The sequence below is a fragment of the Agrobacterium sp. ST15.13.013 genome (assembly GCF_027956525.1).
GTDB lineage: Bacteria > Pseudomonadota > Alphaproteobacteria > Rhizobiales > Rhizobiaceae > Agrobacterium > Agrobacterium salinitolerans.
The window spans coordinates 283141-339212 of the sequence record NZ_JAQKGP010000002.1; the positions used below are offsets into that span (position 1 = coordinate 283141).

At 59.8% G+C, this 56072-nt stretch carries 58 protein-coding genes and 1 other RNA gene (2 of these 59 only partly in view); 31 read left to right on the forward strand and 28 right to left on the reverse strand.

Annotation, left to right across the window (positions count from 1 at the left end; all coding sequences use genetic code 11):
• Positions 1-498, reverse strand: the 5' portion of a protein-coding gene (locus PL597_RS03160) for a GNAT family N-acetyltransferase (protein WP_269833418.1). The gene continues 36 nt to the left of window position 1, outside the view; 498 of the gene's 534 nt are visible here — the first part of the coding sequence; the start codon lies at positions 496-498; its stop codon lies beyond the left edge, outside the window.
• Positions 499-692: 194 nt separating this feature from the next.
• On the reverse strand, positions 693-1622 hold the full coding sequence (locus PL597_RS03165) for a DMT family transporter (protein ID WP_165691106.1): 930 nt from the start codon (positions 1620-1622) through the stop codon (positions 693-695).
• A gap of 197 nt (positions 1623-1819) precedes the next feature.
• Here PL597_RS03165 and gcvA point away from each other — a divergent pair, with 197 nt between their 5' ends.
• The 3 genes from gcvA to PL597_RS03180 are packed head-to-tail and all read left to right on the forward strand — an operon-like array spanning position 1820 to position 3912.
• Positions 1820-2722 carry a transcriptional regulator GcvA gene (gcvA, locus tag PL597_RS03170; protein ID WP_077981688.1) on the forward strand — a complete coding sequence of 301 codons (903 nt, stop codon included), beginning with the start codon at positions 1820-1822 and terminating at the stop codon, positions 2720-2722.
• Between the two features lie 43 nt (positions 2723-2765).
• Positions 2766-3374 (forward strand): 3'-5' exonuclease, encoded by a 609-nt coding sequence (locus tag PL597_RS03175; protein ID WP_173989688.1) that lies wholly within the window; start codon positions 2766-2768, stop codon positions 3372-3374.
• Between the two features lie 46 nt (positions 3375-3420).
• Positions 3421-3912, forward strand: coding sequence for a CreA family protein (locus PL597_RS03180; RefSeq protein WP_077981689.1), 492 nt, complete (start codon positions 3421-3423; stop codon positions 3910-3912).
• 35 nt (positions 3913-3947) lie between these two features.
• Here PL597_RS03180 and PL597_RS03185 read toward each other — a convergent pair whose 3' ends face one another.
• A complete protein-coding gene (locus PL597_RS03185) occupies positions 3948-4415 on the reverse strand; it encodes a chemotaxis protein CheW (protein ID WP_004430791.1) in 468 nt (155 codons plus the stop codon).
• Between the two features lie 225 nt (positions 4416-4640).
• On the opposite strand from PL597_RS03185, the gene PL597_RS03190 reads away from it, so the two are divergent.
• From PL597_RS03190 to PL597_RS03200, 3 genes are all read left to right on the forward strand, one after another.
• The gene (locus PL597_RS03190; protein WP_244614207.1) at positions 4641-4799 is read left to right on the forward strand and encodes a hypothetical protein; all 159 of its coding nucleotides are present in this window, start codon (positions 4641-4643) and stop codon (positions 4797-4799) included.
• Positions 4800-4940: 141 nt separating this feature from the next.
• Positions 4941-5549 carry a cytochrome oxidase assembly protein Sco gene (gene sco / locus PL597_RS03195; protein ID WP_142911607.1) on the forward strand — a complete coding sequence of 203 codons (609 nt, stop codon included), beginning with the start codon at positions 4941-4943 and terminating at the stop codon, positions 5547-5549.
• 80 nt (positions 5550-5629) lie between these two features.
• The gene (locus tag PL597_RS03200; RefSeq protein ID WP_077981692.1) at positions 5630-6508 is read left to right on the forward strand and encodes a 50S ribosomal protein L11 methyltransferase; all 879 of its coding nucleotides are present in this window, start codon (positions 5630-5632) and stop codon (positions 6506-6508) included.
• A 146-nt stretch (positions 6509-6654) separates the two neighbouring features.
• On the opposite strand, the gene PL597_RS03205 is transcribed toward PL597_RS03200, so the two are convergent.
• The gene (locus PL597_RS03205) at positions 6655-6828 is read right to left on the reverse strand and encodes a hypothetical protein (protein ID WP_003522343.1); all 174 of its coding nucleotides are present in this window, start codon (positions 6826-6828) and stop codon (positions 6655-6657) included.
• A gap of 293 nt (positions 6829-7121) precedes the next feature.
• Between PL597_RS03205 and PL597_RS03210 the strand changes: the two genes are divergently transcribed.
• Complete coding sequence (locus PL597_RS03210; protein WP_271364579.1) at positions 7122-8963, forward strand: aminopeptidase P family protein; 1842 nt, start codon at positions 7122-7124, stop codon at positions 8961-8963.
• On the opposite strand, the gene PL597_RS03215 is transcribed toward PL597_RS03210, so the two are convergent.
• Both PL597_RS03215 and PL597_RS03220 read right to left on the reverse strand, forming a co-directional pair.
• Positions 8960-9274, reverse strand: coding sequence for an AzlD family protein (locus PL597_RS03215; RefSeq protein WP_271364580.1), 315 nt, complete (start codon positions 9272-9274; stop codon positions 8960-8962). The two genes, PL597_RS03210 and PL597_RS03215, sit on opposite strands and share 4 nt — an antisense overlap.
• A complete protein-coding gene (locus tag PL597_RS03220; RefSeq protein WP_191217567.1) occupies positions 9271-9990 on the reverse strand; it encodes an AzlC family ABC transporter permease in 720 nt (239 codons plus the stop codon). The genes PL597_RS03215 and PL597_RS03220 overlap by 4 nt, the downstream gene beginning before the upstream one ends.
• Before the next feature lie 182 nt (positions 9991-10172).
• Here PL597_RS03220 and PL597_RS03225 point away from each other — a divergent pair, with 182 nt between their 5' ends.
• Entirely contained in the window at positions 10173-10409 is a 237-nt protein-coding gene (locus PL597_RS03225; RefSeq protein WP_173989682.1) for a DUF2164 domain-containing protein, read from the forward strand.
• Positions 10410-10508: 99 nt separating this feature from the next.
• On the opposite strand, the gene pncA is transcribed toward PL597_RS03225, so the two are convergent.
• Positions 10509-11135 (reverse strand): bifunctional nicotinamidase/pyrazinamidase, encoded by a 627-nt coding sequence (gene pncA / locus PL597_RS03230; RefSeq protein WP_003522349.1) that lies wholly within the window; start codon positions 11133-11135, stop codon positions 10509-10511.
• Between the two features lie 458 nt (positions 11136-11593).
• On the opposite strand from pncA, the gene PL597_RS03235 reads away from it, so the two are divergent.
• Positions 11594-12874 carry a DUF2778 domain-containing protein gene (locus PL597_RS03235; RefSeq protein WP_271364581.1) on the forward strand — a complete coding sequence of 427 codons (1281 nt, stop codon included), beginning with the start codon at positions 11594-11596 and terminating at the stop codon, positions 12872-12874.
• Positions 12875-12935: 61 nt separating this feature from the next.
• Here the strand turns inward: PL597_RS03235 and PL597_RS03240 are convergent, their stop codons facing one another.
• From PL597_RS03240 to PL597_RS03255, 4 genes are all read right to left on the reverse strand, one after another.
• Positions 12936-13361, reverse strand: coding sequence for a DMT family transporter (locus PL597_RS03240; RefSeq protein ID WP_271364582.1), 426 nt, complete (start codon positions 13359-13361; stop codon positions 12936-12938).
• Positions 13358-13840: a DMT family transporter gene (locus PL597_RS03245; RefSeq protein WP_271364583.1), complete on the reverse strand. Its 483-nt coding sequence runs from the start codon at positions 13838-13840 to the stop codon at positions 13358-13360. Before PL597_RS03245 ends, PL597_RS03240 begins: the two co-directional genes overlap by 4 nt.
• Positions 13841-13936: 96 nt before the next feature.
• The gene (locus PL597_RS03250; RefSeq protein WP_142911603.1) at positions 13937-14800 is read right to left on the reverse strand and encodes an alpha/beta fold hydrolase; all 864 of its coding nucleotides are present in this window, start codon (positions 14798-14800) and stop codon (positions 13937-13939) included.
• The gene (locus tag PL597_RS03255; protein ID WP_271364584.1) at positions 14797-15735 is read right to left on the reverse strand and encodes a choline ABC transporter substrate-binding protein; all 939 of its coding nucleotides are present in this window, start codon (positions 15733-15735) and stop codon (positions 14797-14799) included. Before PL597_RS03255 ends, PL597_RS03250 begins: the two co-directional genes overlap by 4 nt.
• Before the next feature lie 98 nt (positions 15736-15833).
• Here PL597_RS03255 and betI point away from each other — a divergent pair, with 98 nt between their 5' ends.
• On the forward strand, positions 15834-16427 hold the full coding sequence (gene betI, locus PL597_RS03260; protein WP_077981774.1) for a choline-binding transcriptional repressor BetI: 594 nt from the start codon (positions 15834-15836) through the stop codon (positions 16425-16427).
• Between the two features lie 193 nt (positions 16428-16620).
• On the opposite strand, the gene PL597_RS03265 is transcribed toward betI, so the two are convergent.
• The 3 genes from PL597_RS03265 to PL597_RS03275 all read right to left on the reverse strand — a co-directional run bounded on the left by PL597_RS03265 (position 16621) and on the right by PL597_RS03275 (position 20524).
• Positions 16621-17433, reverse strand: coding sequence for a glycosyltransferase family 25 protein (locus tag PL597_RS03265; protein WP_271364585.1), 813 nt, complete (start codon positions 17431-17433; stop codon positions 16621-16623).
• Positions 17434-17537: 104 nt separating this feature from the next.
• On the reverse strand, positions 17538-20012 hold the full coding sequence (locus PL597_RS03270) for an ATP-dependent helicase (protein ID WP_142911600.1): 2475 nt from the start codon (positions 20010-20012) through the stop codon (positions 17538-17540).
• Positions 20013-20113: 101 nt separating this feature from the next.
• A complete protein-coding gene (locus tag PL597_RS03275) occupies positions 20114-20524 on the reverse strand; it encodes a carboxymuconolactone decarboxylase family protein (protein WP_077981702.1) in 411 nt (136 codons plus the stop codon).
• Between the two features lie 238 nt (positions 20525-20762).
• On the opposite strand from PL597_RS03275, the gene PL597_RS03280 reads away from it, so the two are divergent.
• The 4 genes from PL597_RS03280 (at position 20763) to PL597_RS03295 (ending at position 30433) form a co-directional block, all read left to right on the forward strand.
• Entirely contained in the window at positions 20763-21929 is a 1167-nt protein-coding gene (locus tag PL597_RS03280) for an efflux RND transporter periplasmic adaptor subunit (protein WP_269833422.1), read from the forward strand.
• A complete protein-coding gene (locus tag PL597_RS03285) occupies positions 21926-25075 on the forward strand; it encodes an efflux RND transporter permease subunit (RefSeq protein WP_271364586.1) in 3150 nt (1049 codons plus the stop codon). The genes PL597_RS03280 and PL597_RS03285 overlap by 4 nt, the downstream gene beginning before the upstream one ends.
• A 131-nt stretch (positions 25076-25206) precedes the next feature.
• Positions 25207-26619, forward strand: a complete 1413-nt coding sequence (locus PL597_RS03290) for an FAD-binding oxidoreductase (RefSeq protein WP_271364587.1) — start codon at positions 25207-25209, stop codon at positions 26617-26619.
• 91 nt (positions 26620-26710) lie between these two features.
• Complete coding sequence (locus tag PL597_RS03295; RefSeq protein ID WP_271364588.1) at positions 26711-30433, forward strand: AsmA family protein; 3723 nt, start codon at positions 26711-26713, stop codon at positions 30431-30433.
• Between the two features lie 359 nt (positions 30434-30792).
• Here PL597_RS03295 and PL597_RS03300 read toward each other — a convergent pair whose 3' ends face one another.
• The 4 genes from PL597_RS03300 to ssrA all read right to left on the reverse strand — a co-directional run bounded on the left by PL597_RS03300 (position 30793) and on the right by ssrA (position 32480).
• Positions 30793-31002 (reverse strand): ribbon-helix-helix domain-containing protein, encoded by a 210-nt coding sequence (locus PL597_RS03300; protein ID WP_003522362.1) that lies wholly within the window; start codon positions 31000-31002, stop codon positions 30793-30795.
• A gap of 113 nt (positions 31003-31115) precedes the next feature.
• Positions 31116-31319, reverse strand: coding sequence for a DUF4169 family protein (locus PL597_RS03305; protein ID WP_077981707.1), 204 nt, complete (start codon positions 31317-31319; stop codon positions 31116-31118).
• Between the two features lie 44 nt (positions 31320-31363).
• On the reverse strand, positions 31364-31876 hold the full coding sequence (locus PL597_RS03310; RefSeq protein ID WP_077981708.1) for an SspB family protein: 513 nt from the start codon (positions 31874-31876) through the stop codon (positions 31364-31366).
• Between the two features lie 229 nt (positions 31877-32105).
• Positions 32106-32480: a transfer-messenger RNA gene (gene ssrA, locus PL597_RS03315) on the reverse strand.
• Positions 32481-32622: 142 nt separating this feature from the next.
• Between ssrA and PL597_RS03320 the strand changes: the two genes are divergently transcribed.
• From PL597_RS03320 to PL597_RS03350, 7 genes are all read left to right on the forward strand, one after another.
• Positions 32623-32931: a DUF2853 family protein gene (locus tag PL597_RS03320; RefSeq protein WP_003522365.1), complete on the forward strand. Its 309-nt coding sequence runs from the start codon at positions 32623-32625 to the stop codon at positions 32929-32931.
• Between the two features lie 99 nt (positions 32932-33030).
• Entirely contained in the window at positions 33031-33825 is a 795-nt protein-coding gene (locus tag PL597_RS03325) for a thymidylate synthase (protein ID WP_077981709.1), read from the forward strand.
• Entirely contained in the window at positions 33822-34349 is a 528-nt protein-coding gene (locus PL597_RS03330; RefSeq protein ID WP_137410668.1) for a dihydrofolate reductase, read from the forward strand. Before PL597_RS03325 ends, PL597_RS03330 begins: the two co-directional genes overlap by 4 nt.
• A gap of 143 nt (positions 34350-34492) precedes the next feature.
• A complete protein-coding gene (gene hflK / locus PL597_RS03335; protein WP_077981711.1) occupies positions 34493-35611 on the forward strand; it encodes an FtsH protease activity modulator HflK in 1119 nt (372 codons plus the stop codon).
• A 1-nt stretch (position 35612) separates the two neighbouring features.
• A complete protein-coding gene (gene hflC, locus PL597_RS03340) occupies positions 35613-36536 on the forward strand; it encodes a protease modulator HflC (protein ID WP_077981712.1) in 924 nt (307 codons plus the stop codon).
• Positions 36537-36728: 192 nt separating this feature from the next.
• Complete coding sequence (locus PL597_RS03345; RefSeq protein ID WP_271364589.1) at positions 36729-38273, forward strand: Do family serine endopeptidase; 1545 nt, start codon at positions 36729-36731, stop codon at positions 38271-38273.
• Between the two features lie 91 nt (positions 38274-38364).
• Positions 38365-39114: an SDR family oxidoreductase gene (locus PL597_RS03350; RefSeq protein ID WP_271364590.1), complete on the forward strand. Its 750-nt coding sequence runs from the start codon at positions 38365-38367 to the stop codon at positions 39112-39114.
• 25 nt (positions 39115-39139) lie between these two features.
• On the opposite strand, the gene PL597_RS03355 is transcribed toward PL597_RS03350, so the two are convergent.
• Positions 39140-39703: a GNAT family N-acetyltransferase gene (locus PL597_RS03355; protein ID WP_271364591.1), complete on the reverse strand. Its 564-nt coding sequence runs from the start codon at positions 39701-39703 to the stop codon at positions 39140-39142.
• Positions 39700-40590, reverse strand: a complete 891-nt coding sequence (gene serB / locus PL597_RS03360; protein WP_271364592.1) for a phosphoserine phosphatase SerB — start codon at positions 40588-40590, stop codon at positions 39700-39702. Before serB ends, PL597_RS03355 begins: the two co-directional genes overlap by 4 nt.
• Here serB and miaA point away from each other — a divergent pair.
• Positions 40589-41485 carry a tRNA (adenosine(37)-N6)-dimethylallyltransferase MiaA gene (gene miaA, locus PL597_RS03365; RefSeq protein WP_271364593.1) on the forward strand — a complete coding sequence of 299 codons (897 nt, stop codon included), beginning with the start codon at positions 40589-40591 and terminating at the stop codon, positions 41483-41485. The two genes, serB and miaA, sit on opposite strands and share 2 nt — an antisense overlap.
• A 7-nt stretch (positions 41486-41492) precedes the next feature.
• Here the strand turns inward: miaA and PL597_RS03370 are convergent, their stop codons facing one another.
• On the reverse strand, positions 41493-43502 hold the full coding sequence (locus tag PL597_RS03370) for an ATP-binding protein (protein ID WP_271364594.1): 2010 nt from the start codon (positions 43500-43502) through the stop codon (positions 41493-41495).
• Positions 43503-43884: 382 nt separating this feature from the next.
• On the opposite strand from PL597_RS03370, the gene PL597_RS03375 reads away from it, so the two are divergent.
• From PL597_RS03375 to PL597_RS03390, 4 genes are all read left to right on the forward strand, one after another.
• Complete coding sequence (locus tag PL597_RS03375) at positions 43885-45678, forward strand: acetolactate synthase 3 large subunit (RefSeq protein WP_077981719.1); 1794 nt, start codon at positions 43885-43887, stop codon at positions 45676-45678.
• Positions 45679-45697: 19 nt separating this feature from the next.
• Positions 45698-46270, forward strand: coding sequence for an acetolactate synthase small subunit (ilvN, locus tag PL597_RS03380; RefSeq protein ID WP_003507555.1), 573 nt, complete (start codon positions 45698-45700; stop codon positions 46268-46270).
• A gap of 243 nt (positions 46271-46513) precedes the next feature.
• Positions 46514-46882, forward strand: a complete 369-nt coding sequence (locus PL597_RS03385) for an ArsR/SmtB family transcription factor (protein ID WP_077981776.1) — start codon at positions 46514-46516, stop codon at positions 46880-46882.
• Positions 46875-47408, forward strand: coding sequence for an SRPBCC family protein (locus PL597_RS03390; RefSeq protein WP_077981720.1), 534 nt, complete (start codon positions 46875-46877; stop codon positions 47406-47408). The genes PL597_RS03385 and PL597_RS03390 overlap by 8 nt, the downstream gene beginning before the upstream one ends.
• A gap of 140 nt (positions 47409-47548) precedes the next feature.
• On the opposite strand, the gene PL597_RS03395 is transcribed toward PL597_RS03390, so the two are convergent.
• On the reverse strand, positions 47549-48394 hold the full coding sequence (locus PL597_RS03395; protein ID WP_271364595.1) for an aldo/keto reductase: 846 nt from the start codon (positions 48392-48394) through the stop codon (positions 47549-47551).
• 163 nt (positions 48395-48557) lie between these two features.
• On the opposite strand from PL597_RS03395, the gene PL597_RS03400 reads away from it, so the two are divergent.
• Positions 48558-49151: a LysE family translocator gene (locus PL597_RS03400; RefSeq protein WP_271364596.1), complete on the forward strand. Its 594-nt coding sequence runs from the start codon at positions 48558-48560 to the stop codon at positions 49149-49151.
• 6 nt (positions 49152-49157) lie between these two features.
• Here the strand turns inward: PL597_RS03400 and PL597_RS03405 are convergent, their stop codons facing one another.
• From PL597_RS03405 to PL597_RS03415, 3 genes are read right to left on the reverse strand one after another with little or no spacing between them, the layout of a single operon-like run.
• On the reverse strand, positions 49158-49946 hold the full coding sequence (locus PL597_RS03405) for an anti-sigma factor family protein (RefSeq protein ID WP_271364597.1): 789 nt from the start codon (positions 49944-49946) through the stop codon (positions 49158-49160).
• The gene (locus PL597_RS03410) at positions 49943-50500 is read right to left on the reverse strand and encodes an RNA polymerase sigma factor (RefSeq protein ID WP_162520297.1); all 558 of its coding nucleotides are present in this window, start codon (positions 50498-50500) and stop codon (positions 49943-49945) included. Before PL597_RS03410 ends, PL597_RS03405 begins: the two co-directional genes overlap by 4 nt.
• Positions 50484-50858: a COG4315 family predicted lipoprotein gene (locus tag PL597_RS03415; protein ID WP_170985530.1), complete on the reverse strand. Its 375-nt coding sequence runs from the start codon at positions 50856-50858 to the stop codon at positions 50484-50486. Before PL597_RS03415 ends, PL597_RS03410 begins: the two co-directional genes overlap by 17 nt.
• Positions 50859-51006: 148 nt before the next feature.
• On the opposite strand from PL597_RS03415, the gene PL597_RS03420 reads away from it, so the two are divergent.
• Both PL597_RS03420 and PL597_RS03425 read left to right on the forward strand, forming a co-directional pair.
• A complete protein-coding gene (locus PL597_RS03420) occupies positions 51007-51366 on the forward strand; it encodes an ArsR/SmtB family transcription factor (RefSeq protein ID WP_269823620.1) in 360 nt (119 codons plus the stop codon).
• A complete protein-coding gene (locus tag PL597_RS03425) occupies positions 51363-51845 on the forward strand; it encodes an SRPBCC family protein (RefSeq protein ID WP_271364598.1) in 483 nt (160 codons plus the stop codon). Before PL597_RS03420 ends, PL597_RS03425 begins: the two co-directional genes overlap by 4 nt.
• Positions 51846-51851: 6 nt before the next feature.
• Here PL597_RS03425 and PL597_RS03430 read toward each other — a convergent pair whose 3' ends face one another.
• A complete protein-coding gene (locus PL597_RS03430) occupies positions 51852-52334 on the reverse strand; it encodes a DUF2269 family protein (RefSeq protein WP_137410657.1) in 483 nt (160 codons plus the stop codon).
• On the reverse strand, positions 52334-53620 hold the full coding sequence (locus tag PL597_RS03435; protein ID WP_271364599.1) for an SDR family oxidoreductase: 1287 nt from the start codon (positions 53618-53620) through the stop codon (positions 52334-52336). The genes PL597_RS03430 and PL597_RS03435 overlap by 1 nt, the downstream gene beginning before the upstream one ends.
• A gap of 124 nt (positions 53621-53744) precedes the next feature.
• On the opposite strand from PL597_RS03435, the gene PL597_RS03440 reads away from it, so the two are divergent.
• The gene (locus PL597_RS03440) at positions 53745-54872 is read left to right on the forward strand and encodes an ATP-dependent DNA helicase (protein WP_269826329.1); all 1128 of its coding nucleotides are present in this window, start codon (positions 53745-53747) and stop codon (positions 54870-54872) included.
• On the opposite strand, the gene PL597_RS03445 is transcribed toward PL597_RS03440, so the two are convergent.
• Positions 54873-55571, reverse strand: a complete 699-nt coding sequence (locus PL597_RS03445; protein WP_077981729.1) for a MerR family transcriptional regulator — start codon at positions 55569-55571, stop codon at positions 54873-54875.
• 235 nt (positions 55572-55806) lie between these two features.
• Here PL597_RS03445 and PL597_RS03450 point away from each other — a divergent pair, with 235 nt between their 5' ends.
• Positions 55807-56072, forward strand: partial view of a pyridoxine 5'-phosphate synthase gene (locus tag PL597_RS03450; RefSeq protein WP_271364600.1) — the start only. The gene runs 490 nt beyond the window's last position; 266 of the gene's 756 nt are visible here — the first part of the coding sequence; it begins with the start codon at positions 55807-55809; its stop codon lies beyond the right edge, outside the window.

Here is a 56072-nt window from a genome sequence, read left to right on the forward strand (position 1 = left end):
TTTTCCATCGCGGTAGGCGTCGTTGCGAAGGGTGCCTTCGCGTTCGAAGCCGAATTTCTCGTAAAGCCTGATTGCCGGGAGATTGTCGGTGAAAACATTGAGTTCGATCCGCTTGATGTCGTGCCAATTGTCGGCGGTATCTATCAGCGCTGCGAGAAGGTGTGATCCCACTCCTTTACCGGCAAAATCGTCGTGAACACTGATCACAAGATCGGCAATGTGGGACTGCCTTCCCGCCCTGCGAAACAGTCCAGCATTGGCAACGATCTTTCCTCGCCATTCGGCAACGATGGCGATATCGTTCGGGCCACGGTTCTCCATCGCTTTCCGTGTCTTTTCAACGGACTGAAACGGTTGTCGAAGCGTGCCGTGACGGACGCCAGGCAGGTTGAACATTTCGGTCAAGGCTTCGGCATCGTCCAGGCGCGCCGCACGCAGGATGACTTCGTTCAAGCTGAATTGCGAATCTTCATTATCGGCAAATTTCAAGTTCTGCATGCCTGTCTCCTTGGGCGTATTGGGGGCGTGTGGGGAGCAGGTTTGCGAACCCTGCTCTCTTGGCAGGGTAAAAATGGATCGCTTAACGCGACGACACACCTTTCCCTGCCGAATGGCCGGTGATGGTATGGCGAGGGGTGGTATTCTGCTTCGTTGCGATCATGCGTGCAGAATGCTTTTGCCCCGTGTTCCTGTCAAGCGGGCGCGTTGCGCAACAGTCTTCGGAGTTTTGCCGGCAGCCTGCCGTCGATCGCCGCAAGACCGGCGGCGATCATCGCCATGCCGGCGAAGTGCTTTATTTCCAGTTGCTCGCCGAGGAGAAGCGAACCGAGCAGGATGGCGCTGACGGGAATGAGGAAGGTGACGAGAGCGAGGTTGGTGGCGCCGGCGCTGGCGAGGATGCGGAAGAAGATCAGGTAGGCGAGCGCTGTCGACAGGAGGGCGATGCCGACAAGCGCGCCCCACGTTCCGAGGCCCGGCATGGCCAGCATCCATGGTTTATCGATAAGGAGGGCGGCCGGGATGAGCATCAGTGTCGAGGAGGAGATCTGGCCGGTGGCGGTCATCAGCGGCGGTACGCCCATGGCCTTGAAACGGCGACCGAAGATGCCCGCGAAGGAATAGGAGACGGCGGCGCCGAGAATGGCGATCTGGCCCCAGAGGCCGGATGAGCCGGTGAAGGCGGCCGGGCCGATCATGGTCGCCACGCCGGCAAAGCCGATCACGACCCCGGTCAGCTTGTTGCCGGTCATCTTCTCGTCGGCGGTCAAAAAATGGGCGACGATGACGGTGAAGAGCGGCGTCGTGGCATTGAGGATCGAGGCAAGCCCGCTGGCGATCTGGGTCTGGCCCCAGACGATCAGGCAGAAGGGGATGATGTTGTTGAGCAGGCCCATGCCGAAAAAGGCACGCCACACCGCCCATTCACGCGGCAGGTGAAGGCCCATGATGCGGCAGACGATCAGAAGCGCGATCGCCGCCAGGCTGACACGCAGCGTGACGATGGTGACGGGCGGCAATTCCTTGACCGCAACACCGATGAAAAAGAACGATCCGCCCCACAGAAGCGAAAGCGCGACAAGCATCGCCCATTCACCGGCATCCATCTGTTTCTGTATCGCCATCGTCGTCTCCCGAAGCTTGAATATGGACATGATCGCAGGCGGGATGGCCGCCATCCACCCGATATTGATTGAGTTTACCTCAAGTCGAAGATGGGTGGTTTTTAATGCGTTTCAGGTCTTATTGCGTCTATCTACTCCTTGTTTTATGGTTTTTTCAAACGATTGTTTCTCGTGTGATAATTGAGGTGACCTAAACCATGGTAGCCGAACTTCCTTCTTTGAAAGGGTTGCAGGCCTTCGAGGCCGCAGCGCGGTATCGCAGTGTCACGCTCGCCTCCAACGAGCTGAACGTCACACCCGGCGCGGTCAGCCTGCAAATCCGGGAGCTGGAGGCGCGGCTTGGCGTGCAATTGTTTTTCCGCAAGCCGCGCAGCATTCAGCTGACGCGTGAGGGGGAGCGTTATTACGGCGCGCTTCGCACCGCCTTCCGGATGATGCGCGAGGCGACGGCGGAACTGACGGCGCGTTCCGAAATCACGGTGCTCACGCTGAGCTGCACGCCGACTTTCGCCGTGCAGTGGCTGATGCCGCGACTGCCTGCTTTTCAGCAGCAATACCCGCAGGTGGATGTCCGCATCAGCGTGACGAACCGATTGGTGGATTTTTCGAGGGACGATGTCGATCTGGCGGTACGGCACGGGTTTGGTCGGTATGAAGGGCTGGAGAGCATCCGCTTCATTGATGACAGCACCCTGCCGGTGTGTGCGCCGCAACTTCTGGAAAAATATGGACCGCTTCAGGAAGCGGGGGACCTGAAATCCATTCCGCTCCTGCACGATGAGAACCGCAATGAATGGCGGCGCTGGCTGGAGGCGGCGGGAGCATCGGACGTGGATGCCTCCGGCGGCACCGTCTTCATCGACAGCAACGGCGCGCTGGATGCGGCCAAGGCCGGGCATGGTATTGCACTGACCCGGCGCTCGCTGGTTTCCCGCGAGCTTGCGGAAGGTGCATTGATCGCGCCCTTCGGCAAGGATATGGCCAGTACGCTTGCCTATTTCCTCGTTTATCCCAGGCGTATGCTCGATAATCCCGATCTGGTGACGCTCATCGACTGGATGCTTTTGGAAGCGCGGTCAGCCGAGGCCGGTTCTCTTTGACGTCAATCCGGTTTATGCCGGAATGAAACAACGGGAATCACTCTTGAAAACCATCGCCATCGATTTCGAGACCGCCAATGAGGAACGGGGCAGCGCCTGCTCCGTCGGGCTTGCGTGGATAGAGGACGGCGAGATCGTTCGCGTCGAGGAGCGTCTCATCCGGCCGAAGGACATGCGGTTTTCGTCCTTCAACATTGCCGTACACGGGATTCGCCCTGCCGATGTCGAGGACGCGCCGGAATTCCCTGAGGTGATGGAGGAGTTCATCGACGACTTCTACGGCGCCACCATGATCGCCCATAATGCCGCCTTCGATTTCAGCGTCATGCGGGCGTCCTTCGATAAATACCGGCAGTCCTATCCCGATCTTTCTTATCTATGCAGCGTCAAGATCGCCCGGCATGTCTGGCCCAATCTGGCGTCGCACAAGCTGAATGTCATCGCCCACCATCTCCAGCTGCGTTTCGTGCATCACAATGCCGCCGAAGACGCCGTCGTCTGCGCGGCCGCGTCTATTGCCGCCGCCAAGGCGCTTCGCGTTGCCCATGTTCGCGATCTTCCGGAAAAGATCGGCATGGTCGCGGGGCGTCTCACCGCCACCGGCTACCAGCCCTGCAGCATGAAAAAACGCACCGTCTCCCGGGTTGCGTAACGGCGGCTTCCACCTATGTTTGAAGCAGCGTAACGGAGAAGATGCGATGACGAAGAAAACTCTGTCGGGTTTGTTTGCGGGCTTTCTGGCGTTGCTTCCAGTGACAGCGGCGCATTCGCAGGTGGTCGGTGAGGTCGGTGTCGACTGGATTGGCAACGACATCGTCATCGAGGCGATTGCCGATCCGAAGATCAAGGGTGTGACCTGCCACGTTACCTATTTCGACCGCGGTGTGATCGACCGGTTGAAGAACGGAAACTGGTTCGAAGACCCTTCCAACAACGCCATTTCCTGCAGCCAGACGGGACCGGTTGAGATCGGCGACATCGATCTGTCGAAGGGCGGAGAAGAGGTGTTCCGGCAGGGCATGTCGCTGGTCTGGAAGAAGCTCGTTGTCAGCCGCGTCTATGACAAGGGGAATGACACACTGATCTATCTGGTACATGCGCGGGAGCTGACCGACGGTTCGGCCAAGATGGCGATTTCCACGGTGCCGCTCTATAACCAGCAGGTCACATGGCAAAAGGGCAAGCCGTAAGGCTCGCCCTCGCAATTGCGCTATAGATGCCTGGATCAGGCTGCTTCGCGTGCCAACTCGTCCGCAATCACGGTGTCGAGGTTGAGGAAGCAAACCATGCTCTTTTCCAGCGCCACGATGCCGCGGCAGAAGCTGCGCTGCTCTTCCGGAATGATATCGGGCGCGGGCTGCAGGTCTTCGGAGCGGATGGTCATCATGTCGGAGACCTGTTCCACCAGAAGGCCGACCAGCTTGCCGCCGATATCGGTGACGATGATGGCGGAGCGCTCGGAGGGTTCGGTCATTTTCATGCCGAGGCGGCCGGCCATGTCGATGACGGGAATGACGGCGCCGCGCAGGTTGATGAGGCCGAGAACATAGGGCGGGGTGTGCGGCATCGGGGTAACCGGCGCCCAGCCGCGGATTTCGCGGATCGCCATGATGTCGATGCAGAATTCCTGATCGCTCAGGTGGAAGGAAACGATTTCGAGATATGCGCCGGATTGCTTTATGGCGTTGGACATGACGGCAGGTTTCCTCTGATGGCTCTCTAACAGGCCCGCGCAGGATTGAGCTTTATGCGGTGGCCGGAGAATTGACCGGGAGACATCATGTCGAGGCTTGAAAACCGCTACGGTCATAATGCACAGCAAGATTTTAAACTTTCCCTAACAATTGCGGCTGCCCCGCCGGCAAAACCCAGTATTTTGGCGGTTTTCGCGCCCACGAAAACAGGTTATGATCGGCATATGAACGCGCTCGTTTCCCAGCCGCTGAAGTTTATTCTGGCTAGTCTTGCCGCTTTGGCCTCGCTTGCCGTCGTGCTTCTTGCCTTTGACGGCTGGGTGCGGCACGGCACGGATATTTTCCTTTCCACGGTGCAGAGCGGCATCGCCTGGTGTCTGTGACCTGCTTTCCGGCTGCGGATTTGTGACAAATCAGCGCGGTTCCCGCAAATACGCCCAGTTGATTTGCCGTCCCGGTCGCCTTTCGTTATCTGTCTGTCAGGGCCAGCGACATGCCGCCGGCTTTCGGGGTAGGATTGGACAATGAGAAATATTCGCATCGTATTGTGGGCCGTCGTGCTCGTTCTCGCCGGCGTCGTCAGCTGGTTGACGATCGAAATGACGAAAACCCGGGAGCAAATGGTCGAGACGGCCTATGGCGTGCCCTTCCAACTCACGGCGCAAAATGGCCAGCCGATCACCGAAAAGGCGTTCCAGGGAAAGCCGACAGCGCTGTTTTTCGGCTTCACCCATTGCCCGGAAGTCTGCCCGACAACCCTTTTCGAACTGAACGGCTGGATGGAGAAGGTGGACCCGGCCGGCGACAGGCTGCAGGCCTATTTCGTCTCCGTCGATCCCGAGCGCGATACACCTGAGATCATGCAGCAATATGTCTCCAATGTCTCGAAGCGGATCACCGGCATCACCGGCCCGGCCGACAAGATTGCCGAGACTCTGAAGGGCTACCGCATCTATGCCAAGAAGGTGCCGGTGGACGAGAAGGATCCGAATGGCGATTACACCATGGATCACACGGCGTCCGTCATTCTGCTTGATGCCAACGGCCGCTTTGCAGGAACGATCGCTTATGGCGAAAACCCTGACGTCGCCGAGCAGAAACTTCAGAATCTTCTGAAGGGTACGAAGGTTTAATTACGCGCAGCTTATTGGACTGACTGCGGTTTTGTGGCAAAGGCAGACGCAGAACTATTAGCCAGAGAAAGCAGCCCGCCGTGAGCGAAATCCGACTTTACGTCACCACGACCGAAATCCAGGCGGGTGAAATCCTCGATCTCATGTCGGACTATTTCGGCGAGGAGGATGTCGCGATCGCCACCACCGAGGTGGATGAGAAGCGCGATATCTGGGAAGCTTCGGTTTATCTGATGGCCGATCAGGAAGAGGAGTTCCGCGAGCGCGTCAGCGCGCTGCTTGCTCCCGCATTTCCCGGTCTCGTCATCGAGAAGGAGACCGTTCCCGATGTCGACTGGATCGCCAAGTCTCTCGAGGGGCTGAAGCCGGTTCGGGCGGGGCGCTTCATCGTGCATGGCGCGCATGATCGCGACAAGGTGCAGGCGAACGATCTGGCGATTGAAATAGAGGCGGGCCAGGCTTTTGGCACAGGCCACCACGGCACGACGGCAGGTTGCCTTGAGATGATTGAGGAGGTTCTGCGGGCGCGGACCGTGCGAAATGCGCTGGATCTCGGCACTGGCAGCGGCGTTCTGGCAATTGCTGTGCGCAAGATGCGTCCCATTCCCGTGCTTGCGACGGATATAGACCCCATCGCCGTCAAGGTGGCGAAGGAAAATGTGCGGCTGAACGGCATCGTGTCCGGGATGGCGCTGGAGACCGCACCGGGTTTCCACTCGGATGCCTTCCGCAAGCATGGTCCGTTCGATCTCATCATCGCCAATATTCTGGCGCGGCCGCTCATCAAGATGGCGCCGCAGCTCGTCACGCATCTGGCGCCAGGCGGCACCGTGATCCTGTCGGGCATTCTCGCATCGCAGCGCTGGAAGGTGCTTTCCGCATACAATGGCGCAAGGCTTTCCCATGTCCGTACCATCTGGCGCAATGGCTGGGTGACGCTGCATCTGCGCAAGGACTGAAGCTTCAGCAGCATCCCTTTCGGGCAAAAGAAAAGGCGGCGCTTTCGCGCCGCCTGGAAACCCGCGAGCATGGGAGGAGCTTGCTCAAGCGGGTCGACGTATTCCTGTTCGGCGCGGTGGAGGGAGGATCGCCGCGCCTGATGTCATCAGAATACGTAGCTGGACTTTGCCTTGCGACGCAGATCGGCGCGGTTCATGCCGAGCGCTTCCAGCGACTTGTCGTCGAGGTTCAGAAGGGCGGCGTTGACATGGCGGCTGACCTGACGCTCGCGTGCTTCAACAACGCGATCGAAGGCGGTGCGGAGGAAAGATTTTGCCATTGCTTCAAATCCTTGTTTGCCAGGAGAGTGTCTCTCTCGCTGTGTTGATCTGAAGATAAGCGATGTGTTTTTGTTTAGTTAGAGGGGATATGTCAGGTTAGATATGCGTTTGATGCATGTCGCTTCGCCTAGAGTATTACTTATTTCGCGAAATATGCACAATTTGTCGCCGCAATCCGATCTGTCATATATGGCTTGAAACCGGCTTTGTCCGCGTGGCATTGTCGTTGCGCGCCAATGATTTGACGGCGCAACCTTGCTGCTTTTCTCATGACAGTTCCCGAAAGACGCCCATGTTCCAGACCTTCGAAAACAAATCCGCGCCGCAATTTGGCAAGGCCCGCGTCGAGGCGCTGCGCGCCGGTTTCGATGCCCTTGGCATCGACGGTTTTCTGGTGCCGCGCGCCGATGAATATCAGGGGGAATATGTGCCGGAGTGTGCCGAGCGCCTGTCCTGGCTTACCGGCTTTACCGGTTCCGCCGGCATTGCGCTGGTGACGCGCACGGAGGCGGTGGTTTTTGTCGATGGCCGTTATACGACGCAGCTCAAGTCGCAGGTCGATCAATCGATCTTCAGCGGCGGCGATCTGGTTGGCGCGCCGCCTTCCGTCTGGCTCGCCGAACATGCTCCGCAGGGTTTCCGGCTCGGCATCGATCCGTGGCTGCACACCGGCGCGGAGTTGAAGCGGCTGGAAAAGGCGCTTGCCGGCAGGGGCGGTTCGGTCGTTCTCCTGGAAAAGAATCCGCTCGATGCCCTTTGGCAGGACCGTCCCTCCGAGCCGCTGGAGCCCGTCGTTATCCAGCCAGAGGCCTTTACTGGCAGGCTGGCGAAAGAAAAGATCGCCTCGCTGGCGGAGACGGTCTCGGCAAAGAGCGCGGACGCCCTGCTGGTTACCGATCCATCCTCCATCGCGTGGATTTTCAATCTTCGCGGCAACGACGTGCCGCACACGCCGCATCCGCTCGCCCGCGCCATCATCTATGCCGACGGCAGGGCAGATATTTTTCTCGACAAGCGCAAGACGGGCATCGAGACCGAGGCCTATCTGGCGCAACTCGCGACACAATTGCCGCCGTCGAAGATCGCCGACCGTCTGCATGCCATTGCAAGCGCCAAGGGCCGCGTCATGGTGGATGCGGACCTGACCCCGGTGGCGCTGACCGGCGCAATCACGGCGGCGGGCGGCTCGCTGATCGAGGAGGCCGATCCCGTTCGCCTGCCGCGCGCGCGCAAGAACAAGGCGGAGCTGGCCGGCTCGGCAGCCGCCCACGTGCAGGACGGCGCGGCCATGGTCGAATATCTCTGCTGGCTGGACCGCCAGCAGCCGGGCAGCGTCACCGAAATCGCCGCCGTCAAGGCGCTGGAAGCCGCTCGGGTCAAGGTGGGGCAGGGGCTGCAAAACCCGCTGAAGGACGTGTCTTTCGATACGATTTCAGGCGCCGGCGAACATGCCGCCATCATCCATTACCGCGTCACCACCGATACCGACCGCACACTTGCGGAGGGGGAGATGTTCCTCGTCGATTCTGGCGCCCAATATGTCAACGGCACCACTGATATCACCCGTACCATTGCAATCGGCGCCGTCCCGGAAGAGCAGAAGCGTTTCTTCACACTGGTGCTGAAGGGCATGATCGGTATCAGCACCGCACGGTTTCCGAAGGGAACGCGCGGTTGCGACCTCGATCCGCTGGCGCGCATCGCGCTCTGGAAGGCGGGGGTAGATTATGCCCACGGCACCGGCCACGGTGTCGGCTCCTATCTCTCCGTGCATGAGGGGCCGCAGCGCATTGCAAGGCTTTCGACGCAGGAGCTGCTGCCGGGCATGATCCTGTCGAACGAGCCGGGCTATTACCGCCCCGGTGCTTTCGGCATCCGCATTGAGAACCTGATCTATGTGCGCGAGGCGGAAGAGGTGGCCGGCGGTGACCAGCCGATGTTCTCCTTCGAGACGCTGACCTGGTGCCCTATCGACAACAGGCTTGTCGTCGTGTCCCTACTGACTGACGAGGAACTCGGCTGGCTGAACGCCTACCACGCCGAGGTTCTGGAGAAGCTCTCGCCGCTCATCACCGATGAGGAGGTGAAAGCCTGGCTCGTTGCCGCCACGAAGCCATTGGAGCGGGTCGCTTAAAGCAGCCCGAAATGCCTGATCGCGATGACGATCGCCCAGCCGATGGCGAGCATCGTCAGACCGGGAAAGCGCAGGCAGATCAGAAGCGCTGCCACCATGCCGATCTTCACCTCGTATCCGCCTTCGAAAAAGGCGGGTGCGACGAGCGTGGTCAAAACCGCCACGGGAACTGCGTTCAATCCCGCCTCCATGCGCGGCGGGATGGATTTCATCCGTGTCATCAGCACATAACCGCCGATACGGGTGAGATAGGTGGCGATGGCGGCGAGCGCGATCAGGATCAGCGTATCTGTGTGCAGCATGTCGCTCATGGCGTTTCCACCCCGCTTTCAGAATTCGCCGCGCTGTTCGGCTTCGGCGGATAAAGGACCGCGACGAGAATTCCGGCGACCGCGCCGAGGCTCACATGCCACGGCGAGCCGACGACGTGAAAGGCAACCGTTGCGCCAACAGCGCTTGCCAGCATGACAGGGTAGAAATTCTCCCGCTGGCGGAAGCTCAAGACCATGCCCATGAAATAGATCGGCAAAAGCACATCAAGGCCGATGGCTTTCGGATCGCCGACCATATTGCCGAGCGATGCGCCGAGAATGGTCATGGCCAGCCACAGCACATAGACCGGCGCTGCAAAGCCCATGTACCACGAAAAGCCGACCGTGCCGGTATTTTCGTATTTTCTGACCGATTCGGCGAATTGCGGATCGACCAGCACGAAGAAGCCCGCGGCTTTTTGCAGGAAAGACCAGTTCGAGATCATCCGGGCAATGGCGGCGGAATAGAGGATATGGCGGAAATTGACGGCGAAGACAGATAGAACGATCAGCCAGGGGGCAACCTTCTGGCCGAACAATTCGATACCGACGAGCTGGCTCGCGCCCGCATAGACGGTGCCGCTCATGATCGTGGCTTCGGTGACGCTGAGCCCGTTATCGACTGCGACCGCGCCAAACAGCGCACCGAAAGGGGCGGCGGAGAGGGCGATCGGGAAACCGCTCTTCAATCCCTCGCGAAAATCTGCATTGAACATGTCTGGAAACTCCTTGCCGCCGCTCTATCGCCGTCCCGTCCGGCTGGCAAACGAATTGCATGAATGGATCGATTGATTAACTTGAAGCTTCCGTTACGGTAACGCCCGATATGGCCGGTGCCGGACGGACGGATTCACCGCCTTCCTGCCGTATCCCTCAATAGTCAGACGATGGAAGATCGATGCTGGAAAAGCAGGACAAGGCCGATCTGGCCGGACGCATCAGGGCTTATCTCGCCCGGGAGACCGAAGCTGAGATCGGCCAGCTGCAGGCGGAAATCTTTGTGGATTTTCTGGCCGAGGAGCTGGGGCATGTTTTTTATAATGAGGGGCTTAGGGATGCACATGCCGCGATCTTGAGACGCCTTGAGGATGCGGCAGGCGATATCGACGTGCTGGAGAAGCCGAAGCCGCGCTAATGGCGCTCTCCTTCCTCATCCCTGTGCTCGTCACAGGAGGGAGGGGGAGCAAGGGATCCGTCCTGTCCGGTAGCGTTCGGTTTTTGAACCCGACGGGCCCTAGTCCCGCAAAATGTCGCGGCTTTTGAGAATGGCCGCGCCTTTTTCCCGCATCGTCGAAATCGCGGCCTTGATGCCCTGCGGATCGATGCCGCGGCTGGCATCTTCTATAAAACGGACATTCACACCAGGCAGCATGTCGAGGGCATCGAGCACCGAAAAACTGACGCAATAATCGGTGGCAAGGCCGCACACGTCGAGTTGTGTGACACCCTGACGGCTCAGATAGTCCGCCAGTCCCGTCGTCGCGCCCTGGTCATTGTCGCGAAAGGCGGAATAGCTGTCGACGGCGGGGTTTTCGCCCTTCTGCTGAATATAATCGAAGGCGTCCGTTTTGAGGTCAGGGTGGAATTCTGCATCCGGCGTGCCCTGCACGCAATGGTCCGGCCACATCATCTGCGGTTTGCCGGAGAGTTCACCCATGTCGAAGGGTTTCTTGCCGGGATGCTGGGACGCGAAGCTGCCGTGATTTTCCGGGTGCCAGTCCTGTGAGGCGACGATGAGATCGTAGCCGCCATTGTCGATCAGGGCATTGGCGATGGGTACGACCCTGTCGCCATCGGCAACGGCCAGATTTCCGCCCGGGCAAAAACCGTTCTGGATATCGATGAGCAACAGCGCCTTCATGATGTGCCTCCCTTTTCAGGGCAGGATGCCAAGCCGGCTTTGACGGATCAAGTCCCTTTCGACCCATCCGGCCGGCACAAGTGCGTCGGCCAGCTGTTTGCCTTGTCGCAGTCCTGCCGCATTTGCAGCAAATTTCTGGCCAAGTCGGAACTTACCTGACAATGCGGCGGCGGAAATTTTTTGGGCCGATGACGCCCCTTTTGAGGGGCATTTTCCGGGACGATGCCGTGCGGATGCACGCAGTACCCGCGCAAGTCATTGTTTTGCCTTCGCCTTCCAATGTGCAGACCTTAACGAAATATTTTTGCAGGGACTCGTAAACACTTTGGTTACCATAATTCGTCATGCTTCGAACCAGTCAGTTCCGAAACCGGCGTGGTGTTTGCCCGCCCTTCGGATGTCCAAAAATCCCTCCGGCGTCGGCCGGGTGTGCGTGAACGGTTCGAGTAACGAGTATCATGGCGTTTTCTGCTGCGGCCTATAATGGCGCCGGTCTTGCCGGTTCGTATTCCGTCAAAAGAGGCAAATCCTTTTCGTTCGGCCGAATGTCCGCTCTTCTCGGCGGCGGCGCCTTTGCCAGCCTTTTCGCCTTTGCCGCCTTCGCCTCGCTGCACAGCATGGCTGCCGCTTCGCATGGTGTCGGGCAGTTTGAAAAGACGCTGGTGACGCAATTCGCTTCCACTGAGACGGCAATTGCCCACGCGGCCGGGCGGGATATTCACGTGCGCAAGTTTTCCCGTTTGAGCGACCACAGCCATGGCCAGCAGAAGGCGGTTCGCCTCGCCGGCATCCTCCCCGAGATCGGTGCGAAGGAATTCGGCGAGCGCTTTGGCGCGGCTGCCAATGCAAAAGGGCAGGCGACGGTGACGCAGCTTGCCGCGCTCAAGCCGTCGGCGATCGTCGATTCGGCGCTGGGTCGCACCTCCGAGGTTGCCTATCAGGGCGCCGTTCCGCAGCATCCGGCATTTGAAGTGGCGCTGGCGCGGCCGCAGATCGAGGAAGAGGCAAGCAGCCTGCTGCCCGATGATGTGCCGCTGCCGAGCTTCCGTCCCGAGGTTGCGACGGCTCAGACCGTTGAACCGTCACCGCGTCCCGCGGCACCGTCCAATGAACATGGTCCGGCCGTTGCTTCGGCACCGGCTTTCGATGCGCCGGTTCCCCTGAGGGCGCCTGCGCCGCCGAAGCAGAGCACCGGCGCCATGCTCGCTTTTGCGAAGCCTGACAATCCGATACGTCAACCGAGCAAGATGGATGCGGTTCCGTGGCCGGATCGCGGCAACGGCACGGCGATCTACGATATTTCCTCCGGTATCGTGCATATGCCGAATGGCGAGAAGCTCGAAGCGCATTCCGGCATTGGCAAGATGCGCGACAATCCCGATTACGTGCATGTGAAGATGCGCGGCTCGACGCCGCCTTCCAGCTATCGTCTGACGATGCGCGAGGCGCGATTCCACGGCGTTGAAGCCATTCGCCTGACGCCCGAAAACGGTGTTAACCCGCATGGCCGTGACGGTCTTCTGGCGCATACCTACATGCTGGCGAAACGCGGCGAATCGAATGGCTGCGTGGTATTTCGCGATTACCCGCGCTTTCTGGCGGCCTTCAAGCGTGGCGAAGTCAAGCGCATGGTCGTGGTGCCGAAGTTGAACGGCAACCGCCCGACACTTGCGAGCAGCGGCGGTAAAAGCGGCGGCAAGACATTGCTCGGCATGTTCTCGCGCGACAGCGATTCCTGAGCTTTCCTGATTCTGTGCATTCTCCGGGCGTAGAGCCGTTGCGACTTCTGTTGGAAATGCTCTATCGGCCGCGCCGCTGTGTCAGCACCATACCGGCGATGATGAGCAGGATGCCGAGTGCGCTTGCCCAGAGTTTCGGCGGATGGTCGCCGAAAAGATCGAGAACCACGCCTGAAACCATCTGGCCGCTGATGACCAGAAGGGCGGTATTGACCGCACCGATGCGCGGAATGAGCCAGCTTCCCGAAGCGATGAAGACGACGCCGATAGGCCCGCCGATAAAGGCAAGCCAGGGCGCATCGGCCGCGCCCGGCGGAATGAGGCCGCCGACGATGAGGCCGATGACCGTCAGCACGGCGAAACCGACGATATGGTTCCAGAACGACGCGATGAGCGGCGAGTTTGACAGGCTGAGGCGGCCGTTGATCTGGCGGCTCAGCGCCACGAAGACGCCGCCGGTAAAAGCCATGGCGATCCAGGTGATCATGTCGTTCTCCCGACAAGGATGATAAGCGCGCTGCCGCAGAGAATGAGCGCCACCGCCGCCATGTCCCGCAGGTCCGGCTTTCTTTTGGGCAGGCCGAACAGGCCGAAGAGATCAGCCAACAGGCTGAAAATCACCTGTCCGCCAAGCCCGAGCGCAATGGTGCCCGAGAGCGCCAAAGGCGAATTGACGGCGGTGGAGGTGAGAATGACGATGGCCGCACCCACGACCCCGCCGCAATAGGCCCATAACGGCGCTTTCGGTCTTTCTGCCGCGCCGGCGTCTTCCTTCGGACGCATGATGGCGAGATAGATCAGCGCTGCCACCGTGCCGGTGCCATGCGCTGTCCAGGACGAAAACAGCGCATTGCCGTAATGGGCAAGCTGACCGTTGAAATGCACCATCAATGTCAAAAGACAGCCGCTTGCGAAGGCGGCGGTGAGATGTAGCGGGTTGAGGCGAGGATGCGTCGTGTTTGTCATGGCCGGCCGAATTTTGTTCACGCTCGGAAGCGTTATCGCATCGGCGCCGCAAGCGAAATCGAATTCTCCATGTTTCCTGAATTCATACGGAGAGCGTCAGCTCCCTCGAGCGGATGCCTCAACGCTGCGAACCGGGATGGCGTCTGTCATCACTTCGGCGAGGAACTCTGTAATCAATGTGGAAACACATTTCGGGTCTTCCCAATGTGGATTGTGGCCATGGCCCGGTAGCGTCACGCTTTGCGCGGTGGGAAACGCCTCGGTGAGTTGCCGCTGATGGGTTTCGTCGAACAGAGGGTCTTCAGAACCGGAAAGGCAAAGTATCGGTGCATTTATTTTGGATGCGCTGTGGTGCAGGTTCGTTTCTCCGAAGGCCTTCAAAACGCCATGCCATGTCGATGCGGGCATATTTGCCGCGTCCCGCTTCATGAAGGAGAGGAATTCGTCGCTGACGGGATGGCAGCAGGAATACCAGTCACTTAGGAAACCGTCGGCCGGCTTGATTGGATCGCGCAGCGCAAGAATATCCCTGGAAAGCCTGCTTTCGGCACCGAAGTCGGGTTCCAGCGTGCCCGAGATCAGAGTGAGCGCGCGGACGGAATGGGGCCGCCGGGAGGCCAGTTCGATTGACGTCATCGCACCCATGGAATGGCCAAGCAGAAAGAAGCGCGAGATGCCCATGAGCGTCAGGAAGTGATCTATCGTTTCCGCGAAGTCCGAGACGTGAAAACCGTGACCCAAGGAGGATGCACCGTGGCCGGGTAGGTCAGGAGCAATCAGCCGGTATTCCTGGAAATACGGTTCGAGGACAGAAAAGCTGCGGCTGGTGTCGGAAAACCCGTGCAGCATCAACAGCACCGGGCCGGGGCCGCCGGTGTCTATAAAGGACAGTCGGCGCTTGCGCGGCAACTCTATGTAACGTTTGCGCTTTTCCCAATCGTCAAGATAAACCGACGTCATAGGCCGAGACCCGCCTTGACGGCTGCAAGACCGTTCTGACCGTCAAAGGTAGACACGTCTTTCAACCATGTCTCAAGCCGTTGCGGTTCCGCCTTGAGCGCCTGTGCCGCCGCGTCCTCCGGCGACAGGCCGCCGTTCATGATCAGGTCCATGCACTTATTTTCGTATTCGACATCAAATTCCAGGTTTTGGAGCAGCTTGGCTACGTTGGTGCATTCCTGCGTATACCCTTTGCGGACCTGGGTATCGACGGTGGCCGCACCAAAGTTGGGTCCATAGAATTTGTCGCCGCCCGTCAGATATTTCATGTCGAATTTGCTGTTCATCGGGTGCGGCGCCCAGCCCTGGAAGACGATGAAAGACTTGTTGCGGCTAAAGCGCGCTACCTGGGAAAGCATGCCCTGTTCGCTGGATTCAACGACCTCCCAGTCTTTGAGGCCGAGCGACGGATCGTTGACGGCGTCCAGCATCAACTGGTTCGAACCGGGTTCGATGCCGTAGAGTTTTCTGTCGAACTTGTCGGCAAATTTCTGCAGGTCGGTGAAGTCCCTGACGCCGGCCTCCCAGGCATAGGCCGGCACGGCGAAGGTGTACTTGGCGCCCACGAGGTTGGTGCGGACTTTTTCGACCGATCCATCTTCCTTGTAGGGCTTGTAATAATTGACCATCGCCGGATCCCAGTAACCGAGGAAAACGTCGAGGTCCCTGGTCTTCAGACTGGTGTAGATGACGTCAATTCCGAGCAACTGGCTTTGCGGCTCGTAACCCAAAGCCTTCAAAAGCGTAGTGGCTATACCGGTCGTGAAGGCGAGGTCATTCCACCCTGGTTCGGCCATGCGCACGATTTTGCAGGCTTGCGGATCGGCCGCGAAAGCGGCGCTTTGTCCCGCCGCAATAAATGCCGCCGCCGAAAAAAACTCCACCCATCTTCTCATGAGGCAACCTTTTATCTTAGCGGTTACTAAATTGACCGGTGGGACAATAATTGATCTTTCCGGAAAATTTGTCAATGTGCTTTTGCAAGGAGATCGAAATGCGACTCACTAAAATAAGCGATATTCGCCGCGCCGAACTGAGACGCGCGGCGTTTGAAGTGCTGCAGAAAGAGGGGATGGCGGGGGCGACGCTCGAGAGGGTCGCGGCACAAGCCGGCGCCTCCAAAGGAATCGTGCTGCATTATTTCGCCAGCAAGCAGGAACTGTTCGAACATGCGATGCGGGAGGCCAATTTGAAGTTGGCGGAGGTCGTCGTTGCACGCCTCAAACGCGCCTCCAGTCCTCGTGAAAGGCTCGACGCGATTATCGAAGGCAATTTCGACGAGAGCTTTTTCCAGCCATCGATCTGCCATGCCTGGCTTTCACTGTGCGCTGAGATTCCCCGCGAGCCGCAGCTTGCGCGCATCCAGAAGGTGATCCATGCGCGCATGCGCTCGAATCTGCTCTCCGCACTAAGGCATCTCTTGCCGCAAGAGGACTGTGAGCCTGTCGCCCTTGGCATCACCACGCTGATCGACGGGCTATGGCTGCGGTCCGGTCTGCAATCTGGAGGGCTGTCGAGAGAGGAGGCGATGGCCCAAATGCATGACTACCTGTCACACAGATTACCAAACCCGGAATCGGCCGTCTAAGGCTCGCCGTGCCAAAGGCAAGAGCTGTGATGGAACCAGCCTTCGTCTTCCGCATTATTCCGGCATGAAGAAAACGACACGCAAACCATTGAACAGGATGACGATTTTCGTCATTTCGCTTTTTATTCTCGCAGCCGTGGTCGCGGCGATTTATCTCATCGGCTTCACGCCCGGAGAGGCCTGATCCGGCGGGTCAATGGCCGGCGGGTAAGGTCTTTCGCTTTCTGCCTTCAAGTGCAACGCGCGCCTTGGCGACGGCGAAGCGAATGCCGCGCAACAGGAATCGGCTGGTTTCCAGATAGGCGCGATAGGGCAAAACGGTGAAATAGCGCCAGCGCGGCAGGCGGTAGATGCGCAGATTATTCTGGATTTGGCTCTCCCCGTCCGCATCCTGCGTCGCGCAGAGCGGGTAGAGGAAGGCCGCCTTCAGCCCCGCTAGATATTCCAGATCGAATGCGATGTCATAGGCGAGCCGCATGGGGATCAGCTTCGATATCCATTTTCCGGCGCGGCGGTTGACGAGATAGGCTCCCGATCCTTTTTCCCGTGTGAGCGCAACGGCGAGAGAGCGACCGTTGGAAAGCGGGCGGAACGGAAATTTCCGGCCATTGCTGACCGTCGTGAGCCGTAGCAAATCCCAGTCACCGCCGTTCAACACCGCCTCGTCGATGGCGTTGAGAAAATCATCGTCGAAGACCACGTCATCCTCAAGGATGAGCGCGATATCGGCATCGCCCGCCATGAATTTATTGGCGCAGGCGACATGGCTGAGATAACAGCCGATTTCCGGCGGCGAGGTGCGGCGGCCATGCATCAGCATGTAGGAGAGCTCACTGAATTCCGGGATGGGGTAATTCAGTTCCCTGCCATTGACGCCGGGCACACGCTCCGCTTTCAGCCCCATGGCGTCGAGGCGGGCGTTCATGTCGGCAAGGCGCTTTGTGGCGCTGTCCATATTGATCAGGAAAACCGCAAGCGTGCGCTGGCTTTTTGGTAATATATGCAAAGCAGTCCTCGCCCGGTTTTCATGTCTCCATCGCAACTCCTTTATTGCAACAGAATGATGTGGGCTATGGAAAAAGCGGTCCGCGGGCATTCATGGTTGTCGAATCAAACCTTTTCCACAAATCCATCCAGCACGCGCTTCTGGCCGGCGCGATCGAAGTCGATGGTCAGCTTGTTGCCCTCAATGGCGGAAATATTGCCATTGCCGAACTTGATGTGGAAAACGCGGTCGCCGACGAAGAATTTCGAGGGCTTGTCAGCCACGGATTTGGCCACCAGTTCGCCATCTATAGTGCGGGTGCGCGGGCCGCTTTCGCCATAACCGATCCGTTCCACCGCATGGCCGGAGCGGGTGCCCCAATTGTCGCGGGTGGCGTCGCTGCGGTTCTGCTGCGCGCGCTTCCAGCCGGGGGTGGAGTAGTTGTTAGTGAAGGGATCGGCCTTGTCGAAGCGCGACTGGCCGTAGCCGCCACGTCCGCCATAACCGCCGTAATTGCTATCGGATGCCGCGACATCCACATGGGCGGGCGGCAATTCATCGAGGAAACGTGAGGGCAGGGTGGATTGCCACAGCCCGTGAATGCGCCGGTTCGACACGAACCAGATATGGCAGAGTTTCTTGGCACGGGTGATACCGACATAGGCAAGACGACGTTCTTCCTCAAGACCGGAGCGCCCGCCTTCGTCCAGCGCCCGCTGGTGCGGGAACAGGCCTTCTTCCCAGCCGGGCAGGAAGACGGTGTCGAATTCCAGACCCTTGGCGGAGTGCAGCGTCATGATGGAGACGGCATCGAGATTTTCGTTTTGCTCGGCATCCATCACGAGTGCGACATGCTCGAGGAATCCGCGCATGCTTTCAAAGGCTTCCATCGAGCGGATGAGTTCCTTCAGGTTCTCAAGGCGTCCGGGGGCTTCTGCCGTCTTGTCGGCCTGCCACATGGCGGTATAGCCGCTTTCGTCGAGAATCTGCTCGGCAAGCGTGGTGTGTTCGGTGTTTTCCAAGAGGCCCTGCCAGCGGCGGAAATCCTGCACCACATCGAACAGCGCCTTGCGCGCCTTCGGCTTCAGCTCGTCGGTTTCGATGATATCGGCCGCGGCCGCCAGCATCGGAATATCGCGGGCGCGGGCATAGTCGTGCAGGTTGCGGATGGTCGTGTCACCAAGGCCGCGTTTCGGCGTGTTGACGATCCGCTCGAAGGCCAGATCGTCGGCCGGCTGGCAGACGAGGCGGAAATAGGCCATGGCATCGCGGATTTCGAGACGCTCATAAAAGCGCGGGCCGCCGATGACGCGGTAATTGAGGCCGAGCGTGACGAAACGGTCTTCGAATTCGCGCATCTGGAAGGAAGCGCGTACGAGGATGGCCATGTCGTTCAGCTTGTGGTTCTTGCGCTGTAGCTGTTCGATTTCCTCGCCGACCGCGCGGGCTTCCTCTTCGGAATCCCAGGCTGCGTGCACCACGACCTTTTCATCGTCAGGGCTGCTGCGCTCGGTAAACAGCGTCTTGCCGAGACGGCCCTCGTTGTGGGCGATCAGATGGCCGGCAGCGCCGAGAATATGCTCGGTGGAACGGTAGTTGCGTTCGAGCTTGATCACCTTGGCGCCAGGGAAATCCTTGTCGAAGCGCAGGATATTGTCCACTTCCGCGCCGCGCCAGCCATAGATCGACTGGTCGTCGTCGCCGACGCAGCAGACGTTTTGCGGCTCGCCCTTGGCGCGCTGGGCAAGAAGCCTGAGCCACATATATTGCGCCGTATTGGTGTCCTGATATTCGTCCACCAGAATGTAACGGAATTTCTGGTGATACTCCTTCAGAATATCCGTGTTGCGGCGGAAGATGCTGATCGGGTGCATTAGAAGGTCGCCGAAGTCGCAGGCGTTCAGCGTTTTCAGGCGGTTCTGATAGGCGGTGTAAAGTTCACGACCTTTGCCATTTGCGAAGGCGCGGCTGTCGCCCTCGGGAATATCCGGCGGCGTCAGGCCCTTGTTCTTCCAGCCGTCGATCATGCCGGCGAACTGTTTTGCCGGCCAGCGCTTGTCATCAAGACCTTCGGCCTGAATGAGCTGCTTGATCAGCCGCACCACGTCGTCCGTATCGAGGATGGTGAAATCCGATTTCAGGCCGACGAGTTCGGCGTGACGCCGCAACAGCTTGACGCCGATGGAGTGGAACGTGCCGAGCCAGGGCATGCCCTCGACCGCGCCACCGACGAGAACGCCGATACGTTCCTTCATCTCGCGGGCAGCCTTGTTGGTAAAGGTCACGGCAAGAATCTGGCTCGGATAGGCCCGGCCGGTCGCGAGAATATGGGCGATGCGGGTGGTCAGAACGCGGGTCTTGCCGGTGCCGGCGCCGGCGAGGACGAGAACGGGTCCGTCCAGCGTTTCCACGGCATCGCGCTGTTCCGGGTTGAGGCCGGAAAGATAGTCGGGTGCAGCACGCGTCTGATCGCGCGCCGCCATGGCGCGGGCAGCAATGCCAAGCCCGCCGCCGCTTTCCGCACCGGCGTTGTTCGTTGCCCTGCGCGGTGCGGTGGGTTCCTCATCGAAGAACGGCATATCGTCAAAACTGTTGCTCATGCGGCCCAATGTAGTGATTCGGGATATAAAGGCCAGAACCGTGTTCTGCTTTTATTCCGGTATCATCAGTCAAAACGCCCATTCCAAGGCATTTTTTCGCATCACGCCTGCCTGTCGGCGTCGAAAGCGGCGTCAACGGGCACTTGCAGCGCGACCGCAAGCTGGTTGGTCTTGGCGGCAAGCGCGATGACGCGCAGTAAATCGGCATGCTGATCTGTCGTCATGCCCCTGGCTTTGGCGGCGGCCGTGTGGGAATGGGCGCAATAGGAACAGCCATTGGTGACGGAAACGGCAATGTAAAGCATTTCCTTCACGACGGGATCGAGCGCCGAAGGTGTCGCCATCACCGCCTTGACCTCACCCCATGTCTTTTCAAGCAGATCGGCATCGAAGGCGAGGTAGAGCCACATATTGTTGATGAAATCCGATTTGCGGGTGGCGCGGATGTCATCGAACACCGCCTTGACGCGAGGATCGGTTTCCGGGTTTTCGGTCTTCGTTACGGTGCTCATCGCTTACTCCGGTTATGGCGTCTCGGGGGCAGATTAGCCCAATGGCGGATATTTGCGACAGGAATGCACGGATGGATTGCGGATTGGCTGCTCCGGGCGGCATTTGCGCCCAAATTACAATTACGTAAGGAACGGATTTGTGCGTTGCCTTGCCTTGGCCAAGCGGGAATAGTGTTTCTGTCCCGGAACGAGTGTTCGCGGGAATGCTTTATGCTGCGTGGATCAACCGGAGAAGTATATGCGGGTGTGGAAACAGGTGGGTGTCAGTGTTGCCGTGGTCGGAGCGGGGCTCTGTCTCTGGGGCTTCTATTCGCCCGAAGCCCGCAATCTGCTCGCCAGCATGGGGCTTGGCAAAACGCCTGCCGGGGCGATTGAAGTCGCCGCAACCGGCGGCCCGGCGGCCGGTGCGTCCACAGGGCAGAATGCCGGCGGTGCGCGCCGCAACGGCAACGCCACACTGGTGGTGACGGCCCCGGTGAAGAAAGGCACGGTCAATGACCGTTTGAACGCCATTGGCAATGGCGAGGCGATCCAATCGGTTGTCGTCATGCCGCAGGCTTCCGGCACGCTTTCCGAAATTCGCACATCGTCCGGCGCGCGTGTCGTGAAAGGGCAGGTGCTGGCGAGGCTCGACGATGAAGAGCAGGTGATCGAGCGCGACAAGGCGCAGGTGGCGCTGCGCAGCGCCGTTGAAAAATCCAATTCCTACAAGAACCTGAAATCCGTTTCCCGCCTCGATGTGCTGGATGCGCAGATTGCCGAGGAAGCCGCCAAGCTTGCGCTGAGCACTGCCGAACTCAATCTCAAGCGCCGCGACATCGTTGCGCCGATAGAGGGTGTGGCGGGTATCGTCGCCGCCAATATAGGCGATAACGTCACCACGCAGTCAACCATCGTCAGCATCGACGACCGGTCCGAAATTCTCGTCAATTTCTGGGCTCCCGAGCGGTTCGCAACCGCGATCGAGGTCGGCATGCCGGTAGAGGCAACGTCCATTTCCCGGCCGGGTGAGACCTTCAAGGGTGAGGTCGAGGCCGTCGACAACCGCGTCGACGAGGCGAGCCGCACAATCCGCATCCGGGCGAAGTTCGGCAATGAGAAGGACGAGCTGAGGGCAGGCATGTCCTTCGGCGTCACCATGCGGTTTGCCGGGGAAACCTATGCCTCGGTCGACCCGCTGGCCGTGCAGTGGGATGCGCAAGGCTCCTATGTCTGGCGTGTGGCCGATAATAAATCGAACAAGGTGCGGGTGCAGATCGTGCAGCGCAATCCTGATGCCGTTCTGGTCAAGGCGGAGCTGGCGGATGGTGAGCCTGTCGTGATCGAGGGCCTGCAGCGTGTGCGCGAAGGGGGCGCGGTCCGCGTCGGTAATCAGCCCAAGCCCGAGGAGGTTGCCAGCCAATGACGACCCAGCCGCCCCCGGTTAAGGATTCCAAGCTCACCTTCACGGCATTGTTTGTGCGCCGGCCGATCCTGGCAGCGGTTCTCAACACGCTGCTGGTCGTTGCCGGTCTCGCAGCTCTGGTTGGCGTCGAAGTCCGCGAATTGCCGGATGTCGACCGGCCAATCATCAGTGTCAGGACCACCTATGAGGGGGCGGCGCCCGAGACTATCGATCAGGAAGTGACGCAGACCATTGAAGGTGCTGTGGCGCGGGTCAGCGGCGTGAAGTCCATCTCTTCCAATTCGCAATTCGGCACCAGCCGGGTGACGATGGAATTCGGCGACAATGTCGATCTGGCCGTCGCCGCCAACGATGTGCGCGACGCCATCGGCCGCGTCACCAACCAGTTGCCGGACGATGCCGACGAACCGCAGATCATCAAGGCCGATTCCGACAGCCAGCCGATCATGCGTCTCGCCGTCACCTCGTCCACGCTCAGCATGGAAGACCTGACCAAGCTGGTGGATGACGAGATCATCGACCGTCTGGCCGCTGTCGATGGCGTGGCGGATGTGGAGCTTTACGGCGATCAGGAAAAGGTTTTCCGGGTGGATCTCAATCAGGCGGCATTGGCGAGCCGGGGTCTGACTGTGACGGATGTTTCCAACGCGCTTGCCAACGCCGCCCTCGATGTGCCGGCGGGATCGCTGAAAAGCACGACGCAGGACATCGTCGTGCGCGCCACGGCCAGCCTGACGACGCCTGAAGACTTCTCCAATCTTCTCATCAAGAACAATATCCGCCTCAGGGATGTCGCAACCGTTATGCTGGGGGCGGACGACCAGTCCACCTCTTTGCGTTCCAACGGCGTGCAGGGCGTCGGCCTCGGCGTCATCCGCCAGGCGCAGTCCAACACGCTCAATATTTCATCCGGTGTCAAGGCGGCCGTCGACGCCATGACGCCTAACCTGCCTGAAGGCACGCGCATCGTCGTCACCAGCGATGACGCCGTTTTCATCCAGGGCGCCTTGCATGAAGTCGAGCTGGCGCTCGGGCTCTCGGCGATCATTGTCGTGGTGGTGCTTTATCTCTTCCTGCGTGACTGGCGCGCAACGCTCATTCCCGCGATCACCATGCCGGTGGCGCTGATCGGCACTATCGTCGCCATCTATATGGTTGGTTTCTCGGTCAATATCCTGACGCTTCTCGCCATCGTTCTGGCGACGGGTCTGGTGGTGGACGATGCCATTGTGGTGCTGGAAAATATCGTGCGCCGCCGGACGGAAGGCATGGGGCCGCGTGCCGCCGCCGTTCTGGGCACGCAGGAGGTGTTCTTTGCCGTTCTGGCAACGACGGCGACGCTTGCCGCCGTCTTCATTCCGCTGTCGTTTCTGCCCGGTCAGCTTGGCGGCCTTTTCCGCGAATTCGGTTTTGTCCTGGCCTTCGCCGTCGGCCTTTCCTCCATCGTGGCGCTGACGCTCTGTCCGATGCTCGCCTCACGCATGCTGAAAGAGGGGTTGAAGGAACCGACGGGGCCTTTGGCATGGTTCGGCAATGTCTTTGCCTCCACCTACCGGATGACCCTTGCGGCCTGCCTCAACAATCCGCTGATCGTCATCGTCGTGGCACTCGGTTTTTCCGCCCTGTCGTGGATCGCCTTCGGCATGATCCAGAACGAATTGACGCCGCGCGAGGACCGTTCTTCGATCATGATGCGGGTCACGGCGCCGCAGGGCGTCAGTCTCGAATATACACGCGACCAGTTGCAGCGGATCGAGGAAAATCTGCAGCCGCTGCGCGATAGTGGGGAAATCCGCAATATCTATTCGATCACCGGCATGAACGGTTCCTCCAATACCGGTTTCATGGTGCTGACGCTGGCGCCCTGGGCCGATCGTGAGCGTACGCAGAACCAGATTGCCGCTGACGTGACCTCCGCCGCCAACGGGGTTCCGGCTTTGCGCGGCAATGCCATGCAGCCGAACAGCCTGCGCATTCGTGGTGCCGGCAACGGCCTGCAGATGGCGTTGGTCGGCAGCAATTACGCAGCGCTTACAGAGGCGACGCAGAAGCTGTTGCTTTCGATGGAAGAGAGCGGCCTTTTCGTAACGCCGCGTTTCGACAATGAGCCCAATCAGGCGCAGATATCCGTCTCCATCGACCGCGAGCGCGCGTCCGATCTCGGCATCGACATCACCGGCCTGTCACGGGCGATGCAATCTCTGCTGGAAGGCCGTTCGATTGTGGATGTCTTCGTGGATGGCGACGCGATCCCCGTGCGCCTCCTGTCTTCCACGCGGCCGATCAACGACCCTACCGATCTCGAAAACGTCTTTCTGAAAACCGGCGACGGCAAGATCGTGCCGATGTCGGTGATCGCCACGCTGAAGGAAAATGCGGTTGCGCCGCAGCTCAACCGCGAGCAGCAGCTTCCTTCCGTCGGCTTTACCGCCAACCTGAAGGACGGCGTTTCGCTTGGCGAGGCGCTGCAAAAAGTCAACGAACTTGCGCAATCCGTGATGCCGCCAGGCGCGCGTCTGCTGCCGCTCGGTGAGGCGGCGACGCTGGAGGAAAATTCGAGCGGCATGCTGCTGACCTTCGGTTTCGCTATCGCCATCATCTTCCTCGTACTGGCCGCGCAGTTCGAAAGTGTGCTGAGTTCGATCATCATCATGTCCACGGTGCCGCTGGGTCTTGCCTGCGCTGTCATCGCGCTGCTGGTCACCGGATCGAGCCTCAACGTCTATAGTCAGATCGGTCTCGTGCTGCTCGTCGGCGTCATGGCCAAGAACGGCATTCTCATCGTCGAATTCGCCAACCATCTGCGAGACCAGGGCGCCACCGTGCGCGAAGCCATCGAAAAAGCTACCAGCATCCGCCTGCGCCCGGTCATGATGACAATGATCGCGACCATTTTGGGTGGCGTGCCGCTGGTGCTGGCGCAGGGTGCGGGGGCGGAAGCGCGCATCGCACTCGGCTGGGTCATCGTCGGCGGTCTGGGTTTTGCGACGCTGGTGACGCTTTACATCACCCCGGTATCCTACCTGCTGATTGCCCGTTTCGCCAAACCGCAGGCGGATGAGGAAATCCGCCTCCACCGTGAACTGGAACTTGCAGCACGTCGGAAGGCGCTGGAAGAGGACAAGCCGCTGCTTGCTGCGGAGTAAATGGGTGCCGCCAATTACCGTCCGGCGCAATTGCGATGCTGGACAAAGCCTTAACCTTATCCCATACCACCTGACGAAATTTCGTAACGGATCGAATCCGTTAAGGGCAGATGTTGCGGTGGAGACGGACGATGGCGCTGAAAGATGTGGTGGCGGGAAAACGCAACGACGAGGGCATTGCCCTGGCACTGGCGGTACTGAAACAGCAACTGGGTGACAAGCTCCAGACCGGGCAGGCGTTTCGCGAGCAGCATGGCCATACCACCACCTATCTGACCTTGCAGGCGCCTGATGGTGTCGTTTTTGCCGAGAACGCCGATGACGTGAAGGCCGTGGTGAAAGCCTGCGCGCTCTATAAGGTGCCGGTCATTCCTTTCGGTACGGGGTCGTCGCTGGAAGGGCAGGTCAATGCGCCTGATGGCGGAATATGCATCGATTTCAGCCGGATGAATCGCATCATTGAGGTAAACGCCGAAGATCTTGACGTGACGGTGGAACCGGGCGTGACGCGCGAGGACCTTAACGTCTATCTGCGTGATACCGGCCTGTTCTTTCCGATCGATCCGGGTGCCAATGCCTCTATCGGCGGCATGGCCTCCACGCGAGCCTCCGGCACCAATGCCGTGCGTTACGGCACGATGAAGGACAATGTGCTGGCCGTTACCGCCGTTGTTGCCAATGGTGAGGAAATCCGCACTGCTCGCCGTGCCCGCAAGTCGTCGGCCGGTTACGATCTGACGCGGCTTTTCGTCGGCGCCGAGGGCACGCTTGGGGTTCTGACCTCGGTTACGCTGCGGTTGCAGGGCATCCCGGAAAAGATCGCCGGTGGCGTCTGCACCTTCGACAGTATTCAGGCGGCCTGTGACGCCGTTATCATGACGATCCAGATGGGTGTTCCGGTTGCGCGCATCGAATTGCTGGACGAAGTGCAGGTGCGGGCCTGCAACGCCTATTCCGGCCTGAACTACGCGGAAAAACCGACGCTGTTCGTGGAGTTCCACGGCACCGAAGAGACGGCGGCCCTGCAATCGCAGCAATTTGCAGAGATCGCGGCGGAATGCGGTAGCGTCGATTTCCGCTGGACCAGCGATGCGGCCGAGCGCAACAAGCTGTGGAAGGCCCGGCATGATGCCTATTGGGCTTCGCGGGCGCTCGCGCCACATCTCGACGGTTTGTCCACCGATGTCTGCGTGCCGATTTCGCGGCTGGCGGACTGCGTGGTGGAAACGCAGCAGGATATCAAGGAAAACGGCTTTCTCGCACCCATCGTCGGCCATGCGGGCGACGGGAACTTCCACGTCCTCATCCTCTTTGATGGCAAGGACGCGGAAAGCGTGGCGAAAACCGAGGCCTTTGTCGCCCGCCTCAACCGCCGGGCTATCGCCATGGACGGCACCTGCACCGGAGAACACGGCATCGGCCAGGGCAAGATGAGTTTTCTGGCCGAAGAAGCGGGAAATGCACTGGATCTGATGCGTGCCATCAAAACGTCGCTCGATCCCGATAATATCTTCAATCCGGGCAAGTTGTTCCGTCTTGTCTGATCATTCTCATATTTGATTGGTACAAATGGCTGCTTGCCGTTAAGGCAAAAAAGGATAGGTTTGCAGCGTTCACGAAGGGAGATGCAGGTCAGTGCTCGGACGTATTCTGGTTTTTCTGGGCGGACTGCTGGCCGTGGTGCTTTTTTCGGCGCTGCTTATTCCCTATTTCGTCGACTGGACGGATTTCCGCCGCGATTTCGAGGACCAGGCAAGCCGTATTCTCGGCAAGAAGGTGGTGGTCCATGGGCGCGTCGAAGCCCGTATCCTGCCTTTCCCTTCGGTAACATTGCATGATGTGCGCGCCGGAACGGATGCGGATGGATCGCCGCTCATTCAGGTGGCCCGTTTTTCCATGGATGCGGAGCTTGCGCCTTTCCTTTCCGGCGAGGCGCGTATCTTCGATATGCGGATCGAGGAACCCAAGGCCAAGATAAGGCTGCTGAAAGACGGCACGCTGGACTGGATGCGTGGCAGCCGGGCGGAAATTCCCGCCCGCACCGTGGTTCTGGAAAGCGTACAGATCGAAGGCGGGCAGATAGAATTCATCGACGAGCAATCCGGCCGCAACCGTGTCGTGACCGGCCTCAACGCCGATATGTCCGCCAATTCGCTGGCCGGGCCGTGGAAGGCGGAGGGACGCGCCGCCGTCGACGGGCATCCGGGTTCTTTCTCGCTCTCCAGCAGCGAGCCGGATTATGCCGCCGGCCGAATGGGGCTCAGGGTAAGGCTGTCACCAGACGAACATCCGGTCGAGGTCGATCTCGACGGCGCGATTGCCGCAACTGCGGGAAAACCAGCCTATAGCGGCTCTTTCTCCTTCAGTTTCCGCGAGGACGAAAGGCAGAAGCAGCAGGCCGGACAATCGCTGTTTTCCTCGCCGCGCACCCGCGGCAATTTCGAACTGACCAATGAAAGCGTGCGCATACCGAACTACCGTATGGAACTCGGCGGCAGCGAGAATCCCTATGTCGTTACCGGTGAGGCGATGCTCGATACCGGCGCCAAGCCGGAATTCCTGCTGACGGCCGATGGCCAGCAGATCGATGTCGCCCGTTTCGCGCCGCCGGTCTTGCAGACGGGCAAGACCTCACGCCAGCCCACCGTCTCGGTGCGACAGCGCATCGAGGCCTTTGCGGCCATGGTGGCCCGCATTCCGGTGCCGCCGGTGCCGGGCAAGGCCAGCATCAGCCTTCCGGCGCTGGTTTCCGATGACACAACCATTCGCGACATCAGGCTGGATGTGCGCCCGGACGGCAGCGGCTGGCAGGTTGTGAATGCCGTGGCAACCCTGCCGGGCCGGACGCAGCTCGAGGCCAAGGGATCGTTGACGCTTCTCGGCGGCCCCGCTTTCAACGGCAATCTGCTGCTTGCCTCCAACCAGCCTTCGGGTCTGGCGAACTGGCTTTCCGGTTCCGTCGATCCGGCGATCCGCCAGCTCAATGCCGCCGGTTTTTCCGCCGATGTCTCGCTGACCACGCTCAACCAGCGTTTCGACAATCTGGAGCTTGCAGTCGGCGATGCGTCGCTGAGGGGCGCGCTGGAGCGGCGCTCCGACGGCAAGACCTCCAATCTTTCCATTGATCTTGCCGGCAACGAAATCGATCTCGATGCGCTGAAGGCGCTCGGCAGTCTGGCGCTTGGCGATCAGGTCGGCAGTTCCGTTCTCGACCACCGCATTACGGCGAAATTCAAGGCTGACCGGTTCAACATGGCTGGTGTGACCGCCAATCATGTCGAGACCGCCTTCACCATGGCGGGGGGCGTTCTCTCGCTGGAAAACATGACGGCCGGAGACATCGCCGGTGCGGAGGTCAGGGCAAAGGGCGAGCTGCAGGGCTCGCTGCTGAAATATGCGGGCAAGGGCACGGTGAACCTGCATGCGGCGGATATGCAGCCGTTCTTCACCATGCTGCAGCAGAAATTGCCGAACCATCCATTCCTCAGCCGTCTGGCGGCGAGCGCGCCTTGGTACGCCAATTCCGATCTCTCAATGGATGTTTCGGTCAATAGCGAAAAAGGCGGCGCCAATGTCGCCGTTTCCGGCACCGTCAATGGCAGCCGGCTGTCGGCTGTGGCCAAGATGCCGGATTTCCTGTCGATCACCGATGATACCGCCATGTCGCTGGAAGCGGTTCTGAAGAACCAGTCGACGGCTATTCTGTTCGGGCAGGCGGGGCTCGATCCGCTGCCCTTCGATGCGGATGGCGAGGGCCTTCTATCCATCAAGCTCAACGGTACGCTCGGCTCGCCCGCCCAGACGGAACTGCGCTTCTCGACGGAGCGCACGCATTTTTCGATGAACGGTTCATTTGCCGTTTCGTCCGCCAATTTCGGTGAGGGCAGCGCCGACGTGGCGCTCGAAAGCGCTGACATCGAGCCCTATCTCATCATGAACGCCGTCGGTCTGCCGCAGCTTGGTGGCGGCTTGGCGTTGAAGGCAAATGCCAAAGTGGCGGTGGATGGGCAAAAGATCGTGCTTTCCTCTATAGGCGGGCAGGCAGGCGGAAATCCGTTCTCGGGCAACCTCTCTTTCCAGCGCGCCGCGCCCTATCCCGTCACCGGCGATCTTGCGGTCAGAACGGCCGATCTCGCCTGGCTGGGTGACGCGATCTATGGGCCGGTGATCGATCCGGAAACCGGGGCGCTCAACGCCAAACCGCTGGCCATGGCCGCTTTCCCGCAGCTCAAGGCTTCGCTTGCCTTGAAAGCGGAAAGCTTCGAGGCCGGCCCCTTCGGCACGATCACGGGTGTTTCGGCCAAGGTCACGCATGATGCGGGCAGCCTCTCGCTCGACGATGTTGCCGGCACCTTCATGGGCGGCAAACTTACGGGACGGCTTGCCATGTCGACGGGCGAGGGTGCGGGCATTTTCCGCACGAAGATCGCGGTGACCGACGCCAATCCGGAGCCGATCCTGTGGGCCAATGCCAACGGTCCTGTTGCGACAGGCCGGGTTACTATTGATCTCACAGCCGAATCGACCGGCAAAAGCGTTGGTGAAATGCTGAGATCGGCGGGTGGCTCGGGTGAAATCAGGGCCAGCGGGCTCGTGGTGAAGGGGCTTAATCCCGGAGCCTTGCCGCCGATCCTGCAGGCGGCCGATGGTTTGCAGCAGCCGATCGACGCGCCCAAGGTGCGGCCGCTGGTGGACCAAAACCTGTGGCAGGGTGAAATCGGGCTTGGCGATGTGGCCTTGCCGTTCTCGCTGAATGGCGGCGCGCTTCATTTCAAGAATTTGCGTGCGGGGATCGATCCGGTAACGCTGACGGCCGATGCGACCGTCGATCTTGCGGCTTCGACGGTGATCGGCGACCTCGATCTCCTGTTCAATCCTGGCACAGAAACGGTTGCGGGGGCCGAGCCTTCGGTGCGCTTGAATTATAACGGTCCGCTTGCAGCCCCTGCTTTGACGACCGATGTTGCGGCGCTCAGCAATTATCTTTCTCTCCGGGCTTTCGAAAAGGAGCGCCGCCGGGTTGAGGCCATGCAGGCCAGCGTTCTCGAAAAGCAGCGCCTGCGCCGCGAAGTGGCGCTTTATCGCTCTCAGGCGGCCGAGCGGCAGGCCGAGAAAGAACGGGCCGAGGCGGAGGCCAGGGCCAAGGCCGAAGAAGAGGCACGTTTGAAGGCTGCGGCCGAAGAACGTCTGCGTCAGGAAAAGGAACAGCAGGAGCGGTTGCAACAGCAGCAGCAGCAGCAACAGGAACAGGAGCCACAGCCGACGCCCGAGCGGCAATCCGCGCCGGTTCTGGTGGTACCTCCGACGGAAAACGCGATCCGGCAACTGGCGCCTGAAAACGCTCCCGCCACGCCGTAAGCTTGTGGGCAGGGGAAGGCTATCTGCCTTCACATTGAGAAAGTGGGGCAACCGATCCCGGAACGTTGCATCATCCTCGAGCATGAGTCGAGAATTTCACGGCAAACTCGCTCCCTTACGGCGGGAACCCGGGAAGGCTTCGTGGTGGATGAGAAAGGTCTGGAAAAACGGTATTTGAATGCAAGGCTACGCAATACGGGAAATGCCTTGCAGCGCACACTAGGCCGCCAATGTTTAATGAATGCTTTCACGGCGTTACGAGTTTTTGGCAGTAATTTTTGTAGTCCCGGGGGACAAATCCGGATAGAGGCATCCACAGGTCGTGATCGATTGCGTGTCTTTACTCACGCCGGAAAACCTCAGCGGGTTTTCAGCCAGTTCAGCACATAAACCCGCAGTGACGAGGACAAATTGCTGTCGGCGGAGCGGTTGTCGTCTATTTCGGCGAGCAGCGCCGCGAAACTGATCTTGCGTCTTTCCGCAATGGTTTTCAGCTCGTCCCAGAAGGCGTCCTCGAGTGAAATGCTGGTGCGGTGACCGTGCAACGTCGCGGAGTGCTTGCGGATCATCAGATCGGTCTCCGGTGAAACCGGTTGGAGGTCTCAATCATGTCTCCCCGGCAAGTCCCTGTTTTTCGATTCTTGTCCGATAGTCCCGAAATCCGCGACGGTCGGCCGACCTGTCAGTCTTTGCCGGTCCCGTCATCGTTTTTTTCGAGCCGCCCCTGATCGAGCGCCCTTTCGGCCTTTTCGTTCAGGGCCGAGGTGAGATTTTTTTCGGTCTTGGTGCGGCCGAAGGACAGGCGGTTCTGTTCCGCCTGCTTTTCTTTTTCGCTACGGGCTTTCTGTTTCCGAAACTGTCGCAGATTGACGATATCGGCCGCCATGGGGATATGTCTCCTCGGGTTTCGTAAGCTCGGCGTAAAAGCCGTTATTGCTTTTTGCGGAAGGCATCCAGCGAAACGACCGAGCCTTCCTTCTTTTCCTCGCCGGATTTGGGCGTCTCGGAAGCGGCAGCGGGCTTTGCTTCATGGGAAACGGGATAAGCGGTGATCTCCGCGTCTTCGATTTCCGCCTCTTCGGCCAGAGGCACGTCAAATTCTAGCTCGAAATTGACGGAAGGATCGTAGAAACCGCGAATGGCGTTATAGGGAACGACCAGTTTTTCCGGCGTATCCGAGAAGGACAGGCCGATTTCGAAGCCGGTTTCGGTGACTTTCAGGTCCCAGAACTGATGCTGGATAACGATAGTCATCTGCTCGGCATATTTCGCCTTGAGGTGCTGGGAAATCCGCACGCCCGGCGCACCGGTCAGAAAGGTGATGAAGAAGTGGTGGTCGCCGGGCAGACGGCCGGTTGCGGCCACTTCACCCAAAACCTTACGAATAACGCCGCGAAGGGCATCCTGTGCGAGAATGTCGTAACGGATATGATCCTGCCCCATGCGGTCCTGTCTTTCCCTTATTCGAACGTCTTTTCATGTGCGGCGCGGCCTGCGCGCCAAGGACGCTGTAACACTTTGAATCTTCGCGTAATCATTGAGTCGGGACCATTTCCGATCCTGACGCTTACGCGTTGCCCAAGTATACGCAATGTCCCGAACGGCAGCAACGGAAAAGCCGACGCCGTTCGCAAGTCAGCTATCATATAACCAATTCAGGCAAAATGGAGAAGGTGGAGGTTTCTGTTGCCAGGTACCTCCGAACCCCGCCTTACGGGGCTAACCGTAAGGACTTTAGAGCGGAATTCCCGCACCGCCATTAGGCAGCGAGAGCATATTCCTTAGCGTTGTTGTCGTTTGCAACTACACTTGTGACCCGATAACGGCGGTATCATGCCGAGCAAAAGTTCGATCTTTACGCCCTTGTCGATCCTATTTCGCCCCCATCAAAAGCCGGCCTTCATTTCATGAAAGTCCGCCGGTTTTTGGTGGAGGCGCCGGGTACCGCCCCCGGGTCCAATAGGTTTATTACACCGACCGTTTATCGCCATAGCCGGGTTGCCCCGGCAAGGCTCATATAGGCGTTTCGACCGCCTGAGAAAAGGGGGGTGATGACAATTCCATGAAAAGGTTTCGTGATTGCCGCCCGCACTTTAGACAATTCTTGACGACGAGAGATTGCTGTCCCATTCTCCATGCAACCGGTCAGCAGAAGCAACGTGGCGCCGGGGACACACGAAGGAGTGGACATGACTGACTATCTCGCAGATGTGAAGAAATACGACGCAGCAGCCGACGAAGCCGTGGTCGGCAAGATCGTCAAGCATCTCGGCATTGCCCTGCGCAATCGGGATTCCTCGCTGGTGTCCGCTTCCGATCCGGAAGAGCTTGCACGGGTGAAGGCGAGCTGGTGCGGCAAGAAGCTCGGCGTGACCGACGGTACGGCCGATCAGGCAATCGATGCTGTCGCCAAGGCCATGGCTGCGGACCGCTCCAAGTCGCGCGTGACCTTTTATTATCTGGTCGCCAAGGAACTCGGGAAACTGCAATCCCTCTGATTTTTCGTGAAAGGCGGGGATAAGCGTTTCCCCGATGATTGGTTCTGCCGCCCTGTGCTATTATATTCCCTCGATATCAGGGAATCGGCGGCAGAACGCATGAAACAATATCTCGATCTTCTCCGGCACGTCATGGAAACGGGCTCCGACCGTGGAGACCGCACCGGCACGGGCACGCGCTCGGTGTTCGGTTACCAGATGCGTTTTGATCTTGCGCAAGGTTTTCCGGTTCTCACCACCAAGAAACTGCATCTGCGCTCCATCATCCATGAACTGCTGTGGTTCCTGAAGGGCGACACCAATATCGCCTATCTCAAGGAAAACGGCGTTTCCATCTGGGATGAATGGGCTGACGAAAACGGCGATCTCGGTCCGGTCTATGGCGCGCAGTGGCGCTCCTGGCCGGCGCCTGACGGGCGCCATATCGACCAGATCGCGCTTCTGATCGAGGCTCTGAAAACCAATCCGAACTCCCGCCGTCACATCGTTTCGGCCTGGAACCCGGCGTTGGTGGACGACATGGCGCTGCCGCCCTGCCATTGCCTGTTCCAGTTCTATGTTTCCGATGGAAAGCTGTCCTGCCAGCTTTATCAGCGTTCGGCCGACATTTTCCTCGGCGTGCCGTTCAACATTGCGTCCTATGCGCTGCTGACGCTGATGGTGGCGCAGGTCACCGGCCTGAAGCCGGGCGATTTCGTCCATACGCTCGGCGATGCGCATATCTATGCCAATCATTTCGAACAGGCGAGGCTGCAGATGACGCGTACGCCCAAGGCGCTGCCGACGATGCGCCTCAATCCGGATGTGAAGGACCTTTTCGCCTTTAAGTTCGAAGACTTTACGCTGGAAAACTACGAGGCCGATTCAAGCATCAAGGCGCCGATCGCGGTATGAGCGAGCCGCGCGTCACCATCATCGTCGCGGTATCCGAAAACGGCGTCATTGGCCGCGACCTCGACATGCCGTGGAAACTCTCCACCGACCTCAAGCGCTTCAAGGCGACGACGATGGGCAAGCCGCTCATCATGGGGCGCAAGACGTTTTTATCCGTCGGCGAGCGTCCATTGCCGGGCCGCCCGCATATCATCGTCAGCCGCAATGCCGATTACCGACCACAAGGTGTCGATGTCGTCTCGTCGCTGGATGAGGCCGTCAGGCTTGCAAAGACGAAGGCTTCGGAACTGGGCGTGGACGAGGTTTTTGTCGCCGGCGGCGGTGAGATTTACCGTCAGGCCATGCCCTTTGCCGATCAACTTTCCGTCACCCATGTGGCGGTAAAACTCGATGGCGACACTTTTTTTCCGGAAATCGATCCCGCCGTTTTTGAGAAAACCGAGGAAATCCCCGCTCCTGCGGGGGAAAAGGACAATTATCCGGTTCTGTTTACCACTTATGTGCGAAGAGCCGCGGCAAAGTGAACTATTTACCCGGATCGGGTATTTAGTTACCACCTCTGCGTTGAAACGGACGCTTCTCCTTCCTATAACGGGTCCATATTCCCGCCGCACGCGAGCAATCGCTTTCGAACGGAACCGGGAGAGGCTTTTATAAAGAGGTATTGATGCCCTGGAGCAATCAGAATGGCGGCGGCGGCCCTTGGGGCGGCGGCGGTGGAGGAAACAACCAGGGCGGCGGCGGCGGCCCTTGGGGGCAGGGGCCTAACCGGCCTCGCGGCGGCGGCGGCGGCAATGGCGGCCCGCCCGATCTCGAAGAGATCATCCGGCGCAGCCAAGACCGTTTCAAGAATGTGTTGCCCGGCGGCTTCAACGGCGGTGCAATCGCCATTGTGGTTCTCGTCGTGCTGGTTTTTCTCGGCATCCAGTCCATCTATACCGTCCAGCCGGATGAGCGCGGTGTGGAACTGCGTTTCGGACGTCCCAAGGACGAAATTTCGATGCCCGGCCTGCATTTCCATCTGTGGCCGATCGAGACGGTGGAAATCGTCAAGGTCACGGAACAGCAGCAGAATATCGGCTCGCGCGCCTCGTCGTCTTCGTCGAGCGGCGTGATGCTGACGGGCGACCAGAACATCGTCAACGTGCAGTTCTCGGTGCTCTATACGGTTTCAGATCCGAAATCCTATCTCTTCAACGTCGACAGCCCGGCCGAAACGCTGCAGCAGGTTTCCGAGAGCGCCATGCGCGAAGTCGTCGGTCGTCGTCCGGCACAGGACATTTTCCGCGACAACCGCCAGGCAATCGCTTCTGACGTGCGCAGCATCATCCAGTCCACCATGGACGGTTATGGTGCCGGCATCTCCATCAATGCCGTTGCGATTGAAGATGCGGCGCCGCCGCGCGAAGTGGCCGATGCCTTCGACGAAGTGCAGCGTGCCGAACAGGACGAAGACCGTTTCGTTCAGGAAGCCAACCAATACGCCAACCAGAAGCTCGGTGCCGCCCGCGGTCAGGCCGCGCAGATCCTCGAAGAGGCGAACGCTTACAAATCGCGCGTCGTCAACGAGGCACAGGGTGAGGCGCAGCGCTTCATTTCCATCTACGACCAGTATCGCACGGCGCCTGACGTGACCCGTCAGCGTATGTTCCTGGAAACGATGGAGCAGGTTCTGAAGGGCTCCAACAAGATCATCATCGACGAGAAACAGGGCGTGGTGCCTTATCTGCCTCTGAACGAGATCATGCGCAACAATCCGGGCGCAGCACAGCAGGGAGGCAACTGATATGGGTAACCGTCTTACGGCCGTTCTTGTCGGTCTCGCCGTCCTGCTTTTCCTCGGTTATTCGTCGATCTTCGTGGTCAACGAGCGCCAGCAGGCCATCGTCGTCCGCTTCGGTCAAATCCAGGACGTGAAAACGTCACCTGGCCTGTATTTCAAGCTGCCCTTCGCCTTCATGGATGCCGACCGGGTGCAATATGTCGAGAACCGGGCGCTGCGCTTCGATCACGACAATATCCGTGTTCAGGTTTCCGGCGGCAAATTCTACGAGGTCGATGCCTTCGTGGTCTATCGCATCACGGATGCACGCCGCTTCCGGCAGACGGTCTCGGGTGACCAGATGTCGGCGGAATCGCGCCTGCGCACCCGTCTCGATGCGTCGCTGCGCCGGGTCTACGGTCTGCGCGGCTTCGAATCGGCGCTTTCGGATGCGCGTGCGTCGATGATGCAGGAAGTGCGTGACGATCTGCGTCCCGATGCGGAATCGCTCGGCATCAGCATCGTCGATGTCCGCATCCGTCGCACGGACCTCACGCAGGAAGTCTCGCAGCAGACCTTCGAGCGCATGAAATCGGAACGTTTGGCTGAAGCCGAACTGATCCGTGCCCGCGGTAACGAAGAAGCACAGCGCCGCCGTGCCATCGCCGACCGTCAGGTCGTCGAATTCGAGTCGGACGCCCGCCGTCAGTCCGAAGTGCTGCGCGGTGAAGGCGATGCCGAACGCAACAAGGTGTTCGGCGAGGCTTTCCAGCGCGATCCTAGCTTCTTCGAGTTCTATCGCTCCATGTCTGCCTACGCCAATGCGTTGAACGGCACCGGCACGACGCTGGTCCTGTCCCCGGATTCGACCTTCTTCCGTTATTTCAACAATATCGACGGTGCGGCACCTGCCGCTCCCGCCGCGCCTGCGCCAGCGCCGGCGAACTGATAACGGATCAACTGATTTTGGAGGGGCCGGTTTTTACCGGCCCTTTCTTTTTGGTCCGTTTTCGTGCCAATGCTGTGGCTAAGGGCAAGGCGTTCCCGCCTGTTCACGAAAAGGTATTTTTACACTTCATCATTCCGCCTTATGCTTTGACGATATAAGCAGGGCATGACGATTTGAAACGCGAGGACGCTTATGGCCGTGACCCTTCTTTCGCCTTTTCGCAGCAGCATCGCCGCCGTTGCGGGCATCGCACTTGTGGCGGGCAGCCTTTGGGCGCCGGTTGCGGCAAGAGCGCAGAGCCACGGGCCGGAATCGGTGGCCGATCTCGCCGAGCCGCTGCTCGATGCGGTTGTGAATATTTCCACATCGCAGAACGTCAAGACCACGGGCAAAGGCCCGGTTCCGCCGCGTCTGCCGGAGGGCTCGCCCTTCCAGGAATTCTTCAAGGACTATTTCGACAGCCAGAAGCCCGAGGGCGGCGAAAAGGTCAGTTCGCTCGGGTCCGGTTTCGTGATCGACCCGGCCGGTTATGTCGTCACCAACAACCACGTCATCGAAGGCGCCGATGCCATTGAGGTGATTTTCCCGAATGGTTCGAAACTCAAGGCGACGCTTGTTGGCACCGACACCAAGACCGACCTTTCCGTCTTGAAAGTGGAGCCGAAAGCGCCTTTGAAAGCCGTCAAGTTCGGTGATTCGCGCAGCATGCGCATCGGCGACTGGGTGATGGCCGTCGGCAACCCCTTCGGTCTTGGCGGCTCATTGACCGTGGGCGTCATTTCCGCACGCGGCCGCAACATCAATGCCGGCCCCTATGACAATTTCATCCAGACGGATGCGGCCATCAACAAGGGCAATTCCGGCGGTCCGCTTTTCAACATGAAGGGTGAGGTGATCGGCATCAACACGGCGATTATATCGCCGAGCGGCGGTTCGATCGGTATCGGCTTTGCGGTGCCGACGGAGCTTGCGCAGAATATCGTGCAGCAGCTCATCGAATTCGGCGAGACCCGCCGCGGCTGGCTCGGCGTTCGCGTTCAGCCGGTCACTGATGATGTGGCCGCGAGCCTTGGCATGGATAGCGCCAAGGGTGCGCTTATTTCAGGCGTAGCCAAGGGCGGACCGGTGGAGAACGGCCCAATCCAGGCTGGCGATGTTGTCCTGAAATTCGACGGCAAGGACATCAATGAGATGCGTGATCTCCTGCGCATCGTGGCAGAAAGCCCGGTTGGCAAGGAAGTCGATGTTGTTGTCTATCGCGACGGCAAGGAAGAGACCGTGAAGGTCAAGCTTGGTCAATTGCAGGATACGACCGACGAAAAGGCCTCGACCGACGAGCAGCAGAGCGAAGACGGCGACGGTGGCATGGTTGTGCCCGAAGACAATGACGGTGGCGACGATCAGGCACAGGACCAGACGCCGGAAGTGCGTGAAGCGCCGCAGAGCGTGCTCGGCATGAACCTCGTGGTGCTGAGCAACGAGTTGCGTACCGAAAAGGGCATTGCCGAAAGCGTGGAAGGCGTGCTGGTGGCCAGCGTCGATCCCGGTTCCCCGGCCGAACAGAAGGGCATGAAGGCCGGCGATGTGATCGTTGAAGTCGGTCAGGATTTCATGGAAGTTCCGGGCGATGTGCTGGTCCGTGTCAATGGGCTGAAATCCGAAGGCCGCAAAAATGCGCATATGATGGTGGCGGATGCGCAGGGCAACCTGCGTGTCGTGGCGCTGCCGCTGGAATAAGCCGCTTTTTCACCCGCTCCGGCAGGAATCGGGTGGCTGCAACCTCGTCATCTCCCTATCCCTTGGCCTCCATTCAACGGAGGCCAAGGATATGAAACTACTCGACAATAAAGTTGCCATCATCATCGGCGCGTCATCCGGCATCGGTCGCGCGACAGCGACGCTGTTTGCCGCTCACGGCGCTGCCGTTGTCATCAATGCGCGTGGCGAGAAGGCGCTGGATGAGGTTGCTGGCGAGATCAGTGGAGCCGGTGGCCGTGTACACGCCGTTGTCGGTGACGCCGGTGTTGCGGAAACCCATGCGCGGCTGACAGATGCGGCTACAAGCGTGTTCGGCGGGGTCGATATCGCCGTCAACAATGCGGGCGGCGTTGGTGCGGCGAAGCCGATGGCGGAGATTTCGCCTGACGAATGGGCCTATGTCCTCAACGTCAACCTGACGTCTGCCTTTCTGGGCGCGCGCTATCAGATTCCCGCGATGTTGCAGCGAGGCGGCGGATCCATCGTCTTCACCTCAAGCTTCGTCGGCACCAGCGTCGGCATCCCCGGCATGTCCGCATATGGCGCTGCGAAGGCGGGTCTGATGGGTCTGGTGAAAGGCATTACCGCCGATTATGCCGTGAGCGGCATTCGCGCCAATGCGCTGTTGCCCGGCGGTGTCGACACGCCCATGGCCGGTGATCAGGCGCAAAAGGACTGGGCCGCCGGGCTGCATGCGATGAAGCGCATTGCCGAGCCGGAGGAAATCGCGCAGGCCGCTCTTTTCCTCGCAAGCCCGATGGCAAGCTTCGTCGCCGGAGCGGCGCTGTTTGCCGATGGCGGCAATGCGGCGGTGAAGTGACCTTCGGAACTGGCGGGCAGGCGTCCTATCGCGCCCGCCATTCCTCCAGCGTCAGCGCATAGGTGATGTGCGGTCGCAGATGTGGGTGGGTATCTTCCGGCACGCGCGGATGGTCGAAATCGCGCGATGGGTCGCGCTTCAGGCCAATGCGCTCCATCACCGCCGTCGAACGATGGTTGTCGTGCACGGCGAAGGAGACGATTTCCGGCGTTTCCTTTTCGTCGAAGGCCATGACGAGCAGCGATTGCGCGGCTTCGGTGACATAACCGTGCCCCCAGAAGCGGGTGGCGAGCCGCCAGCCGATTTCCATGGTGCCGAGCGGGAAGGGCGGATCGAGGTTCATGACGGGCGATATGCCACAGAAGCCCATGACCTCTCCGGTTTCGCGCAGTTCCATCGCATAAAAACCATAGCCGCTGCCGCGGATCATGCCGTTGATGGTTTCCAGCACCGCGTCGGCTTCCGCATGGCTGCGGCGGAAGGGGAAAAATTCCATGACCTTTTCATCCGCATTGATTTCGCGGAACAGGTCGCGGTCGCTCTCCTTCCACTCGCGCAGAATGAGCCTTTGTGTCTCACGAATGATCATGGAATGACAAAATCCGTCTTGCGATAGCCCTGGATGTAGAGGAGCGCGGTCAAGTCGCCATGGTCGATACGCATCTGCGCTTCGGCGGCGACGGCCGGCTTGGCGTGGAGGGCAACGCCTGAACCCGCCACATGCAGCATGCCGAGATCGTTGGCGCCATCACCGACCGCCATCGCTTCTTCCGGTGAGATTCCAAGCTTTGCGGCAATGTCGTTCAGCGCATCCACCTTGGCCTGTTTGCCGAGAATGGGTTCGGCAACAGTGCCATCAAGCTCGCCATTGGCTTCGCCCAGCAGATTGGCGCGGTTCTCGTCAAAACCGAGCATGGCGGCGACGCGACCGGTGAAGACGGTGAAGCCGCCGGAAACGAGGGCGGTATAATAACCTTTCGCTTTCATGGTGGCGATCAGCTCCCTGCCACCCGGTGTGAGGGTAATGCGCTTTTCGATGACATCATCGATGACGGAGACCGGCAGGCCCTTCAGCAGTGCCACACGCTCACGCAGAGCCGGCTCAAAAGCGATTTCGCCGTTCATGGCGCGGGCGGTGATGGCGGAGACCTTGTCCTTCAGACCAACTTCGGCCGCCAGTTCGTCGATGCATTCCTGGCCGATCATGGTCGAATCCATGTCGGCGATCAAAAGCTTCTTGCGCCGCTGATCCTGTTCCTGGATGGCGATATCGATCGGTTTTCCGGCAAGCGCGGCGGCAAGAGCGCTGCGTGCCTGTTCGGCGGCGGTGCCGGAGGGCAGGGCGATATCGCAGGCAATGCCATCGGCTAGCCAGTAGAGGCCCGATGCGTTGACGGCCTTCGCGGCCGCTTCGCCGAGGGCCGGTGTCAGAACGGGATTTGACGGATTGGCGATAAGCGTGGCAACGAGAGCCATGATGAAAAACCTTGATGAGAATTTTGATGCGATCCTGATAACCGGCCCGACGGCAAGCGGCAAGTCCGCGCTTGCGCTTCGTTTGGCGCGGGAGCGGGACGGCGTTGTCATCAATGCCGACAGCATGCAGGTTTACGACACGTTGCGGGTGCTGACGGCTCGACCGTCCGAAGAGGAGATGGAGGGCATACCGCATCTTCTCTACGGCCACGTGCCAGCCAGCTGCCTCTACTCAACCGGCGAATGGCTGCGGGAGATTTCCTGCCTGCTTGCAGATTTACGCGAACAGGGGCGTTTGCCCGTCATCGTCGGCGGTACGGGGCTTTATTTCAAGGCGCTGACGGGTGGGCTTTCCGACATGCCCGCCATTCCCGATGACATCCGCGATGGCTTGCGTGCCCGGCTGATCGGGGAGGGGGCGGCTGCGCTCCATGCCGAACTCGCACGGCACGATCCGGCCATGGCGGATTTGCTGCAGCCGGGAGACGGCCAGCGTATCGTCCGGGCACTGGAGGTGCTCGAGGCGACGGGAAAATCGATCCGCGATTTCCAGCGCGCCAGCGGCCCGATGATCGTCGATCCCGACCGGGCGCAGAAATTCGTCGTTCTGCCGGAGAGGCCGGTGCTGCATGAGCGCATCAACCGCCGTTTCGAGGCGATGATGGACAGCGGTGCGGTGGAGGAGGTGCAGGCGCTTCTCGCGCTTGATCTTGCACCGGATGCAACGGCGATGAAGGCGATCGGCGTTTCTCAGATAGCCGATATGCTGGCGGGACGCATGAGCCAGGCGGAGGTGATCGAAAAATCGGCGGCCGCGACCCGGCAATATGCCAAACGGCAGATGACCTGGTTCCGTAACCAGATGGGCGACGACTGGACGCGAATTCAGCCCTGAAACGGGCCTAGTCCTTGCGGTAGAGGCTGCCGAGCGGCTTCTTCAACAGGCTTTCGCGCAGCGAAGGGCGCGTCTCGCCGGGCGACGGGCCATTCTGGGCCTGCATCTGGAAACCGGTCTTGCGCAACTCGTTGACTGCGCCGGAAGTGGGGTCCGTCGAAGCGTTGGAGGGTGGCGCAGACAGCGCCCGCCCAGGCAGCATGTCCGGGCGATAGGGCTCATACCCCTCAGCTGCGGGCGTTCCCAGTTCACGCTTCCAGCTGTCGATCTCGTCCGTTGCCCGGCTTGGCGGGGCCGGTTCGGGGAGATCGGAGAAAGCCGCTTCGACGCTTTGCTGGAAACCGGTGATGACGGGTTTCGGCGTGGCGCGCATGCGGGTGACGATGTTGTTCAGATCGACCGTGTCAGGGGTTTCATGGTTCGTATGGTTGATGGTGCCGCTCGCTTTCGGCAATTTCGCGGTGGCCACGCGGTCGAAACGCATGCGCATCGGCACATTCACGGCCTCGCCGAAGGCGATGGCTTCGCCATTGCCGATGGAAGAGAGAAAGCTCGTGGTCGAGGTCGAGGCGTTCGGCACGGCGGAGAGAATGATCTTCTGGTCGATCTCGTTCGACAGCCGCATGGCGAACACGGTCGAGCATTGCGACAGGATGGTCTGGTCCAGCTCGCTTGGCCGCTGGCTGATGACGCCGAGCGAAATGCCGTATTTGCGGCCTTCCTTGGCGATCTGGGCGATGGATTGCCGGGTAGGGAAAAAGCCGCGCTCGGGGTCGGCGGGCACATAACGGTGCGCTTCCTCGCAGACGACAAGCATATGCAGCGAGCCGCGCGCCAGCACCGCCAGTTCGAAGGACATGCGGCAGAGGACGGAGACCACCGAATTCACCACTTCGGAGGGGATGCCGGAAAGCTGGAATACTGAAATCGGCTTGCCTTCCCCGGGAATACGGAAAATATGCGCCACCGTCTCCAGAATGGTGTCGCTGATCGTATTGCTGGAGAACATGAAATTATAGCGTGTGTCGTTGATGGCCGAGAGGATACGGCCTTTCAGAGAGCGCAGCGCGGGTTTTTCGCTGCGCCCTTCCAGTCGACCGATACGCTCGTCGATGAGGGCGAGAAGATCGGCGATGCGGTAGGGCACCGGCGTATCCGGTGTGATCGCGCTCTTGTCAGATGTGCGGCGCACGGCGGAACCCTCGGTGCCGCGAAACGCTTTTTTCGCTTCCGGAACGAGGTCGCGAAGGACATCCATTTCTTCCGGCATAGGTTTACGTCCGCGGAAAATCACTTCCGCAAATTCTTCAAGGCGCATCAGCCAGAAGGGAAGGTCCAGCGTGTCGGTATCGATGACGACGGCATGATCGGGAAAAGCGGCCGCGAATTCATTATGCGGATCGAGAATGAGGACGCGTAGTTTCGGGTCGGTCTCGATTGCCTTGTTCAGAAGCAGCGAAACGGCGGTGGTCTTGCCCACGCCCGTCGATCCGACGACGGCGAAATGTTTGGCGAGCATCTGCGGAATGCTAATGGTGGCGTTGATCGTATCGTCCTGAGTCAGCCTGCCGATGACGCAGCCATCACGCTTGCCGCTGTCGTAAATCTTGGCAAGATCGCTGGTGCGGATGCGATGCGCCACCGCGCCGAGATAAGGGTAACGGGAGATGCCGGTGGAAAAGCGCTCGCTGCCGTCCTCGGTGCGATAGACCTCGCCCACCAGCTCAACGTCGATCAGCAGCCTGTTCGGCCTGTCCGCCGCCCAGTATTCTTCACCGGTGCGCATGGCAAAGACGAGGGCCGCGACACGGCTCGTTCCCATTTCGATGGATATCAGGCGGCCGACAGACCAGAGCTGCGACGCATCGGTGGTGCCCGGTTCGGTTTCGGCCGCAATTGTGGCGTGCGCACCGTTGCAGGCGATGACGCGGCCGAGCATGCGGTTTGCCGGCTGCTCGCCGGATCGCCGTTCGTTTTCGTCCGTGCGGGACGCGTTATGAGACGTGTCGTTATTCACATTTTTTCCCGGTACATGCGGATGATCGCGTTGGTTCGGGCAGCATCTGCGCTCTCGAGATTAAAAGATTATGCTTAACAACAGGTGTATTGGCCGCGTTCGAAAATTTCGCCAAAGTCCGCTTTCGGGCAATAAAAGAAGGCGGCGGTGATTTTTTCCTGCAATATGCGTTGACGGCTGGGGCGTTTGTGGCTAACACTCCGGCCCATGAAAAATCTTAACGTACTTATCGTGGTGGGACGGCGCATGGGCAGGATGGTGTAACCATCCGGCGAAAGCACCCATGCGCTGAACGAGGCTCCTCTAGGGGCCTTTTTTTATGTCTTCAAACAGGCCCTCGGGCTCCTCGATATCCAAAGCCAAAGCGGGATGGAAACAGGCAATGACGGATAAGGACAATACGGAAAACAGCAATCGCATGACCGGTGCGGAGATCGTTCTGCAGGCGCTGAAGGATAACGGCGTCGAGCACATCTTCGGTTATCCCGGCGGTGCCGTTCTTCCGATTTATGACGAGATTTTCCAGCAGGAAGACATTCAGCACATTCTCGTGCGTCATGAGCAGGGTGCCGGCCACGCGGCCGAAGGGTATGCCCGCTCCACCGGCAAGGTCGGCGTCATGCTGGTCACCTCCGGCCCTGGCGCGACGAATGCGGTCACCCCGCTGCAGGATGCGCTGATGGATTCCATCCCGCTCGTCTGCCTGTCCGGCCAGGTTCCCACCACGCTCATAGGCTCGGACGCGTTCCAGGAATGCGACACCGTCGGCATCACGCGCCCCTGCACCAAGCACAACTGGCTGGTCAAGGACGTCAACGAGCTGGCCGGCATCATCCATGAGGCTTTCCGCATTGCGCAGACTGGCCGCCCGGGGCCTGTCGTTGTCGATATTCCGAAGGACATCCAGTTCGCCACCGGCACCTATACGCCGCCTTCCGCCGCCGTTCAGCAGAAGAGCTACAAGCCGAAGGTTCAGGGCGACCTCAACGCCATCCATGCCGCCATCGAGTTGATGTCCAAGGCAAAGAAGCCGGTTTTCTATACCGGCGGTGGCGTCATCAATTCCGGTCCGGAGGCAACCCGCCTGCTGCGCGAACTGGTCGAGCTGACCGGTTTCCCGATCACGTCGACGCTGATGGGCCTCGGCGCCTATCCGGCGTCCGGCAAGAACTGGCTCGGCATGCTGGGCATGCACGGTTCCTACGAAGCCAATATGACGATGCATGATTGCGATGTCATGGTCTGCATCGGCGCGCGTTTCGACGACCGTATTACCGGACGCATCAATGCGTTTTCGCCGAATTCCAAGAAGATCCATATCGATATCGATCCGTCTTCGATCAACAAGACCGTTCGTGTCGATGTGCCTGTTATCGGCGATGTCGGCCATGTCCTGGAAGATATGGTGCGCCTGTGGCGTGCTCTGCCGAAGAAGCCGGAGAAGACGCAGACCGCAGAGTGGTGGTCACAGATCGAGCGCTGGCGTGCCCGCAACTCCTTCGCCTATAAGAATTCCAACGATGTCATCATGCCGCAATATGCCTTGCAGCGGCTTTACGAAGCGTCGAAGGGTCGCGACACCTACATCACGACCGAAGTTGGCCAGCACCAGATGTGGGCGGCGCAGTTCTTCGGCTTCGAGGAACCCAATCACTGGATGACCTCGGGCGGTCTCGGCACCATGGGTTATGGCCTGCCGGCGGCCATCGGCGTGCAGGTCGCGCATCCCGAAGCATTGGTCATCGACATTGCCGGTGACGCCTCGATCCAGATGTGCATTCAGGAAATGTCCTGCGCCATCCAGTATGGTCTGCCGGTGAAGATCTTCATTCTCAACAACCAGTATATGGGCATGGTGCGGCAATGGCAGCAGCTGCTGCACGGCAACCGCCTGTCCAACTCCTATACCGAAGCCATGCCTGACTTCGTCAAGCTGGCGGAAGCCTATGGCGCGGTTGGCATGTATTGCGACGATCCGAAGGAACTGGACGACAAGATTGCCGAGATGATTGCGGTCAACAAGCCTGTCATCTTCGATTGCCGCGTCGCCAATCTTGCCAATTGCTTCCCGATGATCCCGTCTGGTAAAGCCCATAACGAGATGCTGTTGCCGGATGAGGCGACGGATGAAGCCGTTGCCAACGCCATTGATGCCAAGGGCCGTCAGCTAGTCTGAGCCGGGAGAGGAAAAGGACATGAACGCACACCTACAACCCACCGGCTCGGCCTATTTCATCCAGAAGGAAACGGCCGCCGTCGAAAATCACACGCTGTCGGTTCTCGTCAGCAACGAGCCGGGCGTCCTCGCCCGGGTCATCGGCCTGTTTTCAGGCCGCGGCTACAATATCGAAAGCCTGACGGTTTCGGAAACGGAACATGAGGCGCATCTGTCGCGCATCACCATCGTCACGCGCGGCACGCCCATCGTGCTGGAGCAGATCAAGGCGCAGCTGGAACGCATCGTTCCGGTGCACCGGGTTCTGGATCTCACCGTTCGCGCCCGCGAACTCGGGCAGGAGCGGCCGATCGAGCGCGAAGTGGCGCTCATCAAGGTCGCCGGAACGGGCGAAGTCCGCGCCGAAGCGCTGCGCCTTGCCGATGCGTTTCAGGCCAAGGTGGTGGATGCGACGGTGGAGCATTTCATCTTCGAGATCACCGGCAAGTCTTCGAAGATCGATCAGTTCGTGGCCATCATCAAGCCGCTCGGCCTGATCGAGATTTGCCGCACGGGTATTGCCGCGATGAACCGCGGTTCGCAGGGGATGTGAGCGACGCAAGTTTACGACGGGCTTCTCGCTAAACCGACGTCATCCTCGGGCTTGACCCGAGGATCCATGCCTTCAACGGCTGTGGATCCTCGCCTCAAGGGCGAGGATGACGGATGAGAGATATTTAACCTTTGTCAGCAGTCTGACCCGCGGTTCGCCGCGGGTTTTTTATGGAATTCGCTTCGCGGATCAATATTCAACCATATGGTTGACTTTATCGGCTGGGACGCTATATTCAACAACATGGTTGAATTATCCGCTTCACATCTCGACACTGTCTTTCACGCCCTTGGCGACGCAACGCGACGCACGATGCTGCGTGATCTTTCGCGTGGCGAGCGAACGGTGAGCCAGTTGGCTCAGCCGTTCGAGATATCGCTCGCTGCGGCTTCAAAGCACATCAAGGCGCTGGAAAATGCGGGTCTCATCCGCCGCGAGGTGAGGGGGCGTATCCATGTCTGCCGCCTTGCGCCGGAACGGCTGGAAGAAGCGTATGAATGGCTGGATTTCTACCGGCAGTTCTGGGGCAGCCGCCTCGATATTCTTGAGCAGATGCTCAGGGAGGAAGATCAGGGAAAAATCCCTGCAGATGGAGGAAATGACAATGGCTGATATTGCAATGCCTGAAACCTATGGCCGTCTCGTCGAGCCGACCACCTTAAAGATCGAACGGCTGCTACCGGGGCCGATCGAGCGGGTCTGGGCCTATCTGACCCAAAGCGAGCTTCGCCGCCGCTGGCTGGCTTCCGGTGAAATGCGGCTTGCGCCAGATGCGCCGTTCGAACTCGTCTGGCGTAACGATGAGCTTTCCGACCCGCCGGGCCATCGCCCGGAAGGCTTTTCCGAAGAGGAAAAGATGGCGTCCCGCATCATTACCGTCGTTCCACCGCATCGCCTTGTCTTCAGTTGGGGCGAGGGCGGAGAGGTGTCAATCGAGCTTCAGGCTCTGGGCAAGGACGTGCTTCTGACGCTTACTCATCGCCGGCTGGTTGGCAGGAAGACCAAGCTCGATGTCAGCGCCGGCTGGCATGTGCATCTCGATATTCTCGCCGCCCGTCTTCAGGAAAAGGAACCGGCACCTTTCTGGGATACGTGGCTGGCGTTGAAAGAGGAATACGAACCCCGCATACCGTCATAAAGCCCCGGGTACTATTTGACCGACGGCGCGGCTTGCCGCGCCGTTATTGCGGTTTCGAAAGCTGGCGGTTCCCGGTTCTCACATTCCGATTCAACCGCTTCAGAGCCTGATTCCGAAATGCCTGCTAACGCCCTGTTGCGTCACAGCATTTCCAGCGCCGTCTTGCGCGTCGGCGGCGGGAAGGCGGCGTCGAGGGCGGTCCAGTCTTCCTCGGTTATTTCAAGATCGGTGGCGCCGCGATTTTCCGTGATACGGGACACGCTGGCGGATTTGGGAATGGCGATGACACCGTCCCTGTCCAAAAGAAAGGCCAGAGCCAATTGCGCAGGCGTCGCCTGATAGGCCTTGGCGATGCGGATGAGTTCGTGGTTCTTCAGGATACGACCCTGCTCGATGGGGGAATAGGCCATTAGCGGCACGCCGTGCTGCTGGCACCAGGGCAGAAGGGAAAATTCCGGCCCGCGCCGGGAGAGGTTGTAGAGCACCTGATTGGCGGCGCAGTTTTTGCCCTCGGGAACCGCGAAAAGCTCTTCCATATCGTCGGTGTCGAAATTGGAAACCCCCCAATTGCCGATCTTGCCGTCGCTCTTCAGCCTTTCGAACGCTGCCACGGTTTCGCCAAGCGGATGCTCGCCACGCCAGTGCAGCAGGTAGAGGTCGATGTGATCGGTGCCGAGCCTTGTGAGGCTGCGCTCGCAGGCTTCCGCAGTGCCTCTGGCGCTGGCATTCCACGGATAGATCTTGGTGACGAGAAAGACCTCGTCGCGGCGGCCGGCGATTGCCGTCCCGACCACTTCTTCCGACCGGCCGTCCGCATACATTTCCGCGGTGTCGATCAGCGTCATGCCGAGATCGATCGCCTTGCGGATGCTTTTAACCTCGTCGTCTGCCGATGACCTCGTCTCGCCCATGTTCCAGGTGCCGAGGCCGAGGGCTGGAACCTCTTTTCCGGAGGGCAGGGTGACGGCAGGAATATCTTCATGCATGGTTTTGCTCCAGCGGTTGTCGATTGGACAATAGTCCCTTGTGTCGACTTCTCAAACCCATGGCCAACATGATCGATCCATCAAAAAATTTGACTTCGTCCATCGATCCGGCGGGGTGGCCTGACGATGGCCTGGCAGATAGGATTTGGCTCAAGGAGAGGTCATGACTGTCGAAACTTTCATCGCGCTGGTGCTGTTTGCCTTCACCACCTCCATCACGCCCGGCCCGAACAATATGATGCTGTTTGCGTCAGGCGTGAATTTCGGTTTCCGCCGCACCATCCCGCATATGCTGGGCATTGGCGCCGGGTTTCTGTCGCTGCTGATCGGGGTCGGCTTCGGTCTCGGCGCGTTGCTGCATTCGGTGCCAGTGCTTTACGCCGGGCTGAAATTCGCGGGCGGGCTCTATCTCGTCTGGATTGCGTGGAAAATCGCGATGTCGCGCAGCCTCAACGAAGGTTCGGCCGCTTCCGAGCCGATGAGTTTCCTTGCCGCTGCCGTCTTTCAATGGGTCAACCCTAAAGCCTGGGTAATGGCGGTGACGGCGATGGCGACCTATACGGACGAGGCCCAATATTTCCTCACGGTCCTGATCGTCGGTCTTGCCTTTGCGGCCGTCAATCTTCCCAGTGTTTCCACCTGGGCCGGTTTCGGCTCTGTGCTGCGCGACTGGCTGTCGGTTCCGGTTCGGCTTAAATGGTTCAACATCACCATGGCTATTCTGCTCGTCATCAGCCTCTGGCCAATGCTGAAGTGACAACCGTCACGTCGGAAACTGCCGGTAACATTCCTCGGCGATTGCCTGCACCTCGTCGCGCGTCAGTTCGGCGGAAACGGCATAACCCAGCTCATTGTCGATCCAGTAGAAGGTTTCGACGCCATCGGCGCTGGCCATGCGGAAGCTGGTGGTGCGGTTTTCCTCGTTGTGGCCGATCAGCACGGTCACCCGGCGGCCGGTCTTGTCCTGATACATAAGCATCGCGCCCGGCTTGCCGCTGACGGGGATGAGACGCCCGCCGACGAGGTCGTATCCGATCTTCGACAGGTCGGGGATGGCAAAGGGATAACCGAGCCGCTTGCCGAGCCATGTGGCGAGATGTTGCTGTTCTCCCGCGCCGACCTCGACGGGGTGACGCACCTCGCTCGCGTAGATGAGATAGGCGGATTTCGCCTGTGCCGGAATATCCGTCGTCAGCGATGCCAGGGTCACGTCCTGCGGCGTCGAAAACGAGGAGGGCAGCAGCCTGCCGGCTGCAGCGCCCGCAGCGAAGATCAGCAGGGCCGCTGCCGTCCGCAGGAGGGCCGGTTTCGGCTGCCATGTGCGATCCCGCTTTTGCGGGCCGAGCATCGAGGCGTCATGCGGATGTGCGGCGGCATAGGAGGCGAAGGCATTGCGCAAAATGTCGGCCTGTTTTTTCCATGCCTCCACGCGGGCCTGCTCCTCCGGTCTTTCAGCCAGCCAGGCCTCGACAGCCGCGCGATCGTCGTCGGAAAGAAGTCCGTCGACATAGGCGTGCAGATCGTCTTCGGTTATGGCGTCCGGCCGTTTCATCGTGGTCTCCGCAGGGGTATGATATTATCCGCCGCCAGATGCTGGCGAAGGGTTTCGCGGGCGCGGGACAGTCTGGACATGACGGTGCCGAGCGGGATCGACAATGTCTCTGCCGCCTCCTGATAGCTGTAGCCCTCCACCGTCACCAGCATCAGCACGGCGCGCATGTCCGGCGAAAGAAGGGCGAGTGCGCTGTGCAGCCGGTCGTTCTCCAGCGTGTCGGAGAACGTCTCCGCGCCAGCGATGCTCTCATGGCCGTCCAGGCTTTCGGACGGGTGGCGTTTCTCTGCGCGGTGGCGGTTGCGATAAAGATTCGTCATTATCGTGTAAGCCCATGTTTTCAAAGCCGTTCCACGCCATTGCCTTTTATTGGCCAGCGCCTTTTCCACGCAGTCCTGCAAGAGGTCCTCGCCATCGGCGTCGGAACGGGAAAGGCTGCGGGAATAACGGCGCAGCATGGGTATCAGCGCCAGCATCTCCGTTTCGAAGCTGCCCGCTGCGGGGGAATTACTCCCCCGCTTTTCGTCCTTCATGCCGTCAGGGTTTTGCGGCATCCCATACACCGTTCACACCGTCGCCGGTGGCGTCGCCTTTTTTCATGTCCTTGACCCAGTAATAAAGCGGCATGCCATCCTTCGCCCATTGCATTTTGCCGTCCTTGCGCTTCACGAGGGAATAGGCGCCCTCGGCCTTGTCGCTGGCGGCTGCGAAAAATGGCGGCCAGTTCGTGGCGCATTTGTCGTAACAATTGGATACGCCCTTCTTGTCGTTCTTGAAAGTGTAGAGCGTCATGCCTTTTTCGCCCGCCAGCACATCGCCCTTGGCGGTCTTGACGGTTTCGACCATAGGGGCGGCATAGGCCGTTCCGGCAAAAGCCAGAACGAGGGCGGGAACGATAAAGCGGATCTTCATGGGTATATCCTCCTTGGTTCGGGCGGGCTCAAGCCGCCAGCACATCAAGAGACACCGCAGCCCCACTGATTATTCCCTGCGGCAACGAATTTTTGCGATTTTTAAACTTATCCATTGAGCTAACTATTTTGATATGATAGTTAGCCTTATGGAAAACTATTCAGGCGCGCTCGACGACATCTTCCAATCTCTTGCCGATCCGACCCGCAGAGCAGTGATCCTGAGGCTGGGCGGCGGGGAGGCGAGCGTCGGAACGCTGGCCGAGCCCTTCGACATGGCCCTGCCGTCCTTCATGAAACATATCCGCCAGCTGGAAGAGGCGGGGCTGATCGTGACGCGCAAGCAGGGGCGTGTCCGGTTCTGCTCGCTGGAGAAACAGAGGTTTTCCATGCTCGATGGCTGGTTGTCGCAACAACGCGCCATCTGGGAAGGCCGCACCGACCGGCTCGAACAATTCGTCATGGCGCAACAGGACAGGATGTCCAGCAAAGGGGAGAATGAGCAATGACCGAGACTTTCAATCCCGGTCTTGACCTGAAGATTTCACGCATCATCAGGGCGCCGCGCCGGCTCGTCTGGAATGCCTGGACGGACAAAACCAGCCTCGAACAATGGTGGGTGCCGCATCCCGGTCAGTGCCGTGTCGACCGTATGGAGCTTCATCCCGGCGGCCCTTTCGAGACGCGCTACAGCGAAGACGGCAAGGAATTTGGCCAGCATGTCAGCGGCTGTTTTCTGGCGGTGGATCATGAGCAGCGTCTCATCTTCACCGATGCGTTGACCGCAGGTTTTCGCCCCTCCGCCCAGCCGTTCCTCACCGCCGTGATGACATTTCGCGATCATCCTGATGGCATGGAATATGTGGCCTATGCCATGCACAACAATCTTGCCGACCGCGACAGGCATGCGCAGATGGGGTTCTTCGATGGCTGGAACACGGTTGCGGAGCAACTGGCGCAGCTTGTCGAGAAGCAGGCCGCGCATTGAGCCGCATCAACCGAACAGGGGAATATCCGGCTTGGTGAGCATCAGCCAGATGATACCGAGAACGGCGAAGAAGGCGGGGAAACCGCAGGCGAACCAGATGCGGTAGAGGCGGAACCATTGCGCCGGCAGGGCCTGTCCCGTTGCGGCGCAGTCTCGGGCGATATTGCGCAGCCTGATCTGGATCCATACCACCGGCAACCAGAAAATACCGGTGAAGACGTAGAGGCCAAGCGAAAGGGCGATCCAGCCTTCGGTGAGCGGCCAGCCGATGACGCGGGCGAGAAAATAGCCGGTCACCGGCTGGATGATCGCGGCGGTGGCGGTGAAGATCGTATCGGCAATGACGACGGTGCCTGAGACATGGGCGATCAGCACCGGGCTGGCTGTCCGCCGTGCCATGACCATAAAAAAGGCGATGCCTGCACCGGTGCCGAACAGCACCGTTGCGCCGATGACATGGGCAAGCCGCAGCAGTTCCTCAAGCGTCATCAGCGTTCATCCAGCGTGGCGAGGGCAACGAGTGTCAGGGCGATGGAAGGCAGGACCTTGACGAGGGGACCGAGCGGATCGAGCCACAGGCCCGGCTCAAGCAGGCTGCCGCCTGTCAGATAGGCGGCGCTGACCAGCAGCATGTCGACGAGCGCCTTTCTGGCTAGCGGCCGCCACAGGACGGTGACGCCGAGGGCGATATCGATGAGGCAGGTGGCGAGTGTAAGGGCGATTGCCGGCACCTGCGGCATGAAGGGCAGAAAATGCGCCGCTGCTCCATTGATGTTCAGCAACGGCACGAGGCCGGATAACAGCCAGAATAACGACAGGCAGATGATGACCAGTGGTTTCAGGAGATAGGATCTGGCAAACCACAGGTCCTGCACACCGGAAGGGTGAGCGGTCAGCGTCTGCTTCAGTGTCTTGAGCGATGTCATCGTCGGTTGCGCCTCACTCTCCGCGACGATGCCTTCCGACATGACCGTCATGGCGGTTGAACGCAGCGGCGAGCGCCAGCCGAAGGCACTTGCGGCATCCGCCAACAGGCTGACAGGTCGTGTGAGGGCTGCCGGAAGATTCACGACAGGGGCGGGAGGCAGGCCGAGCCATTGCCGATGCGTGGTGACCACGTCCTGCAATGTCAGCGTTTCCTCCGCGGCGAGTTCGAGATCGCTGCCTGGCGGGATTTCACCATCGATGGCCGCGCAAACTACTGCCGCCACATCATCGACCGCGACCGTTCGAACCGGCATCGCACCATTGACGAGCGGCAGCACGAGCGGAAAGCCGGCAAGCGCGCGCACCAGCGCCGTACCGCCATGGGCATTACGACCGACAACAAGGGCGGGGCGCAGAATGACGTGGGGTAAGCCGCTTGCGATGAGCGCCTCATCGGCGTGGCGTTTGGTAGCGAGGAATGGCAGGTCGGCCGCGGCGCCAGCCGTGCGGGCCGATATCTGGACCAGCAGCCTGCCGCCCGCCTGCGCCGCCGCCTCGTAAAGCGCCAGCATGGCTTTTTCCTGGGTTGCCGCCAGATCGTCCGATAGGCCGTCCTGAAGCGCGCCGGCGCAATTGACGATGGCGTCGTGATCCCCGACCAGCGCGTTCCAGTTCGATGCCCGCGTCATGTGGGCGAGATCGGCAGAAACCCAGGTCGCGAAAGGCCATTTGTCTGTGGCGCGTGTAACGGAACGGGCTAGCCCGGTGACGGCGTGGCCTCTGCCGTAGAGACTACGCACGACCTCCGAACCGATGAAACCTGTTGCACCGAGAATCAATATCTTCATGCGCGGCATGATAGCCGTCGCGGTTTAAAAACCAGTCGTGTTTTATTGCCGCATTCTCACACGGCGATTCATCTTTCGTTCTTTTTCTGTTGCGCATCAGGCTCGAATCCTGCGATGAGGGCGCATGTTATTTTCACCGCAACAGGACGAAGCGCTCAAGGCTGTTTCCCGCTGGCTGAAGGAAGGCCGGACGCCGGTTTTCCGGCTGTTCGGTTATGCCGGGACGGGCAAGACGACGCTTGCCAAGCATTTTGCGGAAAATGTCGATGGCGAGGTGCTGTTTGCGGCCTTCACTGGCAAAGCCGCGCAGGTGCTGCGTTCGCGTGGCGCCACCAACGCCCGCACCATCCATTCGCTGATCTACCGCCCGCGCGGCGAAGAAACTGTCGAAGACGAGGAAACCGGGAAGACTTCCGTTGCACCGATGTTTTCCATCAACCGCCAGAGCCCGCTCGCCAAGGCGGCGCTGATCATCATCGACGAATGTTCGATGGTGGACGAGCAGCTCGGCAGGGATCTGATGAGTTTCGGCACCCCGATCCTCGTGCTCGGCGATCCCGGCCAGTTGCCGCCGGTTTCGGGCGGCGGCTTCTTTACCGAACAGGAGCCGGATTATCTGCTGTCGGAAATCCACCGCCAGGCCAAGGACAATCCCATCATCCATCTTGCCATGGATGTGCGGGAAGGCCGGGAGATCATGCGCGGTGACTATGGTTCCGCGCAGGTGATCTCCAAGTCAGAGGTGACGCAGTCGCTGGTGCTCGATGCCGATCAGGTGCTGGTTGGAACCAACCGCACCCGCCGTCGCTACAATCAGCGGCTTCGCGAGCTGAAGGGCTTTACCGCCGATTATCCGCAATCCGGCGACAAGCTGGTCTGCCTCCGGAACGATCCCGCCAAGGGGCTGCTCAACGGCTCGCTATGGCAGGTAATGAGCTCTTCGCGCGAGACGGTGAAACCCGGCATCAACCTGATGATCCGGCCCGAAGACGACGATATGGATCGTGGTGCTGCCAAGATCAAATTGCTGAAGGCGGCCTTCGAGGATGTGGAGACGGAAATTCCGTGGTCCACGCGCAAGCGTTATGATGAATTCGATTTCGGCTATGCGCTGACCGTGCACAAGGCGCAGGGTTCGCAGTGGAACAATGTGGTTCTCTTCGACGAGAGCTATGCGTTCCGGGACTCGCGCGAAAGGTGGCTCTATACCGCCATCACGCGCGCGGCGGAGACCCTGACGATTGTTCGTTGATCAGGCGCGGATGACGCCGAGCAGAACCGCCTTGGCGACCGCCTGAAAGCGGTTGCTGGCATTGAACTTGCCGATGATCGTCGCCTCGAGAACATGGAGATCGCTGCCCGAAAGACCAAGAGCGCGGGCGAGCCTCACCGGGGCGTAGCCCTCCGCCATCAGTTCCAGGCATTTTCGTTCGGTGTCGGTGAGTGCGATGTCCTTTGCCGGCGCCCGTTCCGCGCCGTCCATGCCGTCCGCGTCCGTGTCGGCGACCAGCAGTTCCTCGATCTGCTGGGCCTGGCGCTGAAGGGTGGAAAGCTCGGCGGTCAATTCCCTCTTCCGCTGCCGCAACGCGGCGTGAAATATGTCGTCGGCCTCTTCCTGCGAGAGCGAACGGACGAGTTTTTCCATGATTTCGGTAATCGCTGCGACGGATATGCCCACTTCGCGACAGACGTTAATGACGGCCATGCGCTGGACGTTGCGGTGGGTATAGACCCGCATCTGGCCGATGCGCTTCGAGGTCAGCAGCGCCTTTTCTTCGTAAAAATGCAGCGTTCGGTGGGTCACCCCGAAGATGTTGGCCATGTCGGCGATGGGCACGGGTTCTGCGGGCAGGGAGGAGGGCAGGCTTATATCCGGTAGAAAGCTGCTGATCCTTAGATTGGGTTTGTCCTCGTCGCCGTGACTTTCGAACGGCATCCGGCCATCCTGCATTGTCTCCCCCTTCGCGCTCTTTGACAGCGTGCCTGCCTTTTTAAGGTGCCCGTTACTTGTTCCCCCAAGACGGGCATGTTTTTCGATCAAAACCTCATGCCAAACGCTACATCAGAACCGTAACGTGTATTGTCTGTTTTCGTTCCCGCAGTAATAAAAATTTTGCCGGCCTCCTTGCGATCGGCCTCAACCTGCGTGAAACAGGATGTCAATTCCGAACCGGAGCCTCGATGCCATGCCCGCAAAACTTTCTGTTAATCTGAATGCAATTGCGATGTTACGCAACCGCCGCGATCTTCCCTGGCCTGACGTCGCGCATTTCGGGCAGATTGCGCTCTCGGCGGGGGCAAGCGGGCTGACTGTACACCCGCGGCCCGACCAGCGCCATATCCGCTTTTCGGACCTGCCGGTGCTGCGGGCGCTGATCGATGATCGCTTCCCCGGCGCCGAATTCAACATCGAAGGGTATCCCAACGAGGATTTTCTCGTTCTTTGCGAGGA

Coding starts and splice junctions, on each gene's coding strand:
- PL597_RS03165 (WP_165691106.1), bottom strand. CDS start 1,622: ATGGCGATACAGAAACAGATGGATGCCGGTGAATGGGCGATGCTTGTC.
- gcvA (WP_077981688.1), top strand. CDS start 1,820: ATGGTAGCCGAACTTCCTTCTTTGAAAGGGTTGCAGGCCTTCGAGGCC.
- PL597_RS03180 (WP_077981689.1), top strand. CDS start 3,421: ATGACGAAGAAAACTCTGTCGGGTTTGTTTGCGGGCTTTCTGGCGTTG.
- PL597_RS03185 (WP_004430791.1), bottom strand. CDS start 4,415: ATGTCCAACGCCATAAAGCAATCCGGCGCATATCTCGAAATCGTTTCC.
- PL597_RS03190 (WP_244614207.1), top strand. CDS start 4,641: ATGAACGCGCTCGTTTCCCAGCCGCTGAAGTTTATTCTGGCTAGTCTT.
- sco (WP_142911607.1), top strand. CDS start 4,941: ATGAGAAATATTCGCATCGTATTGTGGGCCGTCGTGCTCGTTCTCGCC.
- PL597_RS03205 (WP_003522343.1), bottom strand. CDS start 6,828: ATGGCAAAATCTTTCCTCCGCACCGCCTTCGATCGCGTTGTTGAAGCA.
- PL597_RS03210 (WP_271364579.1), top strand. CDS start 7,122: ATGTTCCAGACCTTCGAAAACAAATCCGCGCCGCAATTTGGCAAGGCC.
- PL597_RS03215 (WP_271364580.1), bottom strand. CDS start 9,274: ATGAGCGACATGCTGCACACAGATACGCTGATCCTGATCGCGCTCGCC.
- PL597_RS03220 (WP_191217567.1), bottom strand. CDS start 9,990: ATGTTCAATGCAGATTTTCGCGAGGGATTGAAGAGCGGTTTCCCGATC.
- PL597_RS03225 (WP_173989682.1), top strand. CDS start 10,173: ATGCTGGAAAAGCAGGACAAGGCCGATCTGGCCGGACGCATCAGGGCT.
- pncA (WP_003522349.1), bottom strand. CDS start 11,135: ATGAAGGCGCTGTTGCTCATCGATATCCAGAACGGTTTTTGCCCGGGC.
- PL597_RS03235 (WP_271364581.1), top strand. CDS start 11,594: ATGGCGTTTTCTGCTGCGGCCTATAATGGCGCCGGTCTTGCCGGTTCG.
- PL597_RS03240 (WP_271364582.1), bottom strand. CDS start 13,361: ATGATCACCTGGATCGCCATGGCTTTTACCGGCGGCGTCTTCGTGGCG.
- PL597_RS03245 (WP_271364583.1), bottom strand. CDS start 13,840: ATGACAAACACGACGCATCCTCGCCTCAACCCGCTACATCTCACCGCC.
- PL597_RS03250 (WP_142911603.1), bottom strand. CDS start 14,800: ATGACGTCGGTTTATCTTGACGATTGGGAAAAGCGCAAACGTTACATA.
- PL597_RS03255 (WP_271364584.1), bottom strand. CDS start 15,735: ATGAGAAGATGGGTGGAGTTTTTTTCGGCGGCGGCATTTATTGCGGCG.
- betI (WP_077981774.1), top strand. CDS start 15,834: ATGCGACTCACTAAAATAAGCGATATTCGCCGCGCCGAACTGAGACGC.
- PL597_RS03270 (WP_142911600.1), bottom strand. CDS start 20,012: ATGAGCAACAGTTTTGACGATATGCCGTTCTTCGATGAGGAACCCACC.
- PL597_RS03275 (WP_077981702.1), bottom strand. CDS start 20,524: ATGAGCACCGTAACGAAGACCGAAAACCCGGAAACCGATCCTCGCGTC.
- PL597_RS03280 (WP_269833422.1), top strand. CDS start 20,763: ATGCGGGTGTGGAAACAGGTGGGTGTCAGTGTTGCCGTGGTCGGAGCG.
- PL597_RS03285 (WP_271364586.1), top strand. CDS start 21,926: ATGACGACCCAGCCGCCCCCGGTTAAGGATTCCAAGCTCACCTTCACG.
- PL597_RS03290 (WP_271364587.1), top strand. CDS start 25,207: ATGGCGCTGAAAGATGTGGTGGCGGGAAAACGCAACGACGAGGGCATT.
- PL597_RS03300 (WP_003522362.1), bottom strand. CDS start 31,002: ATGATCCGCAAGCACTCCGCGACGTTGCACGGTCACCGCACCAGCATT.
- PL597_RS03305 (WP_077981707.1), bottom strand. CDS start 31,319: ATGGCGGCCGATATCGTCAATCTGCGACAGTTTCGGAAACAGAAAGCC.
- PL597_RS03310 (WP_077981708.1), bottom strand. CDS start 31,876: ATGGGGCAGGATCATATCCGTTACGACATTCTCGCACAGGATGCCCTT.
- PL597_RS03320 (WP_003522365.1), top strand. CDS start 32,623: ATGACTGACTATCTCGCAGATGTGAAGAAATACGACGCAGCAGCCGAC.
- PL597_RS03325 (WP_077981709.1), top strand. CDS start 33,031: ATGAAACAATATCTCGATCTTCTCCGGCACGTCATGGAAACGGGCTCC.
- PL597_RS03330 (WP_137410668.1), top strand. CDS start 33,822: ATGAGCGAGCCGCGCGTCACCATCATCGTCGCGGTATCCGAAAACGGC.
- hflK (WP_077981711.1), top strand. CDS start 34,493: ATGCCCTGGAGCAATCAGAATGGCGGCGGCGGCCCTTGGGGCGGCGGC.
- hflC (WP_077981712.1), top strand. CDS start 35,613: ATGGGTAACCGTCTTACGGCCGTTCTTGTCGGTCTCGCCGTCCTGCTT.
- PL597_RS03345 (WP_271364589.1), top strand. CDS start 36,729: ATGGCCGTGACCCTTCTTTCGCCTTTTCGCAGCAGCATCGCCGCCGTT.
- PL597_RS03350 (WP_271364590.1), top strand. CDS start 38,365: ATGAAACTACTCGACAATAAAGTTGCCATCATCATCGGCGCGTCATCC.
- PL597_RS03355 (WP_271364591.1), bottom strand. CDS start 39,703: ATGATCATTCGTGAGACACAAAGGCTCATTCTGCGCGAGTGGAAGGAG.
- miaA (WP_271364593.1), top strand. CDS start 40,589: ATGATGAAAAACCTTGATGAGAATTTTGATGCGATCCTGATAACCGGC.
- serB (WP_271364592.1), bottom strand. CDS start 40,590: ATGGCTCTCGTTGCCACGCTTATCGCCAATCCGTCAAATCCCGTTCTG.
- PL597_RS03375 (WP_077981719.1), top strand. CDS start 43,885: ATGACGGATAAGGACAATACGGAAAACAGCAATCGCATGACCGGTGCG.
- ilvN (WP_003507555.1), top strand. CDS start 45,698: ATGAACGCACACCTACAACCCACCGGCTCGGCCTATTTCATCCAGAAG.
- PL597_RS03385 (WP_077981776.1), top strand. CDS start 46,514: ATGGTTGAATTATCCGCTTCACATCTCGACACTGTCTTTCACGCCCTT.
- PL597_RS03390 (WP_077981720.1), top strand. CDS start 46,875: ATGGCTGATATTGCAATGCCTGAAACCTATGGCCGTCTCGTCGAGCCG.
- PL597_RS03395 (WP_271364595.1), bottom strand. CDS start 48,394: ATGCATGAAGATATTCCTGCCGTCACCCTGCCCTCCGGAAAAGAGGTT.
- PL597_RS03400 (WP_271364596.1), top strand. CDS start 48,558: ATGACTGTCGAAACTTTCATCGCGCTGGTGCTGTTTGCCTTCACCACC.
- PL597_RS03405 (WP_271364597.1), bottom strand. CDS start 49,946: ATGAAACGGCCGGACGCCATAACCGAAGACGATCTGCACGCCTATGTC.
- PL597_RS03410 (WP_162520297.1), bottom strand. CDS start 50,500: ATGCCGCAAAACCCTGACGGCATGAAGGACGAAAAGCGGGGGAGTAAT.
- PL597_RS03415 (WP_170985530.1), bottom strand. CDS start 50,858: ATGAAGATCCGCTTTATCGTTCCCGCCCTCGTTCTGGCTTTTGCCGGA.
- PL597_RS03420 (WP_269823620.1), top strand. CDS start 51,007: ATGGAAAACTATTCAGGCGCGCTCGACGACATCTTCCAATCTCTTGCC.
- PL597_RS03425 (WP_271364598.1), top strand. CDS start 51,363: ATGACCGAGACTTTCAATCCCGGTCTTGACCTGAAGATTTCACGCATC.
- PL597_RS03430 (WP_137410657.1), bottom strand. CDS start 52,334: ATGACGCTTGAGGAACTGCTGCGGCTTGCCCATGTCATCGGCGCAACG.
- PL597_RS03435 (WP_271364599.1), bottom strand. CDS start 53,620: ATGAAGATATTGATTCTCGGTGCAACAGGTTTCATCGGTTCGGAGGTC.
- PL597_RS03440 (WP_269826329.1), top strand. CDS start 53,745: ATGTTATTTTCACCGCAACAGGACGAAGCGCTCAAGGCTGTTTCCCGC.
- PL597_RS03445 (WP_077981729.1), bottom strand. CDS start 55,571: ATGCAGGATGGCCGGATGCCGTTCGAAAGTCACGGCGACGAGGACAAA.